Genomic DNA, 57,671 nt, shown 5'->3' on the forward strand with positions numbered 1-57,671 from the left:
AGGGCGACAGGTCGCTGTTCCTGCGCTTTGATGAAGTCGAATATGCTTGGCGAATCGTAGACCCTATCCTGCAAACCTGGGCGATTGAACGGGATTATATTGCGACTTACCCCGCCGGTTCCTGGGGGCCCGAAGACAGCCGCCGATTATTTGAGAAAGAAACGCAATCCTGGCGCAGCTCCTTAACACCCGAACCCTGTAAATATGAAGCCTGATTATAGATGGCATTATCTGGGAACCACAGAGCAGGTCGCAATAGCCGCTTGCCAACACATTCTTGATGCTGCAATTCTGGCAATTGCCGAAAGAGGACAATTCAAATTAGTTTTAGCGGGGGGCACTACGCCGGAAAAAGTTTATCGTTTACTGGCTCAGTCGCAAGTGGACTGGTCTAAGTGGACTATCTATTACGGTGATGAGCGTTGTCTGCCCAAAGACCATGCCGACAGGAATAGCGTCATGGCGGAGCAAGCTTTTCTAGGCAAAGTTACCATTCCCAAAGCGCAGATTTTTACCATTCCTGCCGAACTGGGGCCAGAACAGGGTGCCAACCTCTACCAGCAAGCAGTTAAAGATGCCCTCCCCTTTGACTTAGTTCTGCTCGGGATGGGTGAAGACGGTCATACCGCAAGCCTGTTTCCAGGTCATCAGAATGACGCAGAAGAACTGGCACATGCTGTTTATGATTCTCCAAAACCGCCATCGGAGAGGGTTTCTCTTAGTGCCAATGCGTTAGGCACGGCACAACAAGTTATTTTCCTGATTACCGGCTCGAACAAGCAAGAAGCAGTTAAACAGTGGCGTTCAGGCCAGAACCTGCCAGTAGCCAGTATCGATTCAGATAAGATTGATATTTATATTGACCGGGATGCTTATCAAGGGTAGCACATACCCACTTCCGTCGTTCCGGCAGGGATTGCCGGAACCCAGAAGCCAAGGATGGCTTATGTAGTTTTTAGTTTACATCCCTGTAATCTGGATACCGACGACCTCCACGGATGGAGGAAGTGCGGAAGAGGATATGGAATCCTCGCCGCCATTCCCTGTCGGTATGACGTTGCCTTCTTTTAGCTGATGAATCTTTCTTAAGCACTTTGGGTTTCTTGTAGCTAATCTAATAACCCTTTCTCTACACCCGTCTCTGTAATACAATTAGCCGCTTTTTAGTTTGCATATATCGGCCTGTTGCCCACGATAAAATTTTAAAAACCAGGGCTATCGGACGAGTGTGCGGTGTGTTTAATAAATTAACGAAGGTCTGTTTTATGTGTTGGAGTGGAGAAGCGTCGGGGGTGTTAGCTGCTATAGGTCTAGGCACCGCAGTTTATATCGCAAAAAAGGGGGAATCAAAAGAACTGTGGATTCCGTTGACGTATTTCGCATTAATGGAACTATTACAGGCAGTCACTTATATTTACATTGACTTATGTGATAACCCCAACAACCAGATTCTTACTATGCTGGGTTACTTGCACGTCTCGTTCCAGCCGTTTTTTGTGAATATGGTGGCGTTGTACTTCATTCCAGAGGAAATCAAAGTTAAGATACAAACGACCGTTTATACCTTATGTTCGGTTGGGACGATATTCCTGCTGTTTAAGATGTATCCGTTCGATTGGGCGGGTCACTGTGTTATTGGCACAGAAGGCTTTTGCGGCCCGGCAGTTTGCTCGGTACACGGCGCTTGGCATATTGCTTGGCAAATGCCTTTAAACGGCCTGCTGTCCTACCCTATCGAGTGGTTGAATGATTTTGATTGGGGCTTACATGTTCTAAGCTACATTCTAGTGTCTTTCATCATGCCGATTATTTATGGCTCCTACCGATTTGTGGCTTTCCATTACCTGATGGGGCCCTGGATCTCTAGCGTCACCACGGATGACCCGAACGAATATGCGGCGGTTTGGTGTCTATTCTCCATCGCCTTGTGCGTATCGGTGATCAAGTCACCAGTACGGAAATACCTGCATGTAAAAACCTGGCCATATTACAACAAGTTTGTCGATGCTACTGAGCCGGTAGTGGTTACTCGATAGCTTCGATGAAGTGTAACGGAATCGAAGGATAACGACTCCAGTCGCCGGACAGGGCATGTTGCCCCGTCCGCCGGGTTTCTCGTAGGGTTCAAAGATAGCGGGGCAACTTCAAAATGTTCGGGACACGGTTGCCCCTTCCCGTTAGCTCGTACTATATTTTCCATACTATTTTTCGCACAGTGAAGCTTGACAAATATGTGCTACCATCTAATCTTCCTTATTTAAGTCCAGGTTACGCACTCTGAATTAATCACCTATTAAAAAGTCGCAGTCAGCTGGACTATTTAAACTTGAATTTGGAGTTCGCAATAAGAAATATAACCCATAAGAAACATTATAATAGTGAGTGTAATGAGCCAGCAAAATAACCCACCGCCCGAAAGCAAAGACAAAACCGACCTGCTTCCCAAACCGAATTCGGTTCTATCGTCAGGGATTGGGGCTTTAAATTTGCATCAAGTTATGGAGGCAACGTCGGCATCCCCACCCCTTAATAAGGCTCTCTATAGCGCGTTGATTGTGGATGATAACGCTTCATTTCAAAAACTATTGGCATTAAGTCTTTCCATGCACCCACAAATAGGCGTAATTGATTTTGCTGATAACGGTGAAAATGCAATAAAAAAAGCTAACGCCCAGCAATACGATCTCATTTTCATAGATGCGATGATGCCAGGCATTGACGGTTACGAGACCTGTGCTCGTTTACGGGAAATGCCTGAGTATAAAGCTACGCCCATTATTATGGTGACTGGGTTAGATTCACACTCAGATGAGGTAAAAGGAATCATAGCGGGCACCACAAATTACGTGACAAAGCCTGTGCAGCAGGCACCTTTCAAAGAACTCCTTGCCAGAGTGCTGACCTTGCTAGAATATAAAAAAGATTAAGACAACCAGATTAGATTGAGCTTCTTGCAAAACTCCCAGATAATGAAAGCAGGTAACCTCGATTTCACTGTGTTACATCGAGGCCACTTGATTTATAAGGCCTTTAACCCCAGCTTCCTGAGCCATGACACTTGCACACAAGAGAAACTGCCCGGTCGCACGGTTCAAATTTTCCTCTGGCTCGGTCACCTTAAAATAGTGGTTGCCTTCCAGATAATCAGTATAAAACCGGATACCCAGTTCGAATGGAACCAGGCGTATGGCGGGATAAAGGAATTGGTAGTCGCTCGCTGAAAAAAGTTCGCCCATTTCTCTAAGGTAGCTCGATAACAGTTTTTGGCAAATTGCTAGGTTAAACTCATCTGTTATTGTGTTGTGGCAACATGACCGCAAGCAATCGCCAATATCGTAGTGGATCAGCCCAGGCTTAACCGTATCCAGATCGACAAGACTGACGATGCGTTGGCTGTTTTTATCAAACAAGAAGTTATTCAGTTTAGGATCGCCATGAATAACCCTAACAGACAATAAACCTAGCTCTTTTGCTGTCTCCAGGTCATGAACGATGTGCTGAAAACGAGAGATAAAATCTGCACAATAAGGATCTTCGGATACCTTAGCCCTGTTTTTGACTTGTTGGTAATGACCTAAATACCCTGGCGTTATGTGAAACCCCGGTAAGATATCGTACAGCTTTTCGGAATCCAGGGTATGGGTTAAACGATGGAACTGCCCCAGTGCAAATCCCACTTGTCCAGCTTGTGCAAGATTGCTGACCGTTTCCAGGCTTTCCGTGTTTTCAATAAAGCTCAACGCACGCCAATAATCGCCTAGACCGTCCCGGAAAAAATTACTGTGGGTTCTAGTCGTTAGAAGCTGGGGGATTTTTAAGGTAATCTGCGTATTGTTGACCTGCCCGATGTGCTGGTTAAGCGCCATCAGGTTAGCCATGACCTGCTCAGGCTGCGGAAATACGTGTTTGTTTATCTTCTGTAAAACGAACGGTTTTGTATCTGTAGTAACCAGATAGGTATCATTGATGAACCCATTACCCAAAGGATCAATACTTGCAATCGACTTGGAAAATTGTTGGGCAATATCAAGTAGCAGCATTTAATGCCTAATGATGCAAATGCGCCGCCAGCCAGCGGGCGGCAACTTCCTCCGCGATACCTTTTCGCCTCGCATAATCCTGTAACTGATCCTTGTCGATCTTACCGACATTGAAATACTGCGCTTCGGGATGTGAGAAATACCATCCGCTCACCGCCGATGCCGGATACATCGCATAACTCTCGGTCAGTTCAATACCGGTATTTTCAGTGACGTTGAGCAGTTCAAACAGTTTGCCTTTTTCGGTATGGTCAGGGCAAGCCGGATAACCCGGCGCTGGCCGTATACCCTGATAAGCTTCGTTAATTAATTGATCGTTATCGTGGGTCTCATTTTCTGCATAGCCCCAGTAGTCTTTTCTGACGACTTGGTGCATGTACTCCGCCAAGGCTTCTGCCAAGCGGTCAGCCAAGGCTTTCAGCATAATCGAACTGTAATCGTCGTGATCGCGCTCAAACTCATCAAGTTTGGCTTCAATGCCTATCCCCGTCGTAACGGCAAAAGCGCCTATGTAATCGGCCTTGCCTGTGCCTATCGGGGCAATAAAATCGGACAGACAGTAATTGGGCCTGCCGGGGGCTTTGACATTCTGTTGACGTAAATGATGCAGCGTTTCGCGTTTTTGGGTTCGCGTTTCATCGGTAAACAAGATGACATCATCATCTTCACTGGCCGCAGGAAAAAACCCAATCGTTGCCCGTGCAGTCAACCATTGTCCGCTAACTATCTCTTTTAACATGCGATTGGCATCGTCGAAGAGCTTTCTGGCTTCCTCTCCCACTACTTTATCTTTGAGAATGTTAGGGTAACTCCCCGCCATTTCCCAGGTTTGGAAAAACGGTGTCCAGTCGATATACTCGACCAAAATCGCCAATGGAATATCGGTAATAACCTTTGTCCCCAAAAACTTGGGTTTGACCGGCTCGTAACGTCCCCAGTTGAATTTGTTTTGCCGAGCTGCTTGCAGCGTATGCTGCTTGGTTTTCGCTTCCCGGCCTTTATGCCGCTCCCTGACTTCTGCATATTCTTCTCGTGTAGCTTTAACAAATTCATCTTTTAGTTCGGCGCTTAAAAGATTACTAGCGACGCCAACCCCACGGGATGCGTCGGTGACATAAACCGTTGCGCCTTCATAATGCGGTTCGATTTTGACTGCGGTATGGGCGCGGGATGTGGTTGCGCCGCCTATCATCAGCGGAATAGTAAAGCCTTGGCGCTGCATTTCTTTGGCGACATGCACCATTTCATCCAGTGACGGTGTAATCAGTCCGCTTAAGCCTATAATGTCCACGTTTTCCAGCCGTGCGGTTTGCAAAATCTTTTCGGCAGGAACCATCACGCCTAAGTCGATGACTTCATAGTTATTGCATTGCAGCACGACACCGACAATATTTTTGCCGATGTCGTGTACGTCACCTTTAACGGTTGCCATCAAGATTTTGCCGTTGGTTTGGCGATCAGCAGCCGATTTGTCTGCTTCCATGAAGGGCATTAAGTAAGCAACGGCCTTTTTCATGACCCGTGCAGACTTGACCACTTGCGGCAGGAACATTTTACCCGCGCCAAACAAGTCGCCGACCACATTCATGCCATCCATCAACGCACCTTCAATGACGTGCAGCGGCCTTTCCGCTTCCTGTCTTGCTTGCTCGGTATCTTCGTCGATGTAATCGGTAATACCTTTAACTAGCGCGTGTTCTAGGCGTTTACTCACCGCCCACTCGCGCCATTCCAGGTTTTCCTGTTTGACTTCACTGCTGCTGCCATCGCCACGGTATTTCGCCGCCAGTTCCAACAATTTGTCCGTACCGCTTCCATCGTGTCGGTTTAATACCACGTCTTCAACGGCATCACGCAAATCACGGGGAATGTCCTCATAAATCGCTAACTGTCCGGCGTTGACAATACCCATCGACATACCCGCCTGAATGGCGTGGTATAAAAACACGGCATGGATGGCTTCACGTACTGGATTATTGCCGCGAAACGAAAAGGATACGTTGGAAACGCCGCCGGATATTAATGCGTAAGGCAGGGTTTGTTTGATCTCGCGGGTGGCATCAATAAAATCGAGACCATAATTATTATGTTCTTCAATACCTGTTGCGATCGCAAAAATATTGGGATCGAAAATAATGTCTTCGGGTGGAAAGCCGACGTGCTCAGTTAAAATTTTATAGCCGCGTTGACAGATTTCGACTTTCCTAGCTTCGGTATCGGCCTGCCCTTCTTCATCAAAGGCCATGACGATAACCGCTGCACCATAACGAAGCACCAGTTTGGCATGTTTGATAAAAGCTTCCTCACCCTCCTTGAGCGAAATAGAATTGACTATCCCTTTGCCCTGAATGCACTTAAGCCCGGCTTCCAAAATATCCCATTTGGAAGAATCCAGCATGACAGGAACTTTAGCAATGTCCGGTTCCGAGGCAATCAGCATCAGAAAACGCACCATCGCCTCTTTGGATTCCAACATGCCTTCATCCATGTTGATGTCGATAATCTGTGCGCCGTTTTCAACCTGTTGCTTGGCGACTTCCAGCGCCGTTTCAAAATTACCTTCAATAATCAGCCGTTTGAATGCGGCAGAGCCCGTGACATTGGTGCGTTCGCCAACATTGACAAAAAGCGTATCGGAACCAATCGACATAGGTTCAAGTCCCGCCAGTCGGCAGCGTTTTTCAATAGCAGGGATGACTCGCGGGGGATATTTTTGCACCGCATCAACAATCGCCTTGATATGTGGCGGCGATGTTCCGCAACAACCGCCGATAATATTCAGGTAACCGCTTTTCGCCCAGTCTTCCAACTCCTTAGCCATGGCTTCAGGCGATTCTTCGTATTCACCGAACTCATTAGGCAAACCAGCATTGGGATGTGCGGACACATGCGTATCGCAAATGGTGGCTAATTCGGCGATGTACTGGCGCAACTCTTTCGCACCTAACGCGCAGTTGAAGCCGAAAGAAATCGGTTCTACATGTTTTAACGAATTCCAGAACGCGCCCACCGTTTGCCCGGACAGGGTTCTTCCCGATGCGTCTGTAATCGTGCCAGAAATCATCACCGGCAGTTTAGTGCCGATTTGTTCAAAAACCTGATCAACAGCAAAAATGGCGGCTTTGGCATTTAACGTATCAAAAATGGTTTCAATCAGGATAATATCCGCGCCACCATCAATCAACCCGTGCGTTGCTTCCGTATACGCTACAACCAGTTCGTCAAATGAGATATTACGAAACCCCGGATCATTGACATCCGGCGACATCGAGGCGGTGCGGGCGGTAGGGCCTAACACACCCGCAACAAAACGCGGTTTTTCAGGGGTTTTGGCCGTGTATTCAGCGGCAGCTTGCTTGGCTATCTTTGCCGACTCAACATTAAGTTCATAAGCCAACGCCCCCATGCGGTAATCGGCCATAGAAATGCTGGTTGAATTGAAGGTATTGGTTTCGACAATATCCGAACCCACCTCAAAATAAGCGCTATGAATGGCTTTGATAATATCTGGCTGGGTCAGGGACAGCAGGTCGTTGTTTCCCTTAAGGTCTACATCCCACTGGGCAAACCGTTCCCCACGGAAATCCTTTTCTTCGAGCTTATAGCCTTGGATCATGGTGCCCATGGCACCATCCAGAAACAGGGTTCGATTGGCTAATTCTCGCTTTAGCAGTGCTGATTTGCTCATTTAGTTTTTGTAAGAGTGCATTTTACTGATTATTATTGATTTAAAAGCGATCAGGCCCTATTATTTTTTGCCAGTTACCGGGAGATTCAAAGTGTCAAAACCAACTATTATTCAAATGATAAGAAGTATTTTAGCGGCTTTTATTGGAGTGCAGAGCGACAAGAACGGGCAATCGGACTTCGAGCGGGGTTCCCTTACGACTTATGTGATCGCTGGCTTGGTTTTTACCATCGCATTTGTCTCTGCACTGGTTTTTGTGGTTTCCAGGGTTTTGGGCGATTAGCCAGCGAGACTGTGCCAGCATTATACAAATCAGGCTTTGTGCATTAACCGCAGAAGACACGAAGAAAATCTTAATTAATTGAATATATTGATAATTTCGTGTTGTTCGTGGTCATTCTTTCGAGTTTTTCTAACCATACTGCTTTCACGGTCTCCAGCTAATTCCTTCGGCATATTAAACCTTAAACCCTTACGATCCCCCCTTATTACAAGCACAAAAAAAGCCCAAGCACCACTGCTTGGGCTTTTCATTATACAGACTGGGCTATTTATCTGGATTTTTGAAGCTATCTTTGATACTTCTGAACATATCACCAATACCGCTGAACAAGTTAGCTTTGGTCAGTGCCTCTTTCAAGACAAACTTGGTGCGGATAAACGCAACCACAAAGAAACCTGCAATCGGGGGGAACAATTCAAAAAACACCGACATGAAAGTTCCCTTAGCGCCTTGAAAACCGCTCTCATTTTGTCTGTAGCCAACACTTAGGGGGTCAGCCTTATAACCTTCACCGCCCACACTTGCCCGCATTGATTCAATAAGGTAATTCGCTGCCCCTATCAATATGAATTGCGAAGCCAAATACGCGACAACACAAACCATTACCCATGCGATACCATTAGTAACATTCGCCTTTGTAATTGTCTGGTAAACCCAGATCAACGCAAGAAGACCTAATATTCCACCTATCATCGTTGCACCCTTTGTTATTATATTTTAGTTAAAAAGAAGAAAAGAAACGGACACTTCAAGATCATATCAGAACCTTTTTTTTCGACAACCTTGCAGTCCTCAAATTTTTCTCGCCCTGGGGATACCTGTTTTTTTATTACACCGTCTTCAACCTTATACTTTATCGGTATAAGCATCTCCAAGGTTCTCCCGCCCGTATCTGTCGCCTTACTCATGAGAATGCCGCCACCCTGGAAATCCCACTCCACTATAACCTTTTTTTTCTCGCCGTCCAGTTTCGCTGCTTCGGCAGTCACTTTCCATTTGCCTAAAATTTCAGATTCATCTTTCAATGCGACATCAGCATTGGCTGAAAGTGCAAAAAAAACTGCCGCTACCGGCAACATTCCCAGGTATCTTTTGGTCATCTTTCAAGCTCCTCGTCAATCGGTATTAGCAAAGTGTAGATTCTAAACGATACTGCATCCGCTATCGAGCTTTAAATTCTTATATCGCAGATTTACAACGTTCAATTTTAATTTTAAGCCAATATAGACCCGTTATTCTTAAGGGAGCCTCTAAAAATTCAACCATCAATAAGGTTCATGCCTAATTTTCCGATTAAAGCATAACCGACGTTGTAAAAACAGGACAATAGCAACGAACTAGTGCAGCACCTATTTTCATCAGCCGTAGCGATGTCTTTGTAATACATTGATATTTAAAATGTTATTCATAGCCTAACTGTCAATACGACAGGATGCTGCACTAGATTACAATCCTAAATCGGACAATCCAGGATGATTGTCTGGCCTTCCCCCCAAAGGCCAATGAAATTTACGTTCTGTCTCGCTAATGGGTAAGTCATTGATGCTCGCTATGCGCCGTTTCATCAACCCATTCGTATCGAATTCCCAGTTTTCATTGCCATAAGAACGAAACCAGTTACCCGAACCGTCATGCCATTCATAAGCAAAGCGGACAGCAATCCGTGCATCATGAAATGCCCATAGTTCTTTGATCAAACGGTAATCCAGTTCTTTTGCCCATTTGCGCTCCAGGAATTGTTCGATTGCCTTACGCCCTTGCAGAAATTCTGCCCGGTTACGCCATATACTGTCTACCGTATAGGCCAACGCTATTTTCTCTGGATTTCGGGCGTTCCAGGCATTTTCAGCAGCGCGTACTTTCTGGGCGGCGGTTTCTTGGGTAAATGGGGGGATTGGCGGACGGATAGTGTCATTCATTGGGTTACCAGTTAGTTAAGTTGCAATATTTTTCGTTCTGACCTTTTCAATAATATCTTTGGCGATCATCCTGTTATTCATGATGAATGTGTGTAACGATGGGACGATTTGCACTGGAATGCCGGGCAACAGCGTTTCTTTAACCATCAAAACGCCGTCATTGGGTTCTTCAAAAGGCGAATATCGCCCTGTCAGTCCGGCATCACCGGCATAGATTTTCATCGGTATTTCGGGAACAGGCAAAATAGACATGAATTCCTGATTGGCAAGTAGCCGTCCCATTTCACCTGCCAGTAAACGATACCAAGGGCGCGGGGCAAGACGACGTGCGGCATCACAGGCTTGCGTAGGCGGTGCCAAAAAGAAACAAGCGGCTGGTTTGCAGTGCATTGTTGGTAAAACCGCCCTGGTTAGCGCTGTACCGAGGGAATGTGCAACCACTATAAACTCTTCTTCACCAACCTTCTTTTCTATAAATGCACGTAATCTTTCAGTGCAACCTTCCCAATGCTCGAAGGTTACAGTATACGCGAACAGGCTGGTTTTTATCCCTGCCGCCCTAAGGCGATAAGCCAACAAGCACATAGACAACGGCGTACGTCCCATCCCATGAATGATAATAGCGTGCATAATGTGTTTGGATCGGTCGATCAACAATCTACCAGTCGGAAAACTAACAATAAGATTTTGCCTGATTTAAGCCCAGGGAATTTAAGGGAATCTCTAAAAATTCAAAAATCTCCTTCTCCCTTAGGGAGAAGGCTGGGATGAGGGGATTAGAATCAAGCAGTTATATCCCTCACCCTAACCCTCTCCCAGAGGGAGAGGGGATTATTAGAAATTCCCTTAACGCTTATTGTAAACAACCCGGCCCAAACCCCTAATATCATAATCGCCGAGTTCTTTAGCTTTGTCGGCAAACGCTATTGATTGGCAGAATACCAACATTTTTTGGATGGGTGGTTCAAAATAATCGAATCGCCGCATGATAAGGTCAAACCTTTCTTTGGCTAACGGTATGAAATCGAGATGCAATTGTTTTGCAACCGATGATACCGCCAGTCCCACATCCGCCCTGCCCCCTGAAATTGCCAAACCCACCTCCATCTCGGTCCTGGCAAGCATGTCGATTATGTTCAGCTTGTTTTCAGCGATGCCGGATTTTTCCAATAGATGATCCAGCAATATCCGGCTACCCGAACCGTTTTGCCGGATTACCAACCTAGGTTGTTTGGCAAGCAAATCGGCAAGGTTTTGTATAGCCAGTGGATTATTCCTGGCGACAATCAAGCCCTGTCCACGCCAGGCCCATTCCAACACTACAATGTCCGCGTCCTGCAAGGTTTGCTTAACAACCGGGACATTGTATTCACCCGTCTCGACATCCAAGACGTGCATGGCACAGATCATCGCCTCGCCTGCTGAAAAACGGCTAAGCCCTTCCAGGCTGCCGGTCGTTTGCATCGCCATCGCCGAAACGCTTTCACGTAAAGCCCATTCCAGCAAGGGATCGTGGCTACCGACCATGATTTCAGGAATGGTTTTGAAACGTAAATCCTGCAAACTGGTTTCGCTGTTGTTCATCAACCAAAGGTCGATCAAGTGCCTGGAAAACAGCCACTTCCCGGTAACCCGTGTACAAGGTATCTGCTTTTGCGTGATCAGGTCATAAATCTTGCGCTCTTTAACGCGCAGGTAATCTGCGATCTCATGCACAGTCATCATTTCAGTCAAGGGTGAGCCTCTTAGCGTCTACATCAGGACGGTCAATATAGCGGTGTTGATAATGAACTGCAATGCCTTAAAAAACCTGTGACAGGAACAAGTGACTTAAGCCCAGGAATGAGGTTAGTTATAGCGAAGCCCAAAAAGTTGGGTTGCAAAAAGCACGACTCAACACTTCTGGTATTTATCTGAAAAGTATGTGATAAAATTCAATAACAAACATACTAGGATAAGCCGATGAAAAAAATCAAACTATTTCTCGCTTCGTCTGCGGAATTAAAGCCGGAACGGGGAAAATTCGAGCTGGAAATCTACCGTAAATGCAAGGCCTGGTTTGATAACGGCATTTTTTTGCACCTGGATATTTGGGAAGACCTGTCGGCGCGAATGTCACTGGCCGGTTCGCAGGCGGAGTACAACAAGTTTGTCGAGGCGGCCGACTTGTTTGTGCTGTTAGCCTACAGCAAAGTCGGCATGTACACGGCGGCGGAATTTGAAAAGGCCTTTGGGCAGTTTAAATCCACACAAAAGCCATTTATCTTCACTTATTTCAAAACCGATCCTGCATCGCCCGATGCCAGTCTCGACCAGTTTAAACAAAAGATACATGATCTGGGACATTTTTACAGCCCGTTTGCTGATTCCAATGATCTTTGGAACCAGTTCAACAAAGAATTGGAGCGGTTGGAGACAAATGACTTTGTCGAAAACAAGCAAACCCAGCAGCCTAGCCGAATTGTCCAGCAAGGCGATAAAAGTGTGTATGTAGAAAAGGCCGACACGCTAACCTTGAACATTCAATGAGTTAGCGCCATGAACGATCAAAATCGCAATGTCCAGCAAGGTGAAAAATCGGTTTATGCTGAACAAGGTGATGTTCATATCACCTATGCAGGCGAACGCGAAATCCTCCGCGCCTTAACCGAATCGCCTTTTAGACCCGAAGTATTTCTCGGTCGTGAAGACGACTTGGACGCTATCAAAAAAAGCTTGTTTTCAGAAAATAATCTATTGTTGGTCAATGGTAATGGCGGCGTAGGTAAAACCTCAATAGCATCTACTTATTACCACCGTTACCAACATGAATATGCCCATACTGCCTGGATATTAAGCGAAAAAAGCATCGCTAATGCTATGTTATCTAAGTTGTCTACGCCTTTAGCGCTACAGTTTGAAAATACCATGCCCACTGAAAAAAGGCTTGAATTATTGCTGATGGCAATGGACTCCTTAAACAAACCTTGTCTCTTGGTGATTGATAACGCCAATGAAGTGGAAGACCTTGAAAAAAATTACCAAAACCTACGCCGATGTAGCAATTTCCACTTATTGTTGACGACCCGAATTACCGAATTTGAGCAAGCGGAACTCTATCGCATAGACGGTTTGCCGGAAAATCAAGCCCTGGCATTATTTGAAAAACACTATCGCAAAACACTTCAAGATGATGAAGTCGCTATTTTTAAACAAATCCGCACTGCTGTTGGTGATAATACTTTGGTGGTGGAGTTATTGGCTAAAAACATTTATCAGTTTAACCGTCTGAAAGCCCATTACTCGTTGGCCAATCTGTTAAACGACCTGCAATCCAAAGGCTTGCTGGCGCTATCGAAAAGTCAGGCGGTCGGTACCGATTATCAATCGAAAGGCAGTTTACGCAAGGAAAAGCCCGAAGACATTATTGCGGCTATGTATGATTTGGGTGAACTCTCATCCAAAGAAACGGCAATACTCTCGGTATTATCGGTACTGCCTGCCGAGAGCATTGGCTTTAACACCTTGGAAACCTTGCTGCCGTCACCAATGTTCGAAAATTTAGAATCCAACCTGCTCTTCCTCGCTCAAAAAGGTTGGATTGAATATAACGAAGATAACGCTGAGTTCAAATGCAGTCCTGTTATACAGGAAATCACCAAAAAGAAAAATCCACAGTTACTTGATGATTGCCAATCACTTATCGAAACGCTGATAGAAAAATTGAATTATGAAGGCTGTCACATTACCGGTTCTAGCTACGAAGATGCCGCTTTGTTTTCCCGCTATGCCGAATCGGTTGCCGCTGGCTTCAATGAGTCTCACAGTAATCTCGTCATTCTCTGCGAGAGAATCGGCGTTTACCACGAGACAACAGGCAACCTTGATAAGGCCTTGGCTTTTTTTAAATACAACAACTATTTAGTACAAAAACTCTATGCCTACTACCCGAGCAATGTCGAACTCAAGGGTGCCTTGCAAATTTCCTACTCCAATCTAGGCCATGTGTATAAGAAGTTGGAAAATTTGGAACTAGCCTTAGAATTGTTTGCAGAGTCTTTTGAGTTAAGCAAAGAACTCCATGCCGCCTACCCGACCGATGTTAACTTTAAGTGTGACTTGGCGATTTCTTTGCAACGTATGGGCGAGACACACACCGCCTTGGGGAATTTGGAACAAGCCTTGGGATTTTATGGAAATAACCTTGAATTATCCCAAGAACTCTATGCTGCTGACCCGCCCAATATCAGGTTTAAGAATGGCTTGGCGTGTTCTTATCAATGTATGGGCGAGACACACACCTCATTGGGGAATTTGGAGTTGGCCTTGGGATTTTTTGAAGGCTTCAACGAATTATCCTTAGATCTCCATGCTGCCTACCCAACGGAGGTCGGCTTTAAAAATACATTGGCGATTTCGTGCGATAAACTGGGTGAGACTCACGCCGCGTTGGGGAATTTGAAACAAGCATTGGGGTTTTTTGAAAACTTCAACCATTTAGAGCAAGATCTTTATGCCGCCTATCCGAGCAATGTCGAATTCAAAGGTAATTTGGCGATTTCCTACGAAAGACTGGGCAAAACTCACTTCGCGTTAGGGGATTTGGAACAGGCCTTGGGTTTTTATCAAGACTACAACCGCTTGGAAAGTGAACTCCATGCCGACTACCCGGGCAATGTCGGCTTTAAGAATAGCTTGGCTATTTCCTGCCAATTTTTAGGCAATACCCATGCCGCACTGGGCGACTTGGTACAGACCTTGGATTTTTATCAAGCCTGCAACCATTTGGAAAATGAACTCCATGCCGACTACCCGAGCAATGTCGGCTTTAAGAATCAATTAGCGGTTTCCTACCAATTTTTAGGCATTACCCATGCCGCACTGGGCGATTTAGGACAGGCCTTGGGTTTTTATAAAGACTACAACCGCTTGGAAAGTGAACTCCATGCCGACTACCCGGGCAATGTCGGCTTTAAGGATGGCTTGGCGGTTTCCTACGCCAAACTGGGCGGGATATATGAACAAACCGGCGATAAAGAGCTAGCGGCACAGTATTACCGCCTAGCACATGCCTTATTGACGGAATTGGCGGACAATTTTCCAAGCTATGTTGAGTTCAAAAATCATCTTACCTGGGCAGAAAATAAATTAGCCAATTTTTAGTCAGGGTGGGCAGTGCTTTTCTGCATACCGTTTTATTGGCCAATGGTGGGCAAACGATACCAACAGTAGGCGCTTTAGGCGAAGCAGTTTGCCCTCCCTACACGACTTACCTCAGAATTGGGATGGCCCAGCTACCAACTCAGTAAGGTTGAACGCTGGCATGGTAATCAACATACAATCCAGCAAGACTATATAGCCGAAGAAGCCCCTGTTTCTTTAATCTATAACGGCACACCCCATGTCGTCATGCTGGTAACACCGACCAACCTGGAAGACTTTGCCTTGGGGTTCAGTATCACGGAAGGTATCATTGAAACACCCTCCGAACTGCAATCCATACACATTTATAACCGCTCCAATGGTATCGAGGTACGGTTGGATATTCCCGAATCCCGCTTTTGCCATTTATCCGGCAAAGGCCGTAATCTGACCGGAGGCACCGGATGCGGACTGTGCGGTGCCAGCACCTTGCAACAAGCCATACGCGATCCAAAATAAGTGCAGGGTAGCCTCAATGTGGCTGCATCAGAACTCTTATCTGCTTTGGCAGAAATAAAGCAACATCAACAGCTTAGCCAACTGACTGGAGCCGTACATACCGCCGCCTGGGTAGTGCCGGGGCAAGGCGTACAAACTGTCAGGGAAGACGTAGGTCGGCATAATGCCTTGGACAAGCTGATCGGCTTGCTAATCCGCATCGGCAAGAATCCGGCAACAGGCTATGTCATAGTCACCAGCCGCGCCAGCTATGAACTCATACAAAAGGCCGCCAGTGTCAGCATAACGCTATTGGCCGCGATGTCCGCACCGACTGGGTTAGCTATACGTTTGGCGGAGGAAGCCGGACTCACCCTGGTCGGCTTTGTCCGAGACAACCAGCACGTTGTCTACACCCATGCCGAACACTTGAACCACACCATTTACCCAACCTTGATAAAAAAATCCAACTTAATGCACATCGAAAAATTGATCTCAATGGCAAATGACATTGCCGATTTTTTTAATGCGGAAAGCGACAAAGAAATCGCTGCCGAAGGCGTAAAAAAACATATCCTACGGTCATGGGATCCACGCATGAGAAAGGCAATTATCAAGCATTATCAAGCAAGTGGCGAAGGATTGAGTCCTTTGGCAACACAGGCTATGAAAAAACTCTTGGAAATGAATCAACAAAAAGTTTAGAACCGGCCAAAAAGAGACAGTCAAAGTTGCATGGCATTAACTTTAATGGAAGTCAACGAGATAAGCTGGAAGCGGTAAATTGGGTTAATGATGGAACACACTTTATTACTTTATGACACCAGGGTCAGGCATAGATAGATGTTAATTTAATATACTTTTGAGTTGAATCTAAGCGTTTATAAAAACTCAATACCACATCAGTTTGATTGCCAGGATAAAGATCAGCACCGAAAAATAGCGTTTTAATTGTTGTGAAGGCAGTTTATGGGCGAGATTTGCGCCAATCGGTGCGGTAAAAATGCTCCCTAATGAAACGCCGAAGAAAGATGGCACATACACATAGCCATAACTCCATGCCGGTAAGTTGGGGGTGTTCAGACCTAAAACCATGTAGCTTAGCGAGCTCGCCACGGCGATCGGCAGACAGCAGGCGCTGGCGATGGCGACCGCATTACGCATCGGGTAGCGGCAATGCACTAAAAATGGTACGGTCAATGTACCCCCACCAATGCCCACCAATGAGGATATTAACCCTATTGCACCGGCCACCAAAAAATCAATCAACTTAGAATAATTGGCTTCACCGGCTTTAAACTTTGTCTCTAAGGCCATTTGCGTACCCACATAGAGTAAAAAGACAATAAAAATAGTCCGTAATACCCCGGCGTGGAGTTGGTGGGCGACCACTGCGCCTAGAATTGCCCCCAACATCATGCCGGGCGCTAGCCTGAATACCTTATCCCATAACACCGAACCTAAGCGATGATGGGCAAGCACGGAAGAGGAGGCGGTGAGGATGATGGTCGCCAGTGAAGTTGCGATTGCCATAATCATGACCAGATCGGCAGGTAGGCCCTGGGCTGTAAAAAGAAAAACGAGTACGGGCACAATAACCATGCCCCCGCCTATACCAAACAACCCTGCCAGTACACCCGAAAACATGCCTAACAGTAAACTGGCAAAGATAATGCCTATCAAACTATCCTCCTTAATGGGCTTAAGCCGCAAGTTCGCAGCAAATGTACATTATGCAGCTTTTGAAGTGCTTTATGCTATCCTAAACACTGGCCAAACTGTTTTGTAATTTGATGGAAAAGTACCTCGTCGGTGGCGCTGTACGCGATAAACTCCTGGGTTATCCGGTAAGGGAGTGCGATTGGGTCGTTGTTGGGGAAACGCCGGAATCCATGATTAAGCAAGGTTTTCGTGCGGTAGGCAAGGATTTTCCGGTTTTTCTGCATCCTGACAGTCATGAGGAATATGCACTCGCCAGAACCGAACGAAAAACCGCGCCTGGTTATAAGGGCTTTATCATCCATGCGGATGTTGATGTTACCCTGAAGCAGGATTTAAAGCGCCGGGATTTAACCATCAATGCCATAGCAATGACGCCGCAGGGTGAAATCATTGATCCCTATGGTGGCCGAGAAGACCTGGACAGGCGAATTTTTCGGCATATCTCGCCCGCCTTTGCAGAAGATCCTGTACGCATTCTACGTGTGGCTCGGTTTGCGGCCCGATACCATCATTTGGGATTTAAGCTGGCCTTAGATACAACGGAATTGATGCGAGTGATGGTCGATGCTGGAGAAGTCGATCATCTGGTGCCTGAACGGGTTTGGGCAGAGTTGTTCAAAGCCCTGAAAGAACCTTCGCCCTCCGCTTTTTTCTATACCTTGATGGACTGCGGGGTATTGGAGAAAATATTTCCGGAAATTTACAACTTGTTTGGAGTGCCGCAACCGCCGAAGTATCATCCAGAAATTGATACGGGTGTGCATAGTATGATGTGCCTGGAACAAGCGGCGCTGCTATCCACTAAACCGGAAGTCAGGTTTGCCGCCTTGGTCCATGACCTGGGTAAGGCGCTGTCACCCAAGGACAATCTGCCTCACCATTACGGGCACGAAACAAAAGGTATGCCTGTCCTGGAGGCCTTGTGCAACCGCTTACGCGTTCCCAATGCGTTCAAGTCATTGGCGCTGCACGTTATGCAATACCATACCCATTGCCATAAGGCGGGGGAATTGAAGCCTTCAACGCTGATTGACCTGTTAAACACATTGGGTGCGTTTAAACAGCATAATCAGTTGCCCGAATTTTTACTGGCATGTGAGGCAGATGCCAAGGGCCGAACGGGACTAGAAAATAAACCTTACCCGCAAGCGGCTTATTTGCTGACGGCAGCGAAAGTCGCTGCATCTGTTGATACCGCAGCTTTGCTAAATGGCAATCTACAGGATGCAGAAATTGGCGAAGCTATTCGCCGTTTGCGTATCCAGGCTATTGCTGATATGACAAAGGCAGAACAACAAAATAACGTTAACTAACCCTACAATTTAAGTTATGCCATCCTTTGATATTATTTCCGAATTTGATCCCCACGAAGTAAAAAACGCTGTCGATCAAGCCAGCAAGGAAGTGACGACCCGATTCGATTTTAAGGGTACGGATTCCAGCTTCGAGCTGACCGATAACAAAGTCATTATGGTTTCCGAATCCACCTTCCAACTCCAGCAGATGTTCAGCATCGTATGTGCGAAATTGAGCCGCCGTGGTGTGGATATCGCCTGTATGGAGGTTGGTGATGCCAAAGGCAGCGGAAAGCTCATGCGCCAGGAAATCACCCTGAAGCAAGGACTGGATAGCGTGTTGGCAAAAAAAATCGTTAAATTGATAAAAGACAAAAAACTCAAAGTGCAAGCAGCCATCCAAGGCGATCAAGTCAGGGTCACCGGCAAAAAACGCGATGACTTGCAAGAAGTCATGCAGATGCTAAGGGAGGAAAAACTGGAAATGCCTTTGCAATTTGAGAATTATAGGGATTAGGTGTTGTAAATCTCTGGAATAGATATAAAGGCTACTGAATTTTGCCAGTAGGCTGAATTTGTTAACTGGATCTGTTATATTGCTGAATATTAATCCAAAAGCTTTCGCATTAATCAGCTACAATTTGTAATAACTTCATCTGAAACCATTCTTTTTATGCAAGATGTTTTAAACCAAGATGGTCACTTTGAACCAATTCACGCAGCTCATGCCATTGAGCGAGTTATACTTGTAGTACAATTTGATCGCGATATCGGCGACGATTCTTTTACAACAGCACGGAAAACTTTTGAGCAATTTAAAAATGAACTCCCTGGGCAAGTTGAAATTTCGGGATTTCCTATTACGGTAGGTCATCCGGTAAAAATGCCACCTACTGGTGTTACTGGTGTGTTTTTTCGCAGAATCGAGCCAGACGGAACCATTGAGAACGAATTTCGTGTTGAGCGTAGTTCTTTGACATTTATAACCACACGATACACACGTTGGGATGATATTTGGAAGCAATCAAGCCAATATTTCAATGCCTTAATTCCAATATATTCTAAACAGAGTAAAATAACGGGAGTAGGCCTTAATTTCGTAGATAAATTTAAGTGGTCTGGGGATTTGACTAAATGCAACCCAAATCTCCTCTTAAGAGCTAAATCAAATTACATTTGCCCTCATGTGTTTGAGGCAAAGGATTTTTGGCACAGCCATACTGGTGCATTCATTCGGGTTGACGAGTACACAAAAAGGTTAGTTAATATTAATGTTGATTATGTTGATGAAAATCGCCCTGATGGCACACAACGCATTATTGCCGTTACAACAGTAATTAATAATCAATTAAATCAGCCTGAATATAAGCCATATGAAGTTGAGGAAAATAGCGTTCTTGATTTTGTTAATAAACACATGCAAGAACTTCATCAAGTTGGCAAAGAAGTTTTTGGCAATATCATTAATGACAACATGTGCAAGCGCATAGCGCTTGTAGAATAATTATGCCTACGTCTTTAAGTACTGCCAACGCAGCAAAGTTTTTTATTGCACTCACATTGCTTTCCAATCCAACTATAAGCAAGATTCCTGAGCTTTTAGAACAGCCGACACGTCAAATCCAAAAAACCACGTCTCTTTCACCGATGATGCAAGTTAGCTCTTCGTTAACTTCTATTGTTGACAATGACAATAAATTTGAAGACACAGCTAGACCTACGACATTACAGGAAAAACTAATAGGTGAAATTAGGCAATGGTGCTTATTAGATACTGACTGGGATGGTGAGGGCTCTTACCAACCTTCTGACCAATCACTGAAAGATTCAGTCTCATTTATTAGCTTGCTTAGTCAAAACATGTCGATTCCTGAGCCGATGCTTCTCGCTTCTGGTAATGCAGCACTTTATTTGAACGAAAATAACTTATACGCGGACATTGAGTTTCTTGGCGATGGGCGCATAGCTTATTATGTAGAACGTAATAGCGACAAACATAAAGGTGTACTTGAATTTAACCCAGAAGAAATGCCAGCTTTGTTCCAAGTTCTCCTCGCGGCTTAAAAAGTTACTAATCAGGCTTGGTTTCGGTGTCGTTTGTGAATGTATTCATTGGTTAACTAATGAAAGCGAACAGCGTGTACCTGAATTTAATTCGCAAGCTCCCGATTGTGTCTGTGAAAAACACAAGGCAAACAAGTATTCACCAGGTACTGTTGAAAATGCTGAACAAATTACTTTGTTTGTATTTCAGCCGATGCATGACATCGATAAAAATGGAAATGCAAAGCCTCGTATCTTTTCACACATAAGTGTTAAGGGACGCTCCGTCCAACGTGACACAATTGCAACAAATAATGAATTTTTTAATTTTGTACAGAATTTCCTTGATGACAAAAACGATAGGGCCTGGAAAGGTGTCCTACTAGCAAAATGCGATATAGTACGTAACATCCTGATCGAAAATTCCGATAAGCGATCAGTATGTATCTACGACACGGCTGAGAAAGAAAACCCAGCCCATGCTGAAATTTTCCGAACACAACATATTATTTCTGAGGCGGATAACATTGAATTAAGGCGTAAACTTCTTGCTGCATTCGGTAATGGAAATATTATCCAGCCCAACCACTATCGACAAGGAACAATCTGGAATAATCTATCCCGTGAAATTCAAACAAGATAAAAAGGTAAATTTTGCAGATTAGATTTGTTTTCTACAGTCCTACATATCCACCTCAGTAACAATCGGCTTCATGCCGTTTTTTTGCAGTCTGGACATGATGTTATTAACGCTGCCCATTTGACTGTAGGGATCGATTTTAACACGGTATCAGATCACGCTTTCCACTTTTGCTATCGCAGTGCGAGGTATCACAGACATGGGCTTTGGCAGCAGTATCCGGCGCACAATGTCGGGCGCAGGCCTGGTTTTTTTCACCGGGTGCATGGCACAATGCTTGGCACAGTCAGTCATGTGCAAAAAGCTTTGTGGGTATCACAGTGCTTTGGTTGAGATTTAGCGGCTAACGCACTTGCTGATACAAGAGAAATAGACAGCGAAAGGGAAATCAACAGGTAGTGAATTTTAATAATCGCATCCACCAAAATTAAAGGAACTTTGATCCTAACAGACGGAAACTATACCCTCTAACCTCTTTTAAGAGGGGTTGCATTTATTATATGAATTCAAGCGTTCAAAGATTCCTTTATTTCAGCATTCTCAATGCATCAGTGACAGCGCGGATGTCAGGCATGACCCAGGTCGGCTGGTAATCTGATGCTTTTAGGTCAGCTTCGGTCGATACCCCGGTCAATACCATCAAGCTTCGTATCCCTGTGCGCACCGCACCCAAAATATCTGTTTCAAGTTTATCGCCAATAGCGACCGTTTCGGCAAGATCAGTTCCTAGTCTGGCAATCGCCTGCTGATACATGATAGGTTCGGGTTTGCCGATAATCGTCGGGCTAACGCCGGTAGCTGTTTCCAACGCCGCCAGGATAGCGCCATTGCCGTGGGTCAAACCGCGTTCGGTGGGCAGGGTGTTATCCGCATTGGTGCCGATGAATTTTGCACCGGCGCGGATATTCAATGTGGCTGTCGCCAGTTTATCCCAGTTTATCGAATGATCCTTACCACACACAACCACATCCGCGCCTTTGCTGGTTTCGCTATTGAGTTCATACAGTCCAGTCAACGTAAAACCCTGTTCAATGAGCGCTTGTTCCATGCCATCTTCACCTACGACATAAACACGTGTTAGTTTGGGGTCCATGTGCTCAGCCATATACAGGGCAGTTGCCATTGCTGAAGTCATGATTTCTTGTAATTCAACAGTAACGCCCATTCCCGTGAGCTTATCCACATATTGTTGTGGTGTAAGACTGGCATTATTGGTTGCCAGAATGAAAGGGATATTCTGGTCGCGTAGGGTTTGAAAAAAATCGGTCAATCCCGCTATCGGCTGATTACCATGCCACAATACACCATCCATGTCGATGATGAGGGCGCGTATATTGGTGAACGGACTCATGGTTATAATTTTCCGCAAAATGCGGTTATTGTCGGGGTAAATTATCTTTAGTTCAAGGGGGATAAAAAATCTCTGCGGATTTCTCCCATTGATTTTGGCAGCGCATGGATGCACTGCCTAGGCCCTTGATGCAATCAGCGATTCCCTAGCTAAACCTACGTTTTTTTGCGGGCAACGATAACGCCATCACGGGTTGGATTGATGAAGGAATCGAAATCGGGGTCGCTAAATATTTGTCCATTATGTTCACATATAGCTTCTGTCCAGCCCGGTACGATGTCTTCGTATTCGGTCAGCGCTACGCGGCCATGCCATAACACGTTATCGGCAATGTAGAGACCTCCGGGGCGGATGCGTTCTTTTGCCATTTGCCAGACTTCGGGATAATCGCCTTTGTCTACGTCGTTATAACAGATGTCGAATAATCCGTCTGTTTGTGCAAAGATGGCTTGCGCCATTCCGGTATGAAAATCGACCGTGTCCCATAAATTGGCAGCGCTGAGAAATTGTTCGGCTTTCTCCTTGTTGAGCGGGTCGCCATCAGTGCAAATGACCTTTCCTTCTTTTCCAACCGCCCTGGCAAACCAATAGGCAGAGTATCCGTATCCGCTGCCAAATTCAAAGACCCGTCTGGCATTGATAGATTTTGCCTGAGCTTCGAGAAAAACGCCAACCAGGCGGTCAACGATGGGGAACTTACGTTCCCGTGCCAATGTTTCCATAGCCGATAATACGGGGTGGTCGGTCTTACGCAGCAAGCCACGCATATAGCTTTCAATGGCGGGATTGACCGGAATGAGCAAAGCCGGGTTATGAAGGGTGGGGGATTGTTTGTCAGTCATTTTGGCATTCCTGTCGCGTTTGGGTAGATGTCAGCATGTCAAGCTTACAAAGATTGTTATAATGAATAAAGAGATTTGTAATCTCAAAAAGTTTCCCACAACCCGTTTTTAACGCTTTACAAGGAGTGCGTGCTTGACAGAAGTGCAGGATATAACGAGTCCGATGACGGCATCGGAACGCCGGGCAACCTGGTCTTTGGCCAGTATTTATGCCTTGCGGATGCTTGGCTTGTTTTTGATTATGCCGGTTATGTCGCTATTTGCCGAGCAGATGGAAGGCGCTACCCCTTCGTTGATCGGACTGGCGATCGGTATTTACGGCATGAGCCAGGCCGTGTTGCAAATACCTTTTGGCTTGGTGTCAGACCGTGTTGGCCGGAAAAAAATTATTATTTTTGGCCTGTTATTGTTTTGTTTAGGCAGTGTGATTGCGGCGCTGTCAACCAGCATTTACGGCATTGTGCTAGGCCGCGCCGTTCAAGGTTCAGGCGCGATTGCGGCACCGGTGATGGCGTTGTTGGCTGACCTCACGCAGGAAGTGCACCGCACCAAAGCCATGGCCTTGATCGGTGCGAGTATTGGCGTTTCGTTTGGGGTGGCTATTGCGGCAGGGCCGGTTATTGCTGGGATCATCGGAATCCACGGCCTGTTTTGGCTGATTGCTGTGTTGTCCTTATTGGCGATTTTGGTGATTATATTTTTAGTTCCGCAGCCGCAACAATCGAAAAGGCACAGGGATGCCGAGCTTGTACCCGCAACATTTTTTCAAGTGTTAAAAAACGTTGAGTTGTTGCGGTTGAATTACGGCATCTTTATCTTGCACGCCATCTTAACCGCAAGTTTCGTCATAGTGCCTTTATTGATGCGGGATGCTGGCCTACTACCAGCCGAACATTGGAAAGCCTACTTGCCAATCTTTGTCTCTTCTTTTGCGGCAATTGTCCCGTTTGTGATCCTCGCGGAAAAAAAACGGAAACTGAAAGCAGTGTTTTTGGGTGCGATCATCCTATTAATGATGTCCGATTTCGGTTTAATGCAGTTCAATACGACATTAGCTGGGGTTATAGGCTTCCTCTGGTTGTTTTTTTGTGGCTTTAATTTGCTAGAGGCAATCTTGCCGTCACTCATCTCCAAAACCGCGCCCGGCGATCTGAGAGGCACAGCCATGGGAATTTATTCTACTTGCCAGTTTTTAGGTGCGGGTATCGGTGGCAGCCTGGGTGGTTGGTGTTATGGTCAATATGGCGCTCCGGCGGTGTTCCTGCTTTGCGCCTTAGCTGCCTTAAGCTGGTCGCTGTTGTCATTTGGTATGATGCCGCCGCGATATTGGACAAATTTACTTATTTCTTTGCAATCCTTTACAGACCAACGGGCGGATGAGTTTGCCTCAGAAATGCTTAAACTTCCAGGTGTTGAAGATGTTACCCTGCACTATCAGGAAGGCGTGGCTTATCTGAAAGTCGATAATCAGCAATTGGATAGGCACGAATTGCAGCAGTTGATCACAAAATACACCCAGGCTTGATACAAGGGTGCGATGAACATTTCCCTAATGGAATCCACGCATTACCACAAATGAATAGATGAGGAGAGACCATGTTAAATAAAGTGACGTTGATAGGAAACCTCGGCGCTGACCCAGAGGTTCGTTTTATGCCTAATGGCGGTTCTGTAGCCAATATCAGTTTAGCTACAACAAGACGCTGGAAAGATAAGCAAACGGGGGAACGAAAGGAAGCGACTGAATGGCATCGGGTTGTTTTTTTCAATCGTTTAGCCGAAATCGCCGGTGAATATTTGAAGAAGGGTAGCCAAGTTTATGTGGAAGGCCGCCTGCAAACCCGTAAATGGCAAGGACAGGATGGACAAGACCGTTACACAACAGAAATTCTGGCCGATGAAATGCACATGCTGGGTAGCCGTAGTGGCGGTACCAGCCATTTTGGAGCCGAACAAGCGCATACGAGCCATGCTGCTATGCCTGGTAATCAGCAAGGATCATCACCACAAAACAATCCAGGTGCTGTGCCGCCGCCTTTGGCAGCCGATTATGACGATTTTGATGACGATATCCCTTTTTAAGGACGTTCTACTACAACAGCGCTTCAATACCCGTCCGCTATCAAAGTCGGCGGTTATCTACCCGTATATAAAATCAATCAAACTCTTTGGGTTGACATGTCAATTTAGGCATGGATATTGTTTCACGTACAATTATTTTGTAAAGTTAGTTGGACACCGCAGTAGTTGACTGGATTATCTGGCTGTTTTCTTCTGAAAATAATTTTAAAATTATTAAAAACAATCAGTTAAACATAAGCAATCAATTGAAATTAGCCGCATTAATTAATCAAGGCTGAGCGAGACAGATAAAAAATTACCTGATTACGTATAAGACTCAGCTACTTTAGAAACTGCAAGTAGGCGAAACTCTTGATTTAATGGTCTACGCTATTTTTTCGAGTTGAATAACGGGCTAAAAAAACGAGAAATTCGAACTTTTTATTGACCAGTAAAGTTTCGGTTGCATTCCAGTTTATATTAAATATATATAAATCAGTCTGTTATATAAATGTTCTTTTTGTTAAAGTTAGCTGAAACTTATACGTAATCAGAAAAAATTAAGTAAAGCAGGGGCAAACAAGCCAATAACATTGTCTATGTTTTGTATAAATATTATTTGACAATATAAAATCCTATTGGTAAATTAAACCCGAATTCGAAATTAAGGGGAGTAATGATTAATTCAAGACTTTTCGCAGTGCATGGATGAATGCCAAAATGAATGATTGTAACCCATTGGTTTTTTTATACAAATGGCTTGTAGCAGTTGCTTTCGGTGACTGCTGAATAAATCCAGGATGGATGTATTTAGCGTTTTCTTAGCGGTGCAAATGAAAATTTTTAAAACTAAAAGGTCAATAACTTGTCTTATTCTTGACAAGGGTTAATTTTGCCTGATTATCTGTTATTAAGTGACTACGGATGGAAATTTAACTGCTCATGTTTGTTATAAGCAATGTTTGCGAGGAGTTTGGTGTCATGAGACTATTAACTGAGTATATGTCTGTGCCAGAAGCCAACGGGTCTGTTGTTGCTAATAGCACCTTGATTGATAGAAAATCTTCTTTAACAAACAAAGAGGTGGATAGCGTTGAGAACCGAAACTTACAGCTAGCACGGCTGGTAGAAGAACATAAGGCCCAATTAATTGATGCATTGTCCAAATTCCCCGTGACTGCTTTGTGGGTGTTCAGTAAATATGAACAAGTCTCCGACAAAGATGAGCAAGAGGATGAAACTAATGTGCCATCAGAATTTAAGGATTTTTTGAAGGATATTAAAAAACATTATCAATCTGTCAGTCAGTCCGCTTCCGGTAAAGCCAAAAATGAAGAAGTTTACGCCAACGCCAAGCGGCGTTTAATGTTTGCAGTCCGGCAGTTTCCCTTTGCTTTTGAGGATTTGGTAAAGCTTGTCGATATTGTCACTTACGCGTTCAAATTCAGGGGGATTTCATTTAAACCAGACCATTCCCAAGGAAAGAAACAATCCGGTATTATTTTAAAGCGGTTACAAGGAGTGGCACGACGCGGCAGTCCAAGCCTGGCAGAGCGGTTCAAGGCGATGGATTTGCACCAGCATGAGAAACAGTTTTTGTTTTTGTCTACCAGTGAAATGAGCAAACTCCTTGCTGATGTTGTGTTGGCAGAGCATTATTGGTTGGCTTACAGGCAGCAATTAGCCACAGTCAATTCAAAACTCGTGTTGTTTATAGCTAACCAATACAAGGGCAATTTCCTTGATTTTGACGATCTAGTCCAGGAAGGTCATACCGGTTTGCTCAAGGCTGTAGACAGGTTTAAATACCGTTTAGGTTTTCAGTTTTCTACTTATGCCGGTTATTGGATCAGACAAGCCATTTCCCGTTCCTTGTCCCGTTCGGAAAGGGTAGTGCGTATACCCTGCGGGCAAATCGCCACCATCAACAGGCTGTTCCGGGCAAAGGATGAGATTACCCTTAAAACCGGCAAAAAGCCCAGCATTCAAGAATTAGCTGAGTACACCTTGTTATCCCAAGACGAAGTCAACAACATCTTATCCATATCGCAACCTGCCGTTGCTTGGGAGATTTTTGACGATGACGAAGACAAACAGTCTTTTGCGCCTATAGATTTTTTGGAACAAAAAGTTTTTATCCATCCCTACAGTAGGATTGCGGATGCACAGTTACAAGGTTTAGTGAATACCGCTATCAAGACATTGAACCCGAGAGAAGCAAAAATTATCTGTTCACATTTCGGGGTAGGAACAGATCAGCAAATGACTTTGCAGGAAATAGGTGCAGAACTGAATCTGACCAGGGAAAGGGTCAGGCAGATTCAGGTAGTGGCACTGAACAAAATCAAAATGCGCTACGGTGAGCAATTATTGAGTTTTTTGTGAGGAAAATCTCAAGTTTAATGATGCTTCTTTACAGATAATGGAAAAGCAAAACATAATACGAAAATATGAATAAGCGACTGAAAAACCTATTAAAATAGTGAGCTTTTTTGTTTTTTGGTAAATACTTGACTCTGAAGGCATTGTGACAACTATGCTGTGTGGGTTTTAAGAGTGTTGGAAAGCAGTAACAAAAAGGAACGTCTCAAATCAAAACTATAGGCCTCAGTAAAATGAAGTTGGGAGAAAAACAATCATGAAGAGATATATATTGAACACATTGCTCTGGACTGTTGTGTTTACGGGCGCTTTTTTAATATACAACAGGATAAATGCCACACCGCCGGTACAGGATTCACTTGCCTATTCGGAGTTTATAGCCAAGGTCAAAAGCGGCCAGGTCGATCGTGTTGATATTTCCGGCACTACAATTAAGGTGCGTACGTCCGATGGTCAAAATCTAGTGACTTTCAATCCGGGTGACGATCACCTGATTGATGACCTTTTGAGTGCGGATGTCCAAATCAGGACGACAGCGCCTCCACAACAGTCGATGTTGATGCAGATTTTTATCTCCTGGTTTCCTATGTTGCTGTTGATTGTCGTGTGGATCGTCTACATGCGTAGGACCCAAGGCGGCATGGGCGCCAACCAGTTTGGCAAAAGCAAGGCCAAGATGCTTGAAGAAGACAAGATGACGGTCAAATTTGCCGATGTGGCGGGTTGTGAAGAAGCCAAAGAGGAAGTCGCCGAACTGGTTGATTTTCTTAGGGATCCGCAAAAATTCCAAAAACTGGGGGGAATGATACCAAGAGGCATATTGATGGTAGGGCCTCCAGGTACAGGTAAAACGCTGCTTGCAAGGGCGATTGCCGGTGAAGCGGGTGTGAAGTTTTTCATCATCTCAGGCTCGGATTTCGTTGAAATGTTCGTCGGTGTCGGTGCATCCAGGGTTAGGGATATGTTCGCACAGGGCAAAGAACATGCGCCTTGTATCATTTTTATCGACGAAATTGACGCAGTAGGTCGCCAAAGAGGCGGAGCGGGTTTAGGTGGCGGTAATGACGAACGCGAACAAACACTTAACGCATTGCTGGTAGAATTGGATGGTTTCACGGGTAACGAAGGCGTCATCGTAATTGCCGCAACCAACCGCGCTGACGTACTCGACAAAGCCTTGCTAAGGCCTGGCCGTTTCGACCGCCAAGTGACCGTTGGTTTGCCCGATGTCAAAGGCAGGGAGCAAATTTTGAACGTACACATCAAAAAAGTCCCTGTGGGTGATGATGTGGAGCTTAAAAACATAGCCAGGGGAACGCCCGGTTTTTCCGGCGCAGACCTCGCCAATATCATCAATGAGGCAGCGCTTTTAGCCGCGCGTTCCAACAAGCAGAAAGTGGGCATGAACGAGCTGGAAAAAGCCAAAGACAAGATCTTGATGGGTGCTGAAAGGCACACCATGGTCATGACTGAAGATGACAAAAGGCTCACCGCTTACCATGAAGCCGGGCATTGTATTGTCGGCCAAATGTCCCCCGATCACGATCCGGTTTACAAGGTCAGTATCATGCCTAGAGGCAGGGCATTGGGTATCACCATGTTCTTGCCAGAACGGGACCAATACAGCGCCAGTAAACGGAAACTGGAAAGCCAGATAGCTAGCCTGTTTGGTGGCCGTATCGCAGAGTTGATGATTTACGGGGGAGATCGTGTAACGACAGGCGCTTCCAACGACATCGAACGGGCGACTGAATTGGCACGCAATATGGTGACGCGCTGGGGTTTTTCCGACATTATGGGTCCTTTGGTATATGGTGAAGAAGGCGGTCAACCGTTCATGGGTTACTCTTCGTCAGGAAGTAAGATATCTAATTCTGTGCAAGACAAAATCGATGAAGAAATTCGTTCTGTTATCGATAAAAATTACAAGAAGGCAGAAACCTTATTGCAGGATAATATCAGTATTTTGCACAAGATGGCAGATGCCTTGATGAAATGGGAAACCATCGACAAATCCCAAATCGACGATTTGATGGCGGGTAAGGATCCAAAACCACCGGTCGATACAAACGATTCATCAAACAAGCCTGACAACACACCAAAACAGGACGCCACAATTAAGCCCGATCTAACGAAACCTGCCGGACAAGTTTGAGGTGCGCTCATTAGGGGGCTTCGGTTCCCATTTTTTGTCTAAGCCCCACGAAATCACCCTTAATCCGGTTTTTGGCTCTTCTCTTGCGAAATTCTATTGATGGGAACCTCTAAAAATATCCTCTCCCGGAGGGAGAGGGGGGTTTTGAATTTTTAGAGGTTTCCTGATCTGAATGCCAAGCTAAAAACTTCTAGCAGTTTAGTACCAAAATTAAATGGTAATGTCTACTGAACCCTTAAGCGGCTTTATCCAAAACAATTTTTCTATTGTCCAGATTGGGTTGGTTAGACCCTCTTAATTCGTTCCAATAGTGTATAAATACATGGGTAGCTTTTCAATATAAGTAAAAAACGCTATAATGGGCATTTTTTATTGGTGCTTATAGCGCCCCCTTGCTTCACCACTTCCGCTCATAGGTGGGTGGGAGGCCTTAACCATAAGGAAAATTATGCGACATTATGAGATTGTTTTTTTGGTTCATCCCGACCAAAGTACACAAGTTCCAGCGATGATTGACCGTTATAAGGCTATTGTCGAATCTGCGTCCGGTACTATACACCGCCTGGAAGACTGGGGGCGTAGGCATTTGGCGTATCCCATCAAGAAAATTCACAAAGCCCATTATGTCTTGATGAACATAGAATGTGACCAGGCAATCCTTGCTGAATTGGAGAGCGGCTTTCGTTTCAATGACGCGATTCTGCGCAGCATGACCCTCTTGCAAAAATCTGCGATTACCGGAGTTTCTGCTATCTCCATTGCAATCGCAGAAGAAAACAAAGTTGCAGAAGCCAGGGCTAAAGGCTTATTGGCAAAAGAAGCGGCAGTTGCATCTGAAACTGCTGTCATTGAAGGCGAAATTGATCTTGATGATCTTGTTGATGAAGATCTTGATGCAGGTGAAATCGATCCAGAAGACGGTATTTAATTGAGGGGATAACGAGGAATATTATGGCACGTAACATTAGACGAAAAAAATTCAGCCGCTTCAGTGAAGGCGGAACGGAAATTGATTACAAAGACCTGGATTTGTTGAAGGATTACATCACTGAAACAGGTAAGATTGTACCCAGCCGTATTACGGGTACCAGCGCTAAGCACCAAAGAGAACTTTGCGTAGCCATCAAGCGGGCACGCATGGTTGCCTTGCTCCCTTACTGCGACGCACACAAGTAACACATAAGAATCGTATGAAATGGTTGGCGGCTTACATCATGCGTGGCAGGTTGGAAGCAATGCTTCTGGCTTCGACGCTGGCGATGTTGTCGCTGATGTTAGCGCCATTAAGTGTGTTGAGTTCAGGGGCCGTGGCTTTAGTGACACTCAGGAAGGGCGCTTACGAAGGACTGATTGTCTTCGCCAGTTCCAGCCTAGCGGCTGCTGTGCTGGCTACATTAATACAGGTTCCTTACACGTTTATCCTGCTCTATGTGCTTGTCCTGTGGTTACCGATATGGTTAATCGCAATTGTCCTCAGGGAAGGGCGGCACATTTCGCTTACCGTTGAAATTGCAGTCCTGATAGGTGTTGTGGGCGTTATTGGCTACTATCTCTTCAATGCAGATCCTGCGGCGATGTGGAAGCAAGTCATGCCAAGAATGGTGCCACCCAACGCACCTGTTGAGAATGTCAAGCAGATGATAGACCTTATAGCGCCTTATATGACCGGGATAGCGGCTGCCGGGGCGGTGTTCAGCATGTTGCTAGGCTTGTTCCTGGGACGTTGGTGGCAAGCTATGCTCTTTAATCCTGGAGGATTCAGGCAAGAGTTTTTGGGATTAAAGGTGCAGCCAAGGCTGGCTGTGATTAGCATTGCGACTATTGGTATTGCCATTGCCAGTTCTGGAGTAGTGTCCCAAATAGCCTGGAATACGACCATTTTAATGTTTGTGCTTTATACCTTCATTGGCACTGCAGTGTTGCACACGGTGTTTTCCAGGATGAAGATAGGCAAATATGCGGTGCCAATGTTTTACATTACATTGTTTTTTATACCCCATAGTCTATTGCCCGTTGCTTTAGTCGGGCTCAGCGACACATGGCTAGATATACGAAAGAGAACTTTGAATCAAACTTGAATGCCTGATGGCACAATAATCGGTCAACAACCGAGAGGTGATATAAAAATGGAAGTCATTCTTCTTGAAAAGATAGCAAGCCTGGGTAATCTGGGTGATAAGGTCAGCATTAAGGCCGGTTATGGCAGGAATTACCTTGTGCCACAAGGTAAGGCTGTTCCTGCAACCGCCAAAAAAATAGCTGAATTTGAAACTCGGCGTGCTGAGCTTGAAAAAGCGGCTGGTGAAAAATTGAGCGCCGCGCAAGCACTTGCAGAAAAATTGGGCAAACTGGAAATCGTCATAGCGCACAAAGCGGGCGATGAAGGACGGCTGTTCGGTTCAGTTGGCATCCATAATATTGCCGAAGCCATTATAAAAGCGGGCGGTGTGGTTGAAAAACAGCAAATACGCTTGCCCCATGGCACCATCAGGCACATCGGCGATCATGATATTGATATTAATTTGCATTTTGACGTTACCGTAACGATGTCGATCAAGGTCACTGCTGAAGCCTAACGGATAATTTAGGGTCAATATCCTGATAGTGGATGTCTGTGCATTGTCAGCAGTCATTCGATAGTCTTCCCAATCTTGGCCTAAAGTCGCAGGAAATTTTAACTGCTGTCGAATTACCTCGATCGGGCAACTGCGAAACTTTGGCTCAATTACGGCCTATGTTCAGGCGAAGCGTTCAGGAGCTAGCGCTAGCCTGAACCTATTGTGGGCTTTGGAAGCGGCGCTTACAGGATTGGGCAAGATGTGGCCCGTCACCATCGTACCGCCCTATTATTGGCCTTGGAAGAATACGAAAACTGGGGTTGATTCTATATCCCCGTTTAAGTTAAACAAGAAGGAATAAGTGAAATTCAATGAGTTTTGATGGTTGTTTATATCTTGATACTCATGGCCAGCGAACTTCAAGCGCCCTTCCAACAGCTTATCCATAAGCGAAGGCATTGGAAGATATGACTAATCGGAACATGGCGGATTTAGACAGTCTGTTTGTGCTTGCGGTTAATGGAACCGACTGTCTAAATTCCTGCCTTGCGCCTAAGCTCAAAGTCTAATGAGAACTTTTTATTCGGCTGTTTTTTACCTCCTCGTTCCCCTTATTCTTCTCCGCTTGCTTTGGCGAAGCATCAAGTCGCCAGACCACCGCCAAAGATGGCGCGAACGTTTTGCTTGCTACGATGCTTGCTCTGATAAAAAGTTCCCCCAAGGTGTCCTCTGGTTTCATGCGGTTTCCGTCGGTGAGGCGGAGGCTTTATTCCCATTGGTTCGCCAGTTACAGAGGCAGTTCCCTCAAGCAAAATGTTTAATAACCACAATGACACCGACCGGATCAGCCCGTGTCCGGGCTGTGCTGGGGCAAACGGTTGAACATGTTTATCTGCCTTATGATACGCCCGGTGCGGTCAGGCGTTTTATGCTATGTTTCAAGCCGGTGCTTGCGGTCATTGTGGAAACGGAACTCTGGCCCAACTTGTTTGCACACTGTGGCGAAAATAACATTCCTTTATATCTCATTAATGCCAGATTATCTGAAAAATCATGTGGTTATCAAATAATTCCCTCACTGATCCATCCGGTTCTCACACACGTAAAGCGGATTGCCGCCCAAACCCAAGAAGATGCCGAACGGTTTATTGCCATTGGCGCAAAACCCGATCAGGTTGTTACAGTAGGCAATATAAAATTCGATATCGAAATACCTGAAGACATGGTAAAAGAAGGAAAACGGCTAAAGACAAACGCCTTTAATGATCGCTTTGTTTGGCTGACAGCCAGCACCCACAGGGGGGAAGAACAGATTTTTTTGGATGCCTACAAGGAACTTAAACTGAAAATCCCAGAATTATTATTGTTGGTCGTACCCAGGCATCGCGAACGTTTTGCCGAAGTTGGCAGGTTGTGCGAAAAGAATAATGTGGCCGTTGTTATGCGTACATCAAAGAAACCGTGCAATCTGGATACCGATGTTTATCTTGCCGATACTATGGGTGAATTAAAGATGCTTTATGCAGCGGCAGATATCGCTTTTGTGGGGGGCAGTATGGTACCTGTCGGTGGACATAATCTATTGGAAGCCTCTGCAATAGGAGCGCCTGTGTTGTTTGGCCCTTATATGGCTAATTTTAAAGAAATAGCCCAAAAAGTGTTGACCCATAATGCGGCTATACAATGCCATAACAAAGAAGCCCTTGTCCAGGCAATACTGTCTGTGTATTCGGATAGCGGCTATCGAAACCTGCTTGCTGAACATGGCAAGCTGTTTGTGCAAATGAACCGTGGAGTTATTGGAAAACTTTGCGAGATGCTTGCTGAGGAATTAAAGCAGCACAATCACAAAATTTCGATTGATTTTGATATGCTACCGTAACCCGATAAATTTTGGCTTTGAGTGAATCTTGGCGGTTAATGTGTCAAAATTTCCGGAAGGAAAAATTCACTCACCAACATGGGTCGTTCCCGGATAGCATACAGGGTTCTTCGTCCCCAGGTGGGCTGGTCTATATTAGCCTTCCGCTGCGCTTGTGATGTCCAAGTGGCCGGTGCTATCAAGGCCAAATCCATCGTAATCCGCTCCAGGTCAGGATAAGAAAAAATCACTTCGCCTAGCGGACGGTTGCCCAAATCGGACAGGTTGCGGTGGGCAACTTTGATCGTTTCTTCTGGAATTATGGTTCTCGCCAGGAGTAAAGGTTTGCCGTTTTTATGCAATATCACCTCGCGGGTCAGGCCATATCTGTGCAGGGGCAATTGAAGTTGTCTGCATTCACTTAAAAACGGTGTGCGCCACTGGTGGAAAAGAATGGACACAGCAATCGTGTTACCGTAATAATCGCGTAGCCGTCGGGTAAGCGAGCCCGCTTCGTAAGTCCATGACTGGACGTTCTCAGGGAGATGATGCTGGCTTCCTCGCCTATGTCCATGCCACACAGGTTCACGAATAAATAAAAAACTCTTGCTAGTCAATGGAGAAATCAAACCTCGGAATAATCTGGACTGTGGCCTAACCATCGGCCTATTAACGGCGCTACGGTTTCTGGTGCGTCGGCGAAAAAGGAATCGGCAACGATTGGGATATTATCCAGTAATTCCGCGTCCCTGACCAAATCGGCGATTTTGAAATTGATTTGCCCAGTCTGGCGGATACCCATGACTTCACCAGGGCCGCGTAATTGTAAATCCTTTTCGGCAATCAAAAAGCCGTCCTGACTATCCCTCAATATACCTAAGCGCTGGCGGGCATTTTCGGATAAGGGTGATTGGTACATGAGCAGACAAAAACTATCATCAGCGCTGCGTCCAACGCGGCCTCTTAATTGATGCAGTTGGGAAAGCCCAAGCCGTTCAGGGTTTTCTATAATCATCAAACTGGCATTCGGTACATCAACGCCCACTTCTATAACGGTGGTGGCGACCAGTAGGTCAATGTGATGATTTTTAAAAGCTGTCATAATTGTGTCTTTATCGGCGGCTTTCAGCCGTCCATGTAATAGCGCTACACGTACATTGGGCAAGGCTACTGCTAGCCGTCCTGCCGTTTTTTCGGCGGCTTCACACTGGAGAATTTCCGACTCCTCGATCAGCGTACAAACCCAATAGGCCTGTTTTTTATTGTCGACCCAACTGTCGATCCGGGCTATGACATCGTTGCGCCGTTCGCCGGGGATTACGCTGGTAGTGACGGGCTTCCTGCCCGGCGGTAACTGGTCAATAATGGATATGTCCAGATCGGAATACTGCAACATCGCCAAGGTGCGCGGAATGGGCGTAGCGGTCATGACCAGTTGATGTGGCCTTATGCTTCCTTGCTGGCCTTTTGCCCGTAAAGCCAGCCTTTGATGGACACCAAAACGGTGCTGTTCGTCAATGATGATTAAGCCGAGACGATGAAAGTTGACCTCGTCCTGGAATAAAGCATGTGTGCCAATCACAATACCTGCCGAGCCGTCTGCCAGCGTTTGTAAAACCTCTTTGCGTGGACTGCCTTTTTTGTGCCCGGTGAGTAAGGCGATTTGGGTAGCAAAATTTCTGAACCATCCGCTAAAGTTGCGGTAATGCTGCTCTGCCAATAACTCTGTCGGCGCCATGATAGCCACTTGGTAATCCGCGCCCAATGCAAGTAAGGCGGCGTATGCGGCGACTATCGTTTTACCGGAGCCGACGTCCCCCTGTACCAAGCGCATCATGGGGTGAGGTTGACGGCAATCTGCCGCTATTTCCGTCATGACCCTTAACTGCGCTTCAGTCAATTTGAAGGGTAATGTTGCAATAAATGGCTCAGTAAAGGTAGACGTGGTGGAAAAATAAGGTGCTTGCCAGGCTTTGGCCTTATGTTTGGCCAGTTTGAGACTTAGATGGTGGGCTAACAGTTCTTCGAATGCCAGCCGTTTAAGGGCTGGGACACTGCCGTTTTGCAGTGCTTCGATTGTGATTGCTGTATCCGGCGCATGTAAGATTTTTATCGCTTCCGCTAAAGACGGGTATTGGTATTGCTTAAGGACAGCATCTGGAAGCCAGTCCCTTAAGGCTAGGGAGTCGTTATTAAAAATGGTTAGCGCCTGCTTTACAGCTTTCCTGACGGTATTTTGGTTAAGCCCCTCTGTCAGTGGGTACACGGGCGTTAAATGGGATTCAGTGATCGCCGCATCAAAATCGGAAATGACCGTGTATTCAGGATGGACTATTTCCAGTCCGGCATAACCATACCGGACTTCTCCAAAGCAACTGAGTATTGCCCCTGGTTTCAGCATATTGTGCTGACGGGACGTAAAATGAAAAAATCGTAAGTCGATAAATCCCGTACCATCGCTAATCCGGCAGATCAGGCTTTTGCGGCCTCTAGGCAATACGTCTATGAATTCAACCTTGCCGCTGATGAGCGCCGTCATTCCCGCTGAAAGCCTTGCAATCCGGTGAATACGGGTTTTGTCTTCGTAACGGATGGGCAGGTGAAAGAGCAAATCCTGGATAATTCGGATGCCAAGCTTTTCGAGGTTAGCCGCCGTTCTGCCACCTATTCCAGTGAGGGACTTGACGGGTTGCCTTAGGATGTTCGGCTTGTTCATGATCGACTATCCGAGTGCAACGGGTGTAACAGCGAAAATGGAAATTCCTGGATCAGATAGGGTAATCCTGTGGGCTGATCACCATAATCGCATCCATTTCCACCTGTGCAGCTTTGGGCAAAGCGGCAACCCCAACGGCGGCGCGGGCGGGATAAGGTTCTTGAAAATAGCGTCCCATAATTTCATTGACGATGGGAAAATGTGATAAATCTACCAGAAAAACATTGAGTTTTACAATATCGGAAAGGCTGCCACCGGCTGCTTCTGCAACTGCTTTTAAGTTGTTGAACACCTGAATAATTTGCGCGGAAATATCACCCTCGACCAGTTGCATCGTTTCAGGGACTAAGGGAATTTGTCCGGACAGATAGACCGTATGGTTGACTTTAACGGCTTGTGAATACGTGCCTATGGCTTGTGGGGCTAGCTCAGTATTGATGATTTCTTTGGTCATTTTCGCGTGATGATAGCTGGAAACCCTGCCTAAACGGTGCTAAGAAGGAATTGGTTTTAGGCTTTTACCCTGGTAATTTTTATGACTATCGACAACTCTTTAAGCCGCCGCATAATTTTGGCCAGATGAACACGGTCTTTTACGCTAACGGTGATTAAGTCGACGCAGATGCGGGAATCTTGTTCGATCACTGTGACATTTTCAATATTGGAATTAAGTTCTGAGATCGTCGAGGCGACAGTTGCTAGCGATCCTCGCTGATTGAGCACCTCAAGCCTAAGTTCAGCCGGAAATTCGCCTGATGCATCTTGACTCCACTCAACGTCCAACCAGCTGGTTTGTTTCTTTCTGACATCATTGATGTTCCGGCATTCATGATGATGCACGACGATGCCTTTACCGGGATTAAAAAACCCAATGATAGAATCGCCGGGTATGGGCCTGCAACACTTTGCCAGGGTTATCACCATCCCCTCTGTCCCTTTGATAACTAGTGGTGTTTTGTGGGCTTGTTCATTATCTTCGAGCCTTATAGCCGCGTGTATATCATTCTGGGTAAGCTGCTTGGCAATCAGGAATGGCATCCTATTGCCCAAGCCAATATCTTCAAGTAACTCATCCAGCGTTTGTTTGCCGGTCACTTCAAGTAGGGACTTCATTCGGGATTTGTCTATATTGTCGAGTTGCAAGTGCATGGCTTGCAATTCCTTGTCCAATAGGCGGCGACCCAAACTGATGGCCTCTTGCTGCTTGAAGTTTTTCAAATAATTACGAATGCCGGAACGCGCCTTGGCGGTGGTGACATAATTGAGCCAGAGTGGATTGGGCCGCGCCCAGATTGCTGTAATGACTTCAACTGTAACGCCGTTTTCAAGCCGAGTTTGCAAAGGCACCAGTTTCCGGTCAACCCGGGCGGAAACGCAGGCATTGCCAATATCGGTATGTACGGCATAGGCAAAATCAATAATAGTGGCTCCCCTGGGCATTTTGATAATCTTGCCTTTCGGGGTAAAAACGAAAACTTCTTGAGGGAAAAGATCTATCTTTAAATTATCGAAAAACTCCAGGGAATCTCCCGCTGTTTGCTGGATTTCCAATAAATCCCGCAACCATTCGTTGGCACGATCTTGAAACTTATCCTTTTTGTCATCATCAGATTTGTAAAGCCAGTGGGCTGCTATGCCAGATTCGGCCATCCGGTGCATTTCGTGCGTCCTTACCTGAATCTCTATTGGAAAGCCATAAGGGCCAATGAGCACAGTATGTAAAGACTGGTAACCGTTTTCCTTAGGTAAGGCGATGTAATCTTTGAAACGTCCCGGTATCGGTTTATATAAATTGTGGACGATACCCAGAACGCGGTAGCAATCATCAACGCTGTTACAGAAAATTCGGAATGCATACACATCAAAGACATCGTTCAGGGAGACTTTTTTTTGCAGCATTTTTAGATAGATACTGTAGAGGTTTTTTTCCCGCCCCGAAACATCACAGGCCATATTGGCTTGACTAATGCGGTTTTTGAGGGTGCTTTCGATAACGTCGATAATTTTGCGGCGGTTACCCCTGGCTTTTTTTAAGGCATTATCCAAAATAGCGTAACGCCGTGGATACATGGCCTGGAAACACAGCGACTCAAGCTTATGCCGGATGCTGTTCATGCCCAGCCTATTGGCAATCGGGGCGTAGATATCCAGTGTTTCACGGGCGATACGGCGCTTAGTCTCAGCAGGCATGGCGCCCAAGGTTTGCATGTTATGCAGCCGATCAGCGAGTTTGACCATGATGACACGCAGATCCTTGCCCATCGCCAGGAACATTTTACGGACATTTTCGGCTTGGGTTTCGGCATGCGATTTGCTGTCGATTTTGGTTAGCTTGGTTACGCCGTCAACCAGTTCAGAAACTTCAGGGTTGAAGGTCTTGGCCAGTTCTTGCTTGTCAACCCCAGTGTCTTCTATGACATCATGCAGTATGGCGGCCATAATGCAGTTGGCATCCATGCGCATTTCGGCAAGGCTGATGGCAACCGCAACGGGATGGCAGATATAGGCTTCGCCACTTTTACGGAATTGGCCTGAATGCGCCCTGGCGCCGAACTCATAGGCCCGGACACAATCGTCGATTTGTGCCTTATCCAGATAGCCGGACAATGCCGAACACAAACGCCTTATCAGCTTATCCTGAGGGCGTTCAAGCTCGATACTGTCAGCGACTTCTAACATACCTTACATTCAAAACATCAGGTTCTGCTCATGCACTTCAACGGTGCGGTGCAGCTGGTTTATGTTCTCTGTGGTGACATGGCCTTCTGCTATCTCACGCAGGGCGAGTACGGTATCCTTATCATTGTTGCGCGGCACAAACTCTGTGGCTCCATGGCTGAGCTGGCGTGCCCTGGTGCCTGCCAGTAAAACCAGTTTAAAGCGGTTTTCTACATGTTCTAAACAATCTTCTATAGTGACTCTAGCCATTTTAGCTCCTTTGTAGTTATGTTTCATCAGACCACACTGAAAGACAGTTGGTTCTATTTTAATAGGTGTATCATTAAATCAAATAAAAAACAATAAGTTGTTAGTTTAAACTTTAAATTAAAATAATAATATTTTGATTTAGGGTAACTATTCAGCGTATTTCAATGCAACGGATTTATTCGCTATAGAGGACACGAAGGTATAAGGTCAAGCCTGCCGTTTTGTACCTTTCGCCTGTGGTGAACAGTTACATTTTTTGCGGATAAATTACGGTTTATATTATCAACCTCTTGATTTTAATATGGCAACAGCAGGCAGTTCCTTGCCTTCAAGAAATTCCAGGAATGCCCCGCCTCCTGTCGAGGTATAAGACACCTTATCGTTAATTTCATACTTGTCTATTGCCGCCAGTGTGTCTCCTCCGCCCGCTATTGAAAATGCAGGGCTTTCGGCAATGGCAGTAGCCAGTGATTTTGTGCCGTTGCCGAATTGGTCTATTTCAAAAACGCCTACTGGGCCGTTCCAGACTATCGTACCGGCAGATTTCAGGATTTCGGCATAGCGCTTAGCTGTATCCGGGCCTATGTCAAGAATCAGGTCATCTCCTTCAACGTCAGCCACTTTTTTGACGGTTGCCACCGCACTGTCCGAGAACTCTTTTGCACAAACAACATCGGTAGGGATAGGGATATCTGAACCTGCGCTTTTTGCGGCCGCTATAAGTTGCTTGGCTTCTTCGATTAAATCGGGTTCGTAAAGCGATTTTCCTACAGGAAACCCCATTGCAGCAATAAACGTATTGGCAATGCCGCCGCCGACGATGAGTTGATTGACCTTTTCAGACAATGATTTGAGGACAGTCAATTTGGTGCTGACCTTGGAACCGCCGACAATCGCAACAAGAGGTTTGGCGGGTGTTTCCAATGCCTTGCCTAAAGCATCGAGTTCGCTGGCCAGTAAGGGGCCCGCGCACACGACCGGGGCAAACTTTGCGACGCTATGTGTTGATGCCTGCGCCCGGTGTGCCGTGCCAAAAGCATCCATCACGAACACGTCACACAAAGCGGCTATTTTTTTGCCTAAATCGTCGCTGTTTTTTTCTTCGCCTGCATTAAAACGTACGTTTTCGCATAACACGATTTCACCCGGATCGACAGCGATGCCGTCCAACCAGTTGCGTTCGAGCCGAACGGGTTTACCCAATAAGCTTGAGAGGCGTTCAGCGACCGGTTTTAACGAAGACCCTTCGTCATATTGGCCCTCAACAGGGCGTCCCAGATGGGACAGCAGCATAACCGCCGCTCCTGCCGCCAAGGCTTTTTCAATGGTCGGTACACTGGCTTGAATACGTATATCGCTGGTGACTTTGCCATTTTTAATGGGTACATTCAGATCCTGGCGGATTAATACCCGCTTTCCGGCCAAATCCAGGTCAACCATTCGTTTAATCGACATATTTCTTTCTCTCGGTTTTGTGTGGTTATAATGTTTCGCCAGTTTGATCCTGCTTCCATTTGATGGAGCAGCCTATGCTGGAAAGCTGTTCTGCGGGGCCATGACCGGTATTTGCCACCCGTTTCATGGCTTCATATAAATCACGCCGGGTGTCATCGGGTGCGGTGTCTTTACGGCTGGCATCCAGGCGACCACGGTATTGCAATTCAAAATCTGTGTTATACCCGAAGAAATCCGGCGTACAGACGGCTCCGTAGGCTTTAGCTATCTCTTGTGTTTCATCAATCAGATAAGGGAAGGGATAGTTATATTCCTCGGCGATTTTCTGCATATTCTCATACGAATCGTCCGGGTAGTTGACCGTATCATTGGACATGATGGCAACGGATTCAATGCCACAGCCTTTCAGGTCGTGGGCATCCCTTAGGATACGGGCATGGACGGCCTTGACATAAGGACAGTGATTACAAATAAACATGACCAATAATCCGTTCCTGCCCATACATTCCTGTAAAGTCCAGATTTTTCCGTCAACGCCAAGCAGTTTGAAATCAGGCGCTTTCGCGCCAAAATCGCAGACAGGGGGTTCAAGTGATACCATGGTCTTTCCTCATTAGTGTTTTAATAATTAATGCAAATCAAGCCTGTTGCAATACATATTAACAGGCGTTACAGTAGAATTAAATGGAAGATGGATGTAGTTTTTTGCCGTGCGCTAGAATCAGGGTTCCATGCATGCAAAGTTAACCGTATTTCTGCTGGCTTTAAATCGTACATTTTCTTTATAATAGCCCCTGATGGGACGCGGTAACAGAAAATATCACAAAACTTCTTTCCATACCGTGTTATAGGCTATTTATCCTACTCCAACCTGTCGTAAAGCCATAAATCAAATAAGCCTGACCCTGGTGATTCTAACTCATATTCATGACCAAGAAAGATCAAGTCTTTAAAGAAAAAATCAACAAAGCGGCGGATTTCAAGTTCAGTGCGACAGTGGCCAACGTATTCGACGACATGGTCAACCGTTCGGTGCCTTACTACGGCGAAATTCAGCGCATGATGGCGGAACAAGCCGCCGATTACGCCCAAGCAGGTACCGACGTGTACGATTTGGGCTGTGCTACCGGCACGACCCTCATCGGCATGAACACCACGGTAGCCAAGACCATTCGTTTCATTGGTATCGACGATTCGTCGGAAATGCTGGCCAAATGCCGTAGCAAGCTTGAAGAAGCCGGTTTCAACCGCCCTTTTGAGCTGCGCGTCGCTGATTTAAGCAGTAGTGTTGAAATTAGCAATGCGTCGGTTGTGGTGTTATGCCTGACGTTGCAATTCGTTCGCCCTATTTATCGGGAAAAATTGCTCAAAAGCATTTGCGATGGGTTATGCAGCGGCGGTGTGCTCATCCTCGTGGAAAAAATATTGACGGAAAACAGTGCGTTCAACCGCGACTTTATTAAACATTATTATAACTACAAGCGCCGTAATCACTACAGTGAATTAGAGATTGCGCAGAAACGTGAAGCCTTGGAAAATGTCCTCATCCCTTACAAGCTTAGCGAAAATATAGCATTATTGCGGGACACGGGTTTCGCCCATTGCGAAGTATTTTTCAAATGGTATAACTTCTCTGGTTTGATCGCTCACAAGAATTAACTCACTCACAATGGTCCAAATCGGCAATTTCTTCTTCAAATACCGTAACTGGGTATTCATTCCCCTGTACTTGGCCTTATTCATTCCGTCGCCGCTGTTAGCGCCTGAGCATCGCCATCGGTTACTGCTATTGGGTTTAGGCATCACGATTGCCGGTCAAGCGCTGCGTGGTGCGACGATTGGTTTGGCCTATATCGAGCGGGGTGGCCGCAACAAGCAAGTTTATGCTTCGCGGCTGGTAACGGAAGGCTTATTTAATCATTGTCGTAATCCTTTGTATGTCGGCAATATTCTAATGTTGCTAGGGGTCGGTATACTCGCAAATTCATGGTTATATCTATTGCTGTTCATTCCGGCTTTCTTATTTATTTATCAGTCTATCGTCCTGGCGGAAGAGCATTTTTTACGTGGTAAATTCGGCGCAGAGTTTGATGGCTATTGCCAACGCATCCACCGCTGGCTTCCCATTTTGCGCGGATTACGAGAAACTTTTAGCGGTATGCAATTTAATTGGCGGCGTTATTTGCTCAAGGAACTCACTACCCTGTACGTCTGGTTATTAGGCATTGTTTTGCTGCTGTTTTACAAATACCCTGAACTGACTGGCTACGATACGGCATTACGCAACCGCCTTTTATTCATCATCATACCCCTTTTGACCCTTGCCTATTTGAGCGTTCGTTACTTAAAAAAATCCGGCAAAATGCGTGGTTGAGCAGGACAACAATAAGGCCGATTCGATTGGTTTTGCCCCGCCCGCTAATAGACTAGGCATGATTGTCGGCCACTACCTCTATCGCAACAAAACCGCCAAACTAATCAAAATAGCTCCGATGTAAATCGACCACAGGGTATTGCGGTGCTGTGTCTCCATCTGTTCGCGTAGCAGCGCCAATTCGCGTTGCTGGTTTTCTGCGCGTTTCTGGGCGTTGGCGGCATTGTCCAGGGTTTTAAACAGCAGGGTGGGGATTTCCGGGAAATGTTCGGCGACTTCTGGAAATTGCTTAAGTAACTTAGTGATTTTGGCTTTAGGCCCCATGCGCTCCTTGAACCATTTTTCCAGGAAGGGCTTGGCTGTTTGCCACAAGTCCAAATCGGGATAAAGCTCCCTTCCCAAACCTTCGATGTTGAGCAAGGTCTTTTGTAACAATACCAGTTGCGGTTGTACGTGCATGTCGAAACGACGGGCCGTTTGAAACAGGCGCAGCAATAATTGCCCGAATGAAATATCTTTCAGGGGCTTTTCAAAAATAGGTTCACAAACACTGCGGATAGCCGATTCAAATTCTTCAATCCGGGTTGAGCTGTGTACCCAACCGGATTCGACGTGCATTTGGGCGACTTTCCGGTAATCGCGGTTGAAGAAGGCCAGGAAATTTTCTGCAAGATAATGCTGGTCGGTCAACGAGAGCGAGCCGACGATACCGAAATCGACAGCGATATATTTTGCCGGCAGCTCAACAAAGATATTCCCTGGGTGCATGTCGGCGTGGAAAAAGTTGTCCCTGAACACCTGGGTAAAAAATATCTCGACCCCGCGTTCAGCCAATAATTTGAAATCTGCCTCTTCATCTTTTAAACGGTCGATTTCACCGATGGGTATGCCATGAATCCGTTCCATCACCATGACTTTGCGCCGAGTAAAATCCCAATGGATTTCAGGGACATAAAGGATGTCCGAATGTTCGAAGTTACGGCGTAATTTGGCGGCGTTTGCGGCCTCCCTAAGTAGGTCGAGTTCATCCAGTGTGCTACGTTCAAATTCGGCAACCACTTCCATAGGCCGCAACCGTCTGGCATCCGCCCAAAATTTTTCGGCAATCCGTGCCAGTTCGTACAGCAGCCCAATATCGGATTGAATCCCTTCTTCAATATTGGGCCTTAGTACTTTGACGACCACTTGTGCGCCGTTATGCAATTCGGCGGCATGTACTTGGGCGACCGAGGCGGATGCCAAGGGTTCCGGGTCAAACTTGGCAAAGACTTTTGAAATGGGCATGCCCAATTCGCTTTCGATAATTTTTTGGGCAGTTTCGTTGGCGAAAGGGGGAACCCTGTCCTGTAGCTTGACCAGTTCATCGGCAATATCTTCGGGCAGCAAGTCTTTCCGTGTCGATAAGGCTTGACCGAATTTTACATAGATGGGGCCAAGTTCTTCCAAGGCCTTTCTGATTCGCACAGCCCGGGGTTCGGTTTTGGGCTTGAGCCAATAGCTAGGGGAAAACACCGCAAAATAGCGTACCGGGCGGAACAGATGGGTTTTAAATACGATTTCATCCAGGCCGTGGGAGACGAGTACCCAGTTGATATGGATGAGGCGAAAAATAATTCTGGGGTAAAACACGGACGGCCTTTATTCTGATTTTGCTGTAATGGAATTTATCAAGCGTTCAACACGGCTGTTAAGCCGGTCATATGCGTTCCGTAGCTCATCGATTTGTTGGTAATAAATGTCAATTTCAGGTTTGGCGGGCAAATGTCGGATTTCTTCCTGAAGAAATTCGGCGGTGTTGAGTTTAAAAGTTTCGATAGTTTCTTTGCCCCAGTCTTGCCCGGAGCGGAAGAACTGGCTGATTCGGCTTGCCAGGTCAGCCCCTGCGTATTGGGCAAGCAATCCTTCAAGATCAATATCCAGTTTTTTGAATAACTCCTGAAATTTCTTTCCGGTTTGGATGTCGCCTTCGATTTTAATATCGCCTGAGAAAACCGAGCGCATCGGCTTGGCGCTGATGCCCATTAATCCCAATGCCCACACCGAACCGCTGATGGTTGTGTCGGGTTGTGATGTTGTTTGGCCGATAATCTGGATAGAATCGCCTGTCGGGCAAAGATAGAAGGTTTCGTTAAAAGGCTGGATAGTGAGCGCGATGATTTTGCCTTTTAGCGGGATAAACAAATCTTCTTTATTGTTACCCAGCGCCAGATAACGGTTGAGAGCGGTTTCAAGGGCGGTGATTAGGAGGGGTTTTATGAGCATGTTAGCGCTTTTTCTTTAATCTACTTCTACAACTTGATATTCTTACACGATAGTAATAGTGACATGTTAGTCAGTGCTTAGCGTGCTGGGGTAAAAACGGGAACCCTAAAATTTGGATCTTCGTTGCATTGGGGATCGAGCAGTACCAAACCTGTTTTGAACATGTCAATCACGCATTAATCAAGTATTTTGTATAACAATATTCGGAAACCGTGTACTAAAATCCTTCGCCTTCAACGCCAATTTTGCCGTCGCTTTACGGGCAATGGCTTTGTACATCTGCGCGGCTGGGCTGTCTGGATCAGCGGCAACAGTCGGTTGACCGGAATCGGCTTGCATTCGGATGTTGATATCCAGGGGCAATGCACCCAGAAAATCGACATGATTGGTTTCAGCCATCACAACGCCGCCGCCTGCCCCAAAGATGGGTTCGCTATGGCCGCACTGGCTGCAAATGTGCATACTCATATTTTCAACGATGCCCAGCACGGGGACATTCACTTTTTGGAACATACCCAAACCGCGCTGGGCATCAATCAGGGCGATGTCTTGCGGCGTGGTGACGATAATCGCGCCGCTGACGGGTATCTGCTGCGATAAGGTCAATTGGATGTCGCCGGTGCCGGGCGGCAGGTCAACGATCAAGTAATCGACATTGTCCCAATTGGTGTCCCTGAGCAATTGCTGTAAGGCGTTGGTGACCATCGGGCCGCGCCAGATCATGGCTTGGCCTGCGTCTACCAGATAGCCGATTGACATGGTTTGGATGTTATAGGCAATCTTGGGCAGCATGGTCTTGTTGTCCCTGCTTTCGGGATAACCGGACAGGCCCAGCATGGTGGGGATGCTGGGGCCGTAAATATCGGCATCCAGAATGCCAACATTAGCGCCTTCTGCGGCTAATGCCAAAGCCAGATTGACGGCGGTGGTGGATTTGCCAACCCCGCCTTTGCCCGAAGCGACCGCAATAATATTTTTGACGTTAGGTTGGGGTTTGAGGGCTTGCTGTACGGCGTGTGAAATGATTTTTGTTGAGACTTCAACGGTAATTGAGGCTATACCTGTAAGGGTTTTCAGTTGCTTTTCCACAACCGTTTTCAATTCCTCGTGAAAGCTTTTTGCTGGATAACCCAGTTCCAGTTTGACGGTGACGGCGTTGTTTTCGATGGTAATTGATTTAACGGATTTTGCGGACACTAGGTCGAGTCCGTGATTTGGGTCAATAACGGTTTTGAGGGCGTTTTCTATGTCGGCTTTAACGAGGTCGGTCATTGGGTTGGAGTCCTGGGGTTATGCTCAAATGTTGTTGTCTTATGCTTTAAGCCCCCTCTCCCTGATGGAGAGGGTCGGGGTGAGGGGGATAATAATAGAACAATTTTTTTTAATTTCCCTCATCCTAACCTTCTCCCTCAGGGAGCAGGAACCAATCCGCATAACTAGCGGCATTTAGTGGTCAAGTTTGTAAATTCCGCCTTATTGGCAGCATTTTACAGCAAATCAACAACCCATGCCGTACAGCTTCCCAATATCCCAAGAAGCCACTGTTTATGACATAATGCCCTTTTGTTTTTGACCTGTTTGCAAGTCCCATGTTCAATAGAAAAATCCTGGTTACCAGTGCCTTACCTTACGCCAACGGCCCGATCCATATCGGCCATTTAGTCGAATACATACAAACCGATATTTGGGTGCGTTTCCAGAAGCAACGCGGCAACCTGTGTTATTACGTGTGTGCCGACGACACGCACGGTACGCCGATCATGCTTAAAGCAGATAATGAGGGTATTTCCCCCGAGCAACTCATCGCTCAAGTGGGCAAGGAACATCTGGCCGATTTCGCCGAATTTGACGTGGCTTTCGACAACTACCACAGCACGCATTCCGAAGAAAATAAAGTGTTTTCCACATTAATCTACGAACGGCTACGGGATGCCGGGCATATCAACTCGCGCAGCATTACCCAGGGTTACGATCCGGTCAAGAAGATGTTCTTGTCTGACCGCTTTATCAAAGGTGACTGCCCTAAATGCGGTGCGCTGGAGCAATACGGTGACGGCTGCGAAGTGTGCGGCTCGACATATTCCCCTACCGAGCTAAAAAATGCCGTGTCGGCTATTTCAGGCGCAAAACCCGTTCCAAAAGATTCCGTCCATTACTTTTTCAATCTGGAAAACTTCAACGACATGCTGCGTGACTGGACCACTGCCGGGCATTTACAGCCCGAAATAAGTAATAAACTGGCAGAGTGGCTGGACGGTGGCTTGAAACAATGGGATATTTCCCGCGACGCGCCGTATTTCGGTTTTGAAATACCCGATGCGCCGGGCAAATATTTTTATGTCTGGCTGGATGCGCCGATTGGCTACATGGCGAGCTTCAAAAACCTTTGCGATAAACGGGGGCTGGATTTTGATGAGTTCTGGCGCAAAGGCAGCAATACCGAGCTGTACCATTTTATCGGCAAAGACATTATCTATTTTCACGCGCTGTTCTGGCCGGCCATGTTGAGCGGGGCGCAGTTCAGGACACCCAGCGCGATTTTCGCGCATGGCTTTTTGACCGTGAATGGCGAAAAGATGTCCAAATCCCGTGGCACTTTCATCAAAGCCAGGACTTACCTGGATCATCTTAACCCGGAATACCTGCGCTATTACTTTGCTGCCAAACTCAGCGCTGGCGTTGATGATATCGACCTTAATTTTGATGATTTTAGCCAACGGGTAAACTCCGATGTAGTCGGCAAAGTCGTCAATATTGCCAGCCGTTGTAGTGGCTTTATCAGCAAACGCTTTGCAAACCGCTTATCGGAAAACTGCTCAGAACCGGCATTGTTTGCTGATTTTATTAATGCGAACGAAGGCATTGCCGAATTATACGAAACGCGGGAATTCGCCAAAGCCATGCGCGAAATCATGGCCTTGGCAGACAAGGCCAACCAGTACATCGACGAGAAAAAGCCCTGGCTGATCGCTAAAGAAGAAGACAAAGACCAGGAGTTACATGAGGTGTGTTCAATGGGACTCAACCTGTTCCGTGTGCTAACCGCTTATCTCAAACCCGTGTTGCCCGCCTTGGTTAAGGAAGCCGAACAGTTTTTGGCGATTGAAAACCAAAATTGGGTTGCCGGAATGCAGCCATTAAAAGGCCACACCATCAATGAATTCAAACCGCTGATGACGCGGGTTGAAGCCGACAAGATAACGGCAATCATCGAAGCCTCCAAAGAAAACCTGGAAAAAACCGTCGATAAGCCCAAAGCCAAACAATTTGAACCGATAGCCGACACCATCCAAATCGACGATTTCGCCAAACTGGATTTGCGCATCGCCAAGATCGTCAAGGCGGAGTCTGTGCCGGAAGCTGACAAATTATTGAAACTAACCGTCGATATCGGCGATGAAACCCGCATCGTGTTTGCTGGCATCAAATCGGCTTATCAGCCAGAAGAACTGGAAGGGCGGTTAACCCTTGTGTTGGCAAACTTAGCGCCCAGAAAAATGCGATTTGGCACCTCAGAAGGTATGGTGTTGGCGGCAGGGCCGGGGGGGAAGGATATTTTTGTGTTAAGCCCCGATGAAGGTGCGGTTGCGGGGATGCGGGTTAAGTAATACCAATCACAATAAGTTCTCATTGAAACCTTCTCCAGAGGGAGAAGGCCAGGATGAGGGGATTCATATAGCAACTTATTGGGATTGGTATAACCTACTCATGGCTACGATGCTAGGCGCGTTATAGAGGGGAATGAATCCCTTGACAATCTCGAAGTCTGTAAATACATTGTAAGTATGATAAAGTTTGAATGGGATGAGGTAAAAAACGAATCTAATCAAAAGAAGCACGGCATTTCTTTTGAAGAAGCCAAATCCGTATTTTACGATTCAGAAGCAATACAGTTTTTTGACAGCAAGCATTCATCAAATCAAGAAGAACGTTTTTTAATGCTCGGGCTAAGTTCAAATCTCCGTATGCTTCTTGTATGCCATTGTGTCAAGGAAAACAACCAGATAATACGGATAATTTCAGCAAGGCATGCCACCAAGAAAGAAATGCAGCATTACACCAAAGGGTAAACCATGAAAGCAGAATACGATTTATCAAAAATGAAAAGCCGGAAAAATCCGTTCGCAGCACAGTTGAAAAAGCAAGTCACCATACGAATGGGCGATGATGTCGTTGAATATTTCAAATCGATGTCCGAGGAAACAGGTATCCCATATCAGAGTTTGATTAACCTGTATTTGCGCGATTGCATGGCTCGGCATAGGAAGCTGGATTTGTCGTGGGAGTAAGGTTGTCGCTACGCGGGTTATTTTAATGTGGGTTCTCGTACCCACGGACGAGATACTTTCTTTTGCTTCGCCAAAAGAAAGTATCCAAAGAAAAGGCGACCCGGATGCCGCTTGCTTCCTGCGCTTCTCGCATTTACCGAGGGTTGTCAAAAGGGACTTCCCTGTCCCTTTGACAACGTGCGGCATCCCTGCCGCACCCCTAACGGGCTAATCCCAATAAATGCTTCGATGCTCGGCGCGGCATAACGGGAAAGGGTGGCAATTGTAGGTTAAGGTGAACTTGTGAACCCCAACATGACATTGGGCATTTAAATTGTTGGGGTTCGTACTTCACCCCAAAGAGCTTTCAATTATCAAGCAACCAAAAAAGGGGATTATTATGAAAAATCAAACTGAAAAAGACATTCAGTTTTATATAACGAGCCTAGTTATCTACCGTTACAAGAATAACAACTTTGACCATGCGGCGAGGTGGCTTAACTTGTTAAATACTAGAAATGTAAATGTTAAGCAGATAATTGATTATATTGCGTTTTATGGTGTAATGATTATAACGCTTGAGGATGGTCTGTATCTGGTTAAAAGAGATAAAAGCAAGGGTAAACAGGATTTAAAGAAAATCCTTAATAATATGAGTCGCTTCACGTATTACCAGTACATTCGTACTAATTCAAACGCCGATGCGGCTATTTTCGATAAAACACTATTTACAAAATTACAGAAAATTTCTACAGAAGTTCAAACTAAAAAAGTCCAGATTTGCAACGTACAGATTAAAAAACGTAAAGCTCAGAGCGAGAGCAGCTTTATACAAAACAAACAGATTTTAGATTATCTGAGCAAAAACCCTGCTGATAATGGTATGGGAAAATTTGGGGTCCACCAAGACAAGTATCGTTATGGATTTTATGGAAGTGGAACGAAAGAATACGATATTTGGCGAAAGGGGGATAAAGAAATATGAAAATTGTCAATCTAAAAATCAGCGATGGTACTCGTTGAAGTCCGTTGGTTTATAAGGCCGTTTTAAATAGGATGGCAACAATGTTAACAGATGATGTTTTAAATTATTTGTCCAAGTTAAGTCATCGGCATATTGCTGTCAAAGAAATATGGCTTTTTGGATCAAGGGCTAATGGCACTGCCACTGGTGAATCAGACTGGGATTTGATTGTGTTTGGTGAAAATGGTCTGTTTAATTCAATCGCATCTGATACAGAAGTGCACCGAGATGATGTTGATCTACTAGTAGTCAACGAGGTTACTGGCAATTTTAATAAACCATGGGGAAGTGAGAAAGCGGGTAGTCTTAAAGGATGGAAGTGGGAGATACGTTCAGAGACCGAAGCAAGCTATGTCGGTAGCAAATGGATTGAAGATGAAGAAGCTGAAGCAGAGGGGCTTAATGATATGGGAACGTTAATTGATATACAGCTTAAGGCATTTCGCGTATGGCCTGCATTCAATGATATGAACTCGTAAGATAGCTCGGTAGGTTGGGGGGAGGAACGAACCCCAACATGACAGCGATCATTATATTTGTTGGGGTTCACAAGTTCACCCCAACCTATAATCACCCGCCATCTCCCGTATGCCGCGCCGAGTACCGGAAGTTTTGGCGGGAATAGCCCGTTAGGGGTGCGGCAGGGATGCCGCACGTTGCCGGAGGGACAGGAAGTCCCTTCCGGCAACCCCCGTCAAAACTGAGGAACGCAGGAAGCAAGCGGCATCCGAGCGGCCTTTCTTTTGGTTTCTTTTCTTTGGCCGCGCAAAGAAAAGAAACTCGCCTGCCAGTGCGGGAACTGGCATTCAAAACAATCGTCGCGGTAGCGACACCTTATCTATCCAGAATCGAGGAATTATGCTTAATCCTATATAATAAAAGCATGATCTCAATCGACAAAATCAACGCCATCCTCCCCCAAACCCAATGCGGTCAATGTGGTTATAAAGGTTGTAAGCCTTATGCGGAGGCAATTGCATTAGGCCGTGCGGACATCAACCAATGTCCACCGGGAGGTGACGAGGGTATCTTGGAACTGGCTAAGTTGTTGGGATTAGCGGCTAAGCCTTTGCATCCTGAGTTTGGCGACCATAAACCCAAGCAGGTTGCGGTTATTGTTGAAGAAGACTGTATTGGCTGCGTTAAGTGTATCGCCGCGTGTCCGGTCGATGCCATTTTGGGCGCGGCGAAATTGATGCATACCGTGATCGCTGCGGAGTGTACGGGTTGCGAGTTATGCGTTGCGCCGTGTCCGGTGGATTGCATTATCATGGAACCACTGACCATCCAGCTTTCTCCTGAGCAAAAAATAGCGCAAAAATTAACGGCGATGTGCCGTTATGAGGCTCGAAATCGCCGTAAAGATAACGAGGCATTGGAAAAAGCGGAAAAGGTAAGGAAACAGAAAGAAGCCTTGTTGAAAATGCGCTTGGCTAGCGGTGATGATAGGTCTTCCGTTTAATCTTACACAGGATGAATCAACAAAAAAGACAGGCAATCTTTGACCGCCTAGCCGAAACCATCCCCGAACCGACCACCGAACTTAATTATTCCACGCCGTTTGAACTCTTGATCGCCGTGGTGCTTTCAGCGCAAGCGACGGACAAAGGCGTTAACAAGGCGACGGCAAAACTGTTCCCTGTCGCCAACACGCCAGAAGCTATTTTGGCATTAGGTCTGGACGGCCTGAAAAATTACATTAAAACCATCGGCTTATTTAATGCAAAAGCGAGCAATATCATCACTCTTTGCCGTCAGTTACTGGATAAACATCATGGGCTAGTGCCAGAAACGAGGGAGGCACTTGAAGCACTGGCAGGTGTAGGCAGAAAAACTGCTAATGTGATTTTGAACACGGCTTTTGGGCAACATACGATTGCGGTGGACACCCATATATTCCGGGTATCTAACCGTACGCGGATTGCCCCTGGAAAAAATGTGCTGGAAGTGGAACGCAAGCTGGACAAATGGGTGCCGAAAAATCATAAGAAAGATACCCATCATTTACTAATTTTGCACGGGCGGTATACTTGTGTTGCAAGAAAGCCAAAGTGCGGTCAGTGCGTTATCGCTGATCTATGTGAATACGATGACAAAGCGGCAATTAGTTCGGCAAGCTAATCATTGCTGGAAAGAAACTTGATAGTTCTGTATAGTTTAGGTAGATGTACACACCTTAATTAGGGTTATTCATTCCTTGTTCAGTTCTGAGAGGATACGGTAACCCGTAATCGGTATGTTAAGGTACCGATGCTTTATATAACAATAACCCTGGAGATAATACGATGAAGAAAATGTATAAAACACCTTTAGCAGCGGCAATGGGCGCGGCCCTTATTTCAACATTTGCTCCAACTCCCGCCAATGCTGAAGCCAATCCTTTTGCAATGACGGAACTGTCTTCAGGTTATATGCAGCTTGCCGAAATGAAATGCGGCGCATCTATGGGTATGGGAGATATGGCTAAGCCAAAAGCTGCTGAAGGCGCTTGTGCAGGAAACAAAGCGGCAGCGGCGACTAAGAAAGTCGAAGGCGCCTGTGGCGAAGGCAAATGCGGCGCGATGATGAAAGACGGCAAAATGAAAGCAGGCATGGAAAAAGTCTGTGGTGCCATGATGAAAGGTAAAGAAGGCGCTTGCGGTATGGCTAAAGATAAGCCAGCAGAAGGCAAATGCGGTGCTGCATGTGCCGAAGGCATGAAGAATTGCGAAGCAGCAAAAACGACAGAAGGCGCTTGCGGCGATAAGATGAAGGGCTGCGGCGAAGGCATGAAAGGCTGTACTGAAATGATGAAGGGCAAGGATAGTGCTTGCGGCGCAAACAAGAAGCCTGCGGCTCCTGCGCCAGCAAAATAAGCCTTAGTCGCTATTCAACACACGACCACCGTTGTGGATTATTAATAAAGCAATAAAGCATTATGTAGGTCGGGCTACGTTGCACTAACCCGACCTACATTGATGTTGCGCAATGGTGGCCGTCTATACGTTAGATAGCGGAGGACAGCTATAATGCCCTCCTGTTTTAAACTAATAAGGTGTTCTTATGGGCACAATTCCCTATTTAGTGCGTGATGCCGGTTTGGGTCTGCGTCGGCCAATATTGAACCAAATCGTTGAGTCACCCCCTGATGATGTCGATTTTTACGAGGTAGCTCCAGAAAACTGGATTACCATAGGCGGAAAATCTGGTCGGCAATTCCGTGCGATGACGGAACGTTTTGATTTCGTCTGTCATGGTTTGTCCTTATCGCTCGGTAGCACCGATCCGCTGGACGAAAAATTCCTGGGTGATATCAAGCAGTTTCTGTCGGAGCACCGCATCAAGCTCTACAGCGAACATCTGAGCTATTGCAGCAAGGACGGGCACTTGTATGACCTGATGCCTATCCCGTTTACTGAGGAAGCCATAAGCCATGTGGCTGCACGGATCAAGCGCGTACAGGATATTCTGGAACAACGAATCGCCATCGAAAACGTTTCCTATTATGCCGCTCCCGGTCAGGAGATGGACGAGATCGATTTTTTCAACGCGGTAGTCAACGAAGCCGATTGTGACGTGTTGTTGGACGCCAATAACATTTACGTGAATAGCGTCAATCATGGCTATGATGCCGAAGCGTTCCTGAAAGCCATACCCGCCCATCGGATTGCATACGCCCATATTGCCGGACATTATGTTGAGGCCGATGATCTCCTCGTTGATACGCATGGCGCGGACGTTATCGATCCAGTCTGGAAGTTGTTGGGTAAAGCGTACGAGCTGTTTGGGGTGTTCCCGACCCTATTGGAGCGCGACTTTGATATCCCACCGCTAGCGGGACTGTTGAAAGAGGTTAATACCATCAAGACCATACAGAACGACTGGCGAGTGCAGCATGAAAGAAAGACGGCTTGATATAAGGAAACCTCTAAAAAGTGGGTATAGGTATTTACATAACGCGTCATCTCGGCAGGGATTGCCGAGATCCAGAAGCCATCGATGGTAATTCTTGGGTTTGCCAATTATTTTTTAGTTGCATGGAGTCCTTTTGAGGCTGCTTTCACATCCCTGTGTTCTGGATTCCGGCGACCCCCATGGATGGAGGAAGTGCGGAAGAGGATATGGAATCCTCGCCGCCAATCCCTGCCGGAATGACGGCTACTATAACTTGTGTGCATAGATTATGCCCACAGGGACAATGAGTTCTTTGAATTTATAGAGTTTTTCCTATGTCCGTTGATTTTAAAACCAAACAACTGGAATTCACCCGTTACATTCGGGATCCGGCAATAAATCCCGCACCAGCCGACGTTAAAACAGAACGTATGGCGATGTACCGGGAATTAATTTTTAACAATATCGAAGGGTTTCTGGCCGGAAATTTTCCTGTCATCAGGAAAATATTGGACGACCGTCAGTGGTTTGAACTGACGCAAGATTTTTTTTCCAAACACAGAAGCAAAACGCCTTATTTCTCTGAAATCGCTGAAGAATTCCTCGATTACCTGGAAAATGAGCGGGCTAACCCCTCCGATTACCCTTTTTTGCTGGAACTGGCGCACTACGAATGGGTCGAGATGGCCTTATCCATCGCCAAAGAAGACATAAAGCCTAATCAACAACCCTCGGAATCTTTACTAAAACATACCGTAAAACTATCACCTTTGGCGTGGCCGTTAGTTTACCAATTCCCCGTCCAACTTATTTCGCCTGAGTACCTACCACTAGAACCTCCAGGCCAGCCTACCTGCCTTATCGCCTACCGCGACCAGGACGATGAAGTCAAATTTATTGAAATTAATCCGATGACTTATAGATTGCTGGAGGTTGTCCTGGAACATGTCCAAATCATAACGGAAGATTGTTTAAATCAGGTTGCACAAGAATCCCATCACCCCAATCCAGACCTTATCATTACCGGAGGATTGCAAATTCTCAAAGATCTGGCTGAAAAAAATGTCATTTCGGTCTGTGGAACAGGTTAGCAAGGTGATATGGACTATCGGAATAACTGCCAAGCAATTATTGCTGCCTGCCAAACAATTTAGGGCCTGCAGGTTGTGCTTTTTCCTGTAGGCATTCATAGGCGGCAGCTTCGAATTTGATCCGTAATGACTGAGGATGTTCATTCTCGCCAATAAATTTTTCCGCTTCTTGGGCGGTTAAATCTTTCATCATGTAGGCCGCAATACACTCACAGGATTTAGTGATGCGTCCTGCATCGGTAGTTGAGTTTGCGGAGTTATTCAGTTCCCTATCGATGCATTGCGTGGCAAAATCATGTTCAAACTTGTGTTTTTGCAGGTCGGTGACCTCAGGGCCATGCGGATGGTCGAAGGTGTTGTCATCCGCTTTGGCCGTTTGTTCCTCAACGACGGCCGCTTTTTCTTCTTTGGGCTTGTCGTCATCGGAACAGCCCGCTAACGAAAGGGCAATGACTGTGCTTATTAAGGTAGAAACCAAGAGATTATTTTTATAGGGTAAGATTTTCATACGGGTTATAGTTATTAGTGTTATTAATCCTTCACATTATAAAAAATACGGCACTGCTGTGGGATATTTTTTGTATCGCATTCAGCCGATTACGTTCCCCGCAGTTTATTTTTCAGTGACCCGTATATCAATACGGCGGTTTTTTTGCCGTCCTTCTGTGGTGTCGTTACTGGCTACCGGGTGCTCGCTGCCATATCCTTCTACATCGAGACGGCCAACGTCTATGCCGTGGCTAACTAAGGCTTTTTTAAAGGCATCAGCGCGGTTATTTGAGAGTTTAATATTCGCTTTGGCATTACCGGTATTATCTGTGTAACCTCCGATTTTTATTTTAACCTTTGGATAGGCTTTCAGAATTTCGGCGATATTATTAATTTGCCCATTCGATTCCTCTTTGATGGTTGCTTCGTTGGTATCGAAAGTGATTCTATCCATGGTGTGCCATAAATCCTTGTTGATCGCCTCATTGCTTTCAATAAAACCAACTAATTTATTTTCAAATAAATCATTGGCTTTATCGACAGCTTTATCCACGACCAGAGCTTCAACTTTGGCTGGCTCAGGTGTGCTGGGCGCAGGTGGTATTGGTTGAACGGGTGGCGCTGAGACAACTGGTTCTGCTGGCGGCGGAATTGTCGGTGCTGCGGTTGCCTCTGGTGCAGTTGTCGATGATGTTGTGGGCTCAGGAGTCGTTTCGGAAGGGACACTACAAC

At 46.1% G+C, this 57,671-nt stretch carries 57 protein-coding genes and 2 pseudogenes (1 of these 59 running past the window's edge); 36 read left to right on the plus strand and 23 right to left on the minus strand.

Annotation, left to right across the window (positions count from 1 at the left end; translation table 11 throughout):
* The 4 genes and pseudogenes from ACLQ6D_RS16390 to ACLQ6D_RS16405 form a co-directional block, all read left to right on the plus strand.
* Positions 1–215: pseudogene (locus ACLQ6D_RS16390) on the plus strand (glucose-6-phosphate dehydrogenase); the annotation flags it as partial.
* The gene (gene pgl / locus ACLQ6D_RS16395; protein WP_411728381.1) at positions 205–885 is read left to right on the plus strand and encodes a 6-phosphogluconolactonase; all 681 of its coding nucleotides are present in this window, start codon (positions 205–207) and stop codon (positions 883–885) included. The pseudogene ACLQ6D_RS16390 and the gene pgl, both read left to right, overlap by 11 nt.
* Positions 886–1,265: 380 nt before the next feature.
* Positions 1,266–2,036, plus strand: coding sequence for a DUF5765 domain-containing protein (locus ACLQ6D_RS16400; protein ID WP_411728382.1), 771 nt, complete (start codon positions 1,266–1,268; stop codon positions 2,034–2,036).
* 351 nt (positions 2,037–2,387) lie between these two features.
* A complete protein-coding gene (locus ACLQ6D_RS16405; protein WP_411728383.1) occupies positions 2,388–2,927 on the plus strand; it encodes a response regulator transcription factor in 540 nt (179 codons plus the stop codon).
* Positions 2,928–2,999: 72 nt separating this feature from the next.
* On the opposite strand, the gene ACLQ6D_RS16410 is transcribed toward ACLQ6D_RS16405, so the two are convergent.
* Positions 3,000–4,040 carry a phosphotransferase enzyme family protein gene (locus ACLQ6D_RS16410; protein WP_411728384.1) on the minus strand — a complete coding sequence of 347 codons (1,041 nt, stop codon included), beginning with the start codon at positions 4,038–4,040 and terminating at the stop codon, positions 3,000–3,002.
* Between the two features lie 7 nt (positions 4,041–4,047).
* On the minus strand, positions 4,048–7,728 hold the full coding sequence (metH, locus tag ACLQ6D_RS16415; RefSeq protein WP_411728385.1) for a methionine synthase: 3,681 nt from the start codon (positions 7,726–7,728) through the stop codon (positions 4,048–4,050).
* 91 nt (positions 7,729–7,819) lie between these two features.
* On the opposite strand from metH, the gene ACLQ6D_RS16420 reads away from it, so the two are divergent.
* Positions 7,820–8,011, plus strand: a complete 192-nt coding sequence (locus tag ACLQ6D_RS16420; RefSeq protein ID WP_411728386.1) for a DUF2970 domain-containing protein — start codon at positions 7,820–7,822, stop codon at positions 8,009–8,011.
* Positions 8,012–8,275: 264 nt separating this feature from the next.
* On the opposite strand, the gene ACLQ6D_RS16425 is transcribed toward ACLQ6D_RS16420, so the two are convergent.
* The 5 genes from ACLQ6D_RS16425 to ACLQ6D_RS16445 all read right to left on the minus strand — a co-directional run bounded on the left by ACLQ6D_RS16425 (position 8,276) and on the right by ACLQ6D_RS16445 (position 11,655).
* On the minus strand, positions 8,276–8,704 hold the full coding sequence (locus ACLQ6D_RS16425; protein WP_411728387.1) for a hypothetical protein: 429 nt from the start codon (positions 8,702–8,704) through the stop codon (positions 8,276–8,278).
* A gap of 17 nt (positions 8,705–8,721) precedes the next feature.
* The gene (locus ACLQ6D_RS16430; protein WP_411728388.1) at positions 8,722–9,111 is read right to left on the minus strand and encodes a hypothetical protein; all 390 of its coding nucleotides are present in this window, start codon (positions 9,109–9,111) and stop codon (positions 8,722–8,724) included.
* A gap of 345 nt (positions 9,112–9,456) precedes the next feature.
* A complete protein-coding gene (locus ACLQ6D_RS16435) occupies positions 9,457–9,930 on the minus strand; it encodes a DUF1348 family protein (RefSeq protein ID WP_411728389.1) in 474 nt (157 codons plus the stop codon).
* 15 nt (positions 9,931–9,945) lie between these two features.
* Positions 9,946–10,560: an esterase/lipase family protein gene (locus ACLQ6D_RS16440; RefSeq protein WP_411728390.1), complete on the minus strand. Its 615-nt coding sequence runs from the start codon at positions 10,558–10,560 to the stop codon at positions 9,946–9,948.
* Positions 10,561–10,776: 216 nt separating this feature from the next.
* Positions 10,777–11,655, minus strand: a complete 879-nt coding sequence (locus tag ACLQ6D_RS16445) for a substrate-binding domain-containing protein (RefSeq protein WP_411728438.1) — start codon at positions 11,653–11,655, stop codon at positions 10,777–10,779.
* A 237-nt stretch (positions 11,656–11,892) separates the two neighbouring features.
* Here ACLQ6D_RS16445 and ACLQ6D_RS16450 point away from each other — a divergent pair, with 237 nt between their 5' ends.
* The 4 genes and pseudogenes from ACLQ6D_RS16450 (at position 11,893) to ACLQ6D_RS16465 (ending at position 16,254) form a co-directional block, all read left to right on the plus strand.
* On the plus strand, positions 11,893–12,459 hold the full coding sequence (locus tag ACLQ6D_RS16450; protein ID WP_411728391.1) for a hypothetical protein: 567 nt from the start codon (positions 11,893–11,895) through the stop codon (positions 12,457–12,459).
* 9 nt (positions 12,460–12,468) lie between these two features.
* On the plus strand, positions 12,469–15,072 hold the full coding sequence (locus tag ACLQ6D_RS16455; RefSeq protein ID WP_411728392.1) for a tetratricopeptide repeat protein: 2,604 nt from the start codon (positions 12,469–12,471) through the stop codon (positions 15,070–15,072).
* A 117-nt stretch (positions 15,073–15,189) separates the two neighbouring features.
* A pseudogene (gene fdhD, locus ACLQ6D_RS16460) lies at positions 15,190–15,999 on the plus strand (formate dehydrogenase accessory sulfurtransferase FdhD); the annotation flags it as partial.
* 48 nt (positions 16,000–16,047) lie between these two features.
* Complete coding sequence (locus ACLQ6D_RS16465) at positions 16,048–16,254, plus strand: formate dehydrogenase subunit delta (protein WP_411728439.1); 207 nt, start codon at positions 16,048–16,050, stop codon at positions 16,252–16,254.
* A 186-nt stretch (positions 16,255–16,440) separates the two neighbouring features.
* Here ACLQ6D_RS16465 and ACLQ6D_RS16470 read toward each other — a convergent pair whose 3' ends face one another.
* Entirely contained in the window at positions 16,441–17,232 is a 792-nt protein-coding gene (locus ACLQ6D_RS16470) for a sulfite exporter TauE/SafE family protein (RefSeq protein ID WP_411728393.1), read from the minus strand.
* A gap of 110 nt (positions 17,233–17,342) precedes the next feature.
* Here ACLQ6D_RS16470 and ACLQ6D_RS16475 point away from each other — a divergent pair, with 110 nt between their 5' ends.
* From ACLQ6D_RS16475 to ACLQ6D_RS16495, 5 genes are all read left to right on the plus strand, one after another.
* The gene (locus tag ACLQ6D_RS16475; RefSeq protein ID WP_411728394.1) at positions 17,343–18,584 is read left to right on the plus strand and encodes a multifunctional CCA addition/repair protein; all 1,242 of its coding nucleotides are present in this window, start codon (positions 17,343–17,345) and stop codon (positions 18,582–18,584) included.
* A 16-nt stretch (positions 18,585–18,600) separates the two neighbouring features.
* Positions 18,601–19,083, plus strand: coding sequence for a YajQ family cyclic di-GMP-binding protein (locus ACLQ6D_RS16480; protein ID WP_411728395.1), 483 nt, complete (start codon positions 18,601–18,603; stop codon positions 19,081–19,083).
* 156 nt (positions 19,084–19,239) lie between these two features.
* Positions 19,240–20,070 carry a TIGR04255 family protein gene (locus tag ACLQ6D_RS16485; protein ID WP_411728396.1) on the plus strand — a complete coding sequence of 277 codons (831 nt, stop codon included), beginning with the start codon at positions 19,240–19,242 and terminating at the stop codon, positions 20,068–20,070.
* A gap of 2 nt (positions 20,071–20,072) precedes the next feature.
* The gene (locus tag ACLQ6D_RS16490) at positions 20,073–20,630 is read left to right on the plus strand and encodes a hypothetical protein (RefSeq protein ID WP_411728397.1); all 558 of its coding nucleotides are present in this window, start codon (positions 20,073–20,075) and stop codon (positions 20,628–20,630) included.
* Positions 20,575–21,252, plus strand: a complete 678-nt coding sequence (locus ACLQ6D_RS16495; protein ID WP_411728398.1) for a hypothetical protein — start codon at positions 20,575–20,577, stop codon at positions 21,250–21,252. Before ACLQ6D_RS16490 ends, ACLQ6D_RS16495 begins: the two co-directional genes overlap by 56 nt.
* 523 nt (positions 21,253–21,775) lie before the next feature.
* Here ACLQ6D_RS16495 and ACLQ6D_RS16500 read toward each other — a convergent pair.
* Positions 21,776–22,600, minus strand: coding sequence for an HAD-IIA family hydrolase (locus tag ACLQ6D_RS16500; RefSeq protein WP_411728399.1), 825 nt, complete (start codon positions 22,598–22,600; stop codon positions 21,776–21,778).
* A gap of 155 nt (positions 22,601–22,755) precedes the next feature.
* Positions 22,756–23,442, minus strand: a complete 687-nt coding sequence (locus tag ACLQ6D_RS16505; RefSeq protein WP_411728400.1) for an O-methyltransferase — start codon at positions 23,440–23,442, stop codon at positions 22,756–22,758.
* A gap of 163 nt (positions 23,443–23,605) precedes the next feature.
* On the opposite strand from ACLQ6D_RS16505, the gene ACLQ6D_RS16510 reads away from it, so the two are divergent.
* The 10 genes from ACLQ6D_RS16510 to waaA all read left to right on the plus strand — a co-directional run bounded on the left by ACLQ6D_RS16510 (position 23,606) and on the right by waaA (position 34,480).
* Positions 23,606–24,967, plus strand: coding sequence for an MFS transporter (locus ACLQ6D_RS16510; protein ID WP_411728440.1), 1,362 nt, complete (start codon positions 23,606–23,608; stop codon positions 24,965–24,967).
* Between the two features lie 71 nt (positions 24,968–25,038).
* Positions 25,039–25,524, plus strand: a complete 486-nt coding sequence (gene ssb, locus ACLQ6D_RS16515; protein ID WP_411728401.1) for a single-stranded DNA-binding protein — start codon at positions 25,039–25,041, stop codon at positions 25,522–25,524.
* A gap of 960 nt (positions 25,525–26,484) precedes the next feature.
* A complete protein-coding gene (locus tag ACLQ6D_RS16520; protein ID WP_411728402.1) occupies positions 26,485–27,888 on the plus strand; it encodes an RNA polymerase sigma factor RpoD/SigA in 1,404 nt (467 codons plus the stop codon).
* Between the two features lie 253 nt (positions 27,889–28,141).
* A complete protein-coding gene (gene ftsH, locus ACLQ6D_RS16525; RefSeq protein WP_411728403.1) occupies positions 28,142–30,040 on the plus strand; it encodes an ATP-dependent zinc metalloprotease FtsH in 1,899 nt (632 codons plus the stop codon).
* 448 nt (positions 30,041–30,488) lie between these two features.
* Positions 30,489–30,968 (plus strand): 30S ribosomal protein S6, encoded by a 480-nt coding sequence (gene rpsF, locus ACLQ6D_RS16530; protein ID WP_411728404.1) that lies wholly within the window; start codon positions 30,489–30,491, stop codon positions 30,966–30,968.
* A gap of 23 nt (positions 30,969–30,991) precedes the next feature.
* Positions 30,992–31,216, plus strand: a complete 225-nt coding sequence (gene rpsR / locus ACLQ6D_RS16535; protein WP_411728405.1) for a 30S ribosomal protein S18 — start codon at positions 30,992–30,994, stop codon at positions 31,214–31,216.
* A gap of 14 nt (positions 31,217–31,230) precedes the next feature.
* Entirely contained in the window at positions 31,231–32,118 is an 888-nt protein-coding gene (locus ACLQ6D_RS16540; protein WP_411728406.1) for a hypothetical protein, read from the plus strand.
* A 48-nt stretch (positions 32,119–32,166) separates the two neighbouring features.
* Positions 32,167–32,616, plus strand: coding sequence for a 50S ribosomal protein L9 (rplI, locus tag ACLQ6D_RS16545; protein ID WP_411728407.1), 450 nt, complete (start codon positions 32,167–32,169; stop codon positions 32,614–32,616).
* Between the two features lie 148 nt (positions 32,617–32,764).
* The gene (locus ACLQ6D_RS16550) at positions 32,765–32,959 is read left to right on the plus strand and encodes a TfoX/Sxy family DNA transformation protein (RefSeq protein WP_411728441.1); all 195 of its coding nucleotides are present in this window, start codon (positions 32,765–32,767) and stop codon (positions 32,957–32,959) included.
* A 207-nt stretch (positions 32,960–33,166) separates the two neighbouring features.
* Positions 33,167–34,480 (plus strand): lipid IV(A) 3-deoxy-D-manno-octulosonic acid transferase, encoded by a 1,314-nt coding sequence (gene waaA / locus ACLQ6D_RS16555; protein WP_411728408.1) that lies wholly within the window; start codon positions 33,167–33,169, stop codon positions 34,478–34,480.
* Positions 34,481–34,515: 35 nt separating this feature from the next.
* On the opposite strand, the gene ACLQ6D_RS16560 is transcribed toward waaA, so the two are convergent.
* From ACLQ6D_RS16560 to ACLQ6D_RS16590, 7 genes are all read right to left on the minus strand, one after another.
* Positions 34,516–35,076: a chorismate--pyruvate lyase family protein gene (locus tag ACLQ6D_RS16560; RefSeq protein WP_411728409.1), complete on the minus strand. Its 561-nt coding sequence runs from the start codon at positions 35,074–35,076 to the stop codon at positions 34,516–34,518.
* Between the two features lie 8 nt (positions 35,077–35,084).
* Complete coding sequence (recG, locus tag ACLQ6D_RS16565; protein ID WP_411728410.1) at positions 35,085–37,175, minus strand: ATP-dependent DNA helicase RecG; 2,091 nt, start codon at positions 37,173–37,175, stop codon at positions 35,085–35,087.
* Between the two features lie 52 nt (positions 37,176–37,227).
* The gene (locus ACLQ6D_RS16570; protein ID WP_411728411.1) at positions 37,228–37,629 is read right to left on the minus strand and encodes a RidA family protein; all 402 of its coding nucleotides are present in this window, start codon (positions 37,627–37,629) and stop codon (positions 37,228–37,230) included.
* A 56-nt stretch (positions 37,630–37,685) separates the two neighbouring features.
* Positions 37,686–39,854, minus strand: coding sequence for a RelA/SpoT family protein (locus tag ACLQ6D_RS16575; protein WP_411728412.1), 2,169 nt, complete (start codon positions 39,852–39,854; stop codon positions 37,686–37,688).
* 9 nt (positions 39,855–39,863) lie between these two features.
* Positions 39,864–40,103 (minus strand): DNA-directed RNA polymerase subunit omega, encoded by a 240-nt coding sequence (rpoZ, locus tag ACLQ6D_RS16580; RefSeq protein ID WP_411728413.1) that lies wholly within the window; start codon positions 40,101–40,103, stop codon positions 39,864–39,866.
* 282 nt (positions 40,104–40,385) lie between these two features.
* On the minus strand, positions 40,386–41,558 hold the full coding sequence (locus ACLQ6D_RS16585) for a phosphoglycerate kinase (RefSeq protein WP_411728414.1): 1,173 nt from the start codon (positions 41,556–41,558) through the stop codon (positions 40,386–40,388).
* Positions 41,559–41,583: 25 nt separating this feature from the next.
* Positions 41,584–42,159 (minus strand): thioredoxin family protein, encoded by a 576-nt coding sequence (locus tag ACLQ6D_RS16590; RefSeq protein ID WP_411728415.1) that lies wholly within the window; start codon positions 42,157–42,159, stop codon positions 41,584–41,586.
* A 326-nt stretch (positions 42,160–42,485) separates the two neighbouring features.
* Between ACLQ6D_RS16590 and cmoA the strand changes: the two genes are divergently transcribed.
* Both cmoA and ACLQ6D_RS16600 read left to right on the plus strand, forming a co-directional pair.
* On the plus strand, positions 42,486–43,217 hold the full coding sequence (gene cmoA / locus ACLQ6D_RS16595) for a carboxy-S-adenosyl-L-methionine synthase CmoA (RefSeq protein ID WP_411728416.1): 732 nt from the start codon (positions 42,486–42,488) through the stop codon (positions 43,215–43,217).
* A 10-nt stretch (positions 43,218–43,227) separates the two neighbouring features.
* Positions 43,228–43,932, plus strand: coding sequence for a methyltransferase family protein (locus ACLQ6D_RS16600; protein ID WP_411728417.1), 705 nt, complete (start codon positions 43,228–43,230; stop codon positions 43,930–43,932).
* Positions 43,933–44,010: 78 nt separating this feature from the next.
* Here ACLQ6D_RS16600 and ubiB read toward each other — a convergent pair whose 3' ends face one another.
* The 3 genes from ubiB to apbC form a co-directional block, all read right to left on the minus strand.
* A complete protein-coding gene (ubiB, locus tag ACLQ6D_RS16605) occupies positions 44,011–45,561 on the minus strand; it encodes a ubiquinone biosynthesis regulatory protein kinase UbiB (RefSeq protein WP_411728418.1) in 1,551 nt (516 codons plus the stop codon).
* 9 nt (positions 45,562–45,570) lie between these two features.
* Positions 45,571–46,194 (minus strand): SCP2 domain-containing protein, encoded by a 624-nt coding sequence (locus tag ACLQ6D_RS16610; RefSeq protein WP_411728419.1) that lies wholly within the window; start codon positions 46,192–46,194, stop codon positions 45,571–45,573.
* Positions 46,195–46,374: 180 nt separating this feature from the next.
* Entirely contained in the window at positions 46,375–47,466 is a 1,092-nt protein-coding gene (gene apbC / locus ACLQ6D_RS16615) for an iron-sulfur cluster carrier protein ApbC (protein WP_411728420.1), read from the minus strand.
* Between the two features lie 317 nt (positions 47,467–47,783).
* Between apbC and metG the strand changes: the two genes are divergently transcribed.
* From metG to ACLQ6D_RS16640, 5 genes are all read left to right on the plus strand, one after another.
* Positions 47,784–49,802: a methionine--tRNA ligase gene (gene metG, locus ACLQ6D_RS16620; protein WP_411728421.1), complete on the plus strand. Its 2,019-nt coding sequence runs from the start codon at positions 47,784–47,786 to the stop codon at positions 49,800–49,802.
* 177 nt (positions 49,803–49,979) lie between these two features.
* Positions 49,980–50,264 (plus strand): BrnT family toxin, encoded by a 285-nt coding sequence (locus ACLQ6D_RS16625; RefSeq protein WP_411728422.1) that lies wholly within the window; start codon positions 49,980–49,982, stop codon positions 50,262–50,264.
* Positions 50,265–50,267: 3 nt separating this feature from the next.
* Positions 50,268–50,483 (plus strand): BrnA antitoxin family protein, encoded by a 216-nt coding sequence (locus ACLQ6D_RS16630; protein WP_411728423.1) that lies wholly within the window; start codon positions 50,268–50,270, stop codon positions 50,481–50,483.
* Positions 50,484–50,862: 379 nt separating this feature from the next.
* Positions 50,863–51,447, plus strand: a complete 585-nt coding sequence (locus tag ACLQ6D_RS16635) for a hypothetical protein (RefSeq protein WP_411728424.1) — start codon at positions 50,863–50,865, stop codon at positions 51,445–51,447.
* 80 nt (positions 51,448–51,527) lie between these two features.
* On the plus strand, positions 51,528–51,965 hold the full coding sequence (locus ACLQ6D_RS16640; RefSeq protein ID WP_411728425.1) for a nucleotidyltransferase family protein: 438 nt from the start codon (positions 51,528–51,530) through the stop codon (positions 51,963–51,965).
* A gap of 150 nt (positions 51,966–52,115) precedes the next feature.
* Here ACLQ6D_RS16640 and ACLQ6D_RS16645 read toward each other — a convergent pair whose 3' ends face one another.
* Entirely contained in the window at positions 52,116–52,292 is a 177-nt protein-coding gene (locus ACLQ6D_RS16645; RefSeq protein ID WP_411728426.1) for a hypothetical protein, read from the minus strand.
* A 77-nt stretch (positions 52,293–52,369) separates the two neighbouring features.
* On the opposite strand from ACLQ6D_RS16645, the gene ACLQ6D_RS16650 reads away from it, so the two are divergent.
* The 5 genes from ACLQ6D_RS16650 (at position 52,370) to ACLQ6D_RS16670 (ending at position 56,450) form a co-directional block, all read left to right on the plus strand.
* Positions 52,370–52,948, plus strand: coding sequence for an RnfABCDGE type electron transport complex subunit B (locus ACLQ6D_RS16650; RefSeq protein ID WP_411728427.1), 579 nt, complete (start codon positions 52,370–52,372; stop codon positions 52,946–52,948).
* Positions 52,949–52,959: 11 nt separating this feature from the next.
* Positions 52,960–53,607: an endonuclease III gene (gene nth, locus ACLQ6D_RS16655; RefSeq protein WP_411728428.1), complete on the plus strand. Its 648-nt coding sequence runs from the start codon at positions 52,960–52,962 to the stop codon at positions 53,605–53,607.
* Positions 53,608–53,771: 164 nt separating this feature from the next.
* A complete protein-coding gene (locus tag ACLQ6D_RS16660; protein ID WP_411728429.1) occupies positions 53,772–54,341 on the plus strand; it encodes a hypothetical protein in 570 nt (189 codons plus the stop codon).
* Positions 54,342–54,528: 187 nt separating this feature from the next.
* The gene (locus ACLQ6D_RS16665; protein WP_411728430.1) at positions 54,529–55,380 is read left to right on the plus strand and encodes a DUF692 domain-containing protein; all 852 of its coding nucleotides are present in this window, start codon (positions 54,529–54,531) and stop codon (positions 55,378–55,380) included.
* 314 nt (positions 55,381–55,694) lie between these two features.
* Positions 55,695–56,450: a DUF2063 domain-containing protein gene (locus ACLQ6D_RS16670; protein ID WP_411728431.1), complete on the plus strand. Its 756-nt coding sequence runs from the start codon at positions 55,695–55,697 to the stop codon at positions 56,448–56,450.
* A gap of 37 nt (positions 56,451–56,487) precedes the next feature.
* Here ACLQ6D_RS16670 and ACLQ6D_RS16675 read toward each other — a convergent pair whose 3' ends face one another.
* Positions 56,488–56,958 carry a hypothetical protein gene (locus ACLQ6D_RS16675; protein WP_411728432.1) on the minus strand — a complete coding sequence of 157 codons (471 nt, stop codon included), beginning with the start codon at positions 56,956–56,958 and terminating at the stop codon, positions 56,488–56,490.
* A 105-nt stretch (positions 56,959–57,063) separates the two neighbouring features.
* Positions 57,064–57,671, minus strand: the final stretch of a protein-coding gene (locus ACLQ6D_RS16680) for an OmpA family protein (protein ID WP_411728433.1). 808 nt of this gene lie beyond the right edge of the window; the window shows 608 of its 1,416 coding nt (coding positions 809–1,416); its start codon lies off the right edge, out of view; the stop codon is at positions 57,064–57,066.

The organism is Methyloglobulus sp. (genome assembly GCF_046714055.1).
Lineage (GTDB): Bacteria > Pseudomonadota > Gammaproteobacteria > Methylococcales > Methylomonadaceae > Methyloglobulus.

Bases quoted from the DNA above. Each gene is read 5' to 3' on its own strand.
- rpoZ (WP_411728413.1), bottom strand. From the start codon at position 40,103: ATGGCTAGAGTCACTATAGAAGATTGTTTAGAACATGTAGAAAACCGC.
- ACLQ6D_RS16410 (WP_411728384.1), bottom strand. From the start codon at position 4,040: ATGCTGCTACTTGATATTGCCCAACAATTTTCCAAGTCGATTGCAAGT.
- rpsF (WP_411728404.1), top strand. From the start codon at position 30,489: ATGCGACATTATGAGATTGTTTTTTTGGTTCATCCCGACCAAAGTACA.
- ACLQ6D_RS16650 (WP_411728427.1), top strand. From the start codon at position 52,370: ATGATCTCAATCGACAAAATCAACGCCATCCTCCCCCAAACCCAATGC.
- ACLQ6D_RS16400 (WP_411728382.1), top strand. From the start codon at position 1,266: ATGTGTTGGAGTGGAGAAGCGTCGGGGGTGTTAGCTGCTATAGGTCTA.
- ACLQ6D_RS16625 (WP_411728422.1), top strand. From the start codon at position 49,980: ATGATAAAGTTTGAATGGGATGAGGTAAAAAACGAATCTAATCAAAAG.
- metG (WP_411728421.1), top strand. From the start codon at position 47,784: ATGTTCAATAGAAAAATCCTGGTTACCAGTGCCTTACCTTACGCCAAC.
- ACLQ6D_RS16475 (WP_411728394.1), top strand. From the start codon at position 17,343: ATGGAAAAGTACCTCGTCGGTGGCGCTGTACGCGATAAACTCCTGGGT.
- ACLQ6D_RS16505 (WP_411728400.1), bottom strand. From the start codon at position 23,442: ATGACTGACAAACAATCCCCCACCCTTCATAACCCGGCTTTGCTCATT.
- metH (WP_411728385.1), bottom strand. From the start codon at position 7,728: ATGAGCAAATCAGCACTGCTAAAGCGAGAATTAGCCAATCGAACCCTG.
- ACLQ6D_RS16490 (WP_411728397.1), top strand. From the start codon at position 20,073: ATGCCTACGTCTTTAAGTACTGCCAACGCAGCAAAGTTTTTTATTGCA.
- rplI (WP_411728407.1), top strand. From the start codon at position 32,167: ATGGAAGTCATTCTTCTTGAAAAGATAGCAAGCCTGGGTAATCTGGGT.
- ACLQ6D_RS16435 (WP_411728389.1), bottom strand. From the start codon at position 9,930: ATGAATGACACTATCCGTCCGCCAATCCCCCCATTTACCCAAGAAACC.
- ACLQ6D_RS16425 (WP_411728387.1), bottom strand. From the start codon at position 8,704: ATGATAGGTGGAATATTAGGTCTTCTTGCGTTGATCTGGGTTTACCAG.
- ACLQ6D_RS16665 (WP_411728430.1), top strand. From the start codon at position 54,529: ATGGGCACAATTCCCTATTTAGTGCGTGATGCCGGTTTGGGTCTGCGT.
- ACLQ6D_RS16540 (WP_411728406.1), top strand. From the start codon at position 31,231: ATGAAATGGTTGGCGGCTTACATCATGCGTGGCAGGTTGGAAGCAATG.
- ACLQ6D_RS16635 (WP_411728424.1), top strand. From the start codon at position 50,863: ATGAAAAATCAAACTGAAAAAGACATTCAGTTTTATATAACGAGCCTA.
- ACLQ6D_RS16640 (WP_411728425.1), top strand. From the start codon at position 51,528: ATGTTAACAGATGATGTTTTAAATTATTTGTCCAAGTTAAGTCATCGG.
- pgl (WP_411728381.1), top strand. From the start codon at position 205: ATGAAGCCTGATTATAGATGGCATTATCTGGGAACCACAGAGCAGGTC.
- apbC (WP_411728420.1), bottom strand. From the start codon at position 47,466: ATGACCGACCTCGTTAAAGCCGACATAGAAAACGCCCTCAAAACCGTT.
- ACLQ6D_RS16440 (WP_411728390.1), bottom strand. From the start codon at position 10,560: ATGCACGCTATTATCATTCATGGGATGGGACGTACGCCGTTGTCTATG.
- ACLQ6D_RS16575 (WP_411728412.1), bottom strand. From the start codon at position 39,854: ATGTTAGAAGTCGCTGACAGTATCGAGCTTGAACGCCCTCAGGATAAG.
- ACLQ6D_RS16670 (WP_411728431.1), top strand. From the start codon at position 55,695: ATGTCCGTTGATTTTAAAACCAAACAACTGGAATTCACCCGTTACATT.
- waaA (WP_411728408.1), top strand. From the start codon at position 33,167: ATGAGAACTTTTTATTCGGCTGTTTTTTACCTCCTCGTTCCCCTTATT.
- ACLQ6D_RS16570 (WP_411728411.1), bottom strand. From the start codon at position 37,629: ATGACCAAAGAAATCATCAATACTGAGCTAGCCCCACAAGCCATAGGC.
- ssb (WP_411728401.1), top strand. From the start codon at position 25,039: ATGTTAAATAAAGTGACGTTGATAGGAAACCTCGGCGCTGACCCAGAG.
- ACLQ6D_RS16590 (WP_411728415.1), bottom strand. From the start codon at position 42,159: ATGGTATCACTTGAACCCCCTGTCTGCGATTTTGGCGCGAAAGCGCCT.
- ACLQ6D_RS16480 (WP_411728395.1), top strand. From the start codon at position 18,601: ATGCCATCCTTTGATATTATTTCCGAATTTGATCCCCACGAAGTAAAA.
- ACLQ6D_RS16485 (WP_411728396.1), top strand. From the start codon at position 19,240: ATGCAAGATGTTTTAAACCAAGATGGTCACTTTGAACCAATTCACGCA.
- ACLQ6D_RS16520 (WP_411728402.1), top strand. From the start codon at position 26,485: ATGAGACTATTAACTGAGTATATGTCTGTGCCAGAAGCCAACGGGTCT.
- ACLQ6D_RS16405 (WP_411728383.1), top strand. From the start codon at position 2,388: ATGAGCCAGCAAAATAACCCACCGCCCGAAAGCAAAGACAAAACCGAC.
- ACLQ6D_RS16445 (WP_411728438.1), bottom strand. From the start codon at position 11,655: ATGATGACTGTGCATGAGATCGCAGATTACCTGCGCGTTAAAGAGCGC.
- ACLQ6D_RS16610 (WP_411728419.1), bottom strand. From the start codon at position 46,194: ATGCTCATAAAACCCCTCCTAATCACCGCCCTTGAAACCGCTCTCAAC.
- ftsH (WP_411728403.1), top strand. From the start codon at position 28,142: ATGAAGAGATATATATTGAACACATTGCTCTGGACTGTTGTGTTTACG.
- nth (WP_411728428.1), top strand. From the start codon at position 52,960: ATGAATCAACAAAAAAGACAGGCAATCTTTGACCGCCTAGCCGAAACC.
- ACLQ6D_RS16455 (WP_411728392.1), top strand. From the start codon at position 12,469: ATGAACGATCAAAATCGCAATGTCCAGCAAGGTGAAAAATCGGTTTAT.
- recG (WP_411728410.1), bottom strand. From the start codon at position 37,175: ATGAACAAGCCGAACATCCTAAGGCAACCCGTCAAGTCCCTCACTGGA.
- ACLQ6D_RS16510 (WP_411728440.1), top strand. From the start codon at position 23,606: ATGACGGCATCGGAACGCCGGGCAACCTGGTCTTTGGCCAGTATTTAT.
- ACLQ6D_RS16430 (WP_411728388.1), bottom strand. From the start codon at position 9,111: ATGACCAAAAGATACCTGGGAATGTTGCCGGTAGCGGCAGTTTTTTTT.
- rpsR (WP_411728405.1), top strand. From the start codon at position 30,992: ATGGCACGTAACATTAGACGAAAAAAATTCAGCCGCTTCAGTGAAGGC.
- ACLQ6D_RS16630 (WP_411728423.1), top strand. From the start codon at position 50,268: ATGAAAGCAGAATACGATTTATCAAAAATGAAAAGCCGGAAAAATCCG.
- cmoA (WP_411728416.1), top strand. From the start codon at position 42,486: ATGACCAAGAAAGATCAAGTCTTTAAAGAAAAAATCAACAAAGCGGCG.
- ACLQ6D_RS16660 (WP_411728429.1), top strand. From the start codon at position 53,772: ATGAAGAAAATGTATAAAACACCTTTAGCAGCGGCAATGGGCGCGGCC.
- ACLQ6D_RS16675 (WP_411728432.1), bottom strand. From the start codon at position 56,958: ATGAAAATCTTACCCTATAAAAATAATCTCTTGGTTTCTACCTTAATA.
- ACLQ6D_RS16645 (WP_411728426.1), bottom strand. From the start codon at position 52,292: ATGCCAGTTCCCGCACTGGCAGGCGAGTTTCTTTTCTTTGCGCGGCCA.
- ACLQ6D_RS16600 (WP_411728417.1), top strand. From the start codon at position 43,228: ATGGTCCAAATCGGCAATTTCTTCTTCAAATACCGTAACTGGGTATTC.
- ACLQ6D_RS16585 (WP_411728414.1), bottom strand. From the start codon at position 41,558: ATGTCGATTAAACGAATGGTTGACCTGGATTTGGCCGGAAAGCGGGTA.
- ACLQ6D_RS16465 (WP_411728439.1), top strand. From the start codon at position 16,048: ATGGCAAATGACATTGCCGATTTTTTTAATGCGGAAAGCGACAAAGAA.
- ACLQ6D_RS16500 (WP_411728399.1), bottom strand. From the start codon at position 22,600: ATGAGTCCGTTCACCAATATACGCGCCCTCATCATCGACATGGATGGT.
- ACLQ6D_RS16450 (WP_411728391.1), top strand. From the start codon at position 11,893: ATGAAAAAAATCAAACTATTTCTCGCTTCGTCTGCGGAATTAAAGCCG.